Origin of the sequence: Herbidospora galbida (genome assembly GCF_005233835.1) — a bacterium.
Taxonomy (GTDB): Bacteria; Actinomycetota; Actinomycetes; order Streptosporangiales; family Streptosporangiaceae; genus Herbidospora; species Herbidospora galbida.
This window is the reverse complement of sequence record NZ_SZQA01000001.1, coordinates 1-55337: the sequence shown is the minus strand read 5'-3', so window position 1 is coordinate 55337 and position 55337 is coordinate 1. Positions and strand designations below refer to the sequence as shown.

At 71.3% G+C, this 55337-nt stretch carries 55 protein-coding genes, 3 pseudogenes and 1 riboswitch (1 of these 59 running past the window's edge); of the genes and pseudogenes, 27 read left to right on the top strand and 31 right to left on the bottom strand.

The window, feature by feature from the left end:
• Positions 1-724 carry the 5' portion of an LLM class flavin-dependent oxidoreductase gene (locus FDA94_RS00285; protein ID WP_212735081.1) on the bottom strand. The gene continues 317 nt to the left of window position 1, outside the view, so 724 of the gene's 1041 nt are visible here — the first part of the coding sequence; it begins with the start codon at positions 722-724; the stop codon falls past the left edge of the window.
• A gap of 72 nt (positions 725-796) precedes the next feature.
• On the opposite strand from FDA94_RS00285, the gene FDA94_RS00280 reads away from it, so the two are divergent.
• Positions 797-1282: a MarR family winged helix-turn-helix transcriptional regulator gene (locus FDA94_RS00280; protein ID WP_137244986.1), complete on the top strand. Its 486-nt coding sequence runs from the start codon at positions 797-799 to the stop codon at positions 1280-1282.
• Between the two features lie 34 nt (positions 1283-1316).
• Here FDA94_RS00280 and FDA94_RS00275 read toward each other — a convergent pair whose 3' ends face one another.
• Positions 1317-1721, bottom strand: a complete 405-nt coding sequence (locus FDA94_RS00275) for a VOC family protein (protein ID WP_137244985.1) — start codon at positions 1719-1721, stop codon at positions 1317-1319.
• A 700-nt stretch (positions 1722-2421) separates the two neighbouring features.
• Here FDA94_RS00275 and FDA94_RS00270 point away from each other — a divergent pair.
• Entirely contained in the window at positions 2422-2676 is a 255-nt protein-coding gene (locus tag FDA94_RS00270) for a MerR family transcriptional regulator (RefSeq protein ID WP_137244984.1), read from the top strand.
• 444 nt (positions 2677-3120) lie between these two features.
• Here the strand turns inward: FDA94_RS00270 and FDA94_RS00265 are convergent, their stop codons facing one another.
• Positions 3121-3852, bottom strand: a complete 732-nt coding sequence (locus FDA94_RS00265) for a DUF7873 family protein (RefSeq protein ID WP_137244983.1) — start codon at positions 3850-3852, stop codon at positions 3121-3123.
• A gap of 393 nt (positions 3853-4245) precedes the next feature.
• Between FDA94_RS00265 and FDA94_RS00260 the strand changes: the two genes are divergently transcribed.
• The 3 genes from FDA94_RS00260 to FDA94_RS00250 all read left to right on the top strand — a co-directional run bounded on the left by FDA94_RS00260 (position 4246) and on the right by FDA94_RS00250 (position 9852).
• Positions 4246-5265, top strand: coding sequence for a nucleotidyltransferase family protein (locus FDA94_RS00260; protein ID WP_170990708.1), 1020 nt, complete (start codon positions 4246-4248; stop codon positions 5263-5265).
• A gap of 200 nt (positions 5266-5465) precedes the next feature.
• Positions 5466-6530 (top strand): hypothetical protein, encoded by a 1065-nt coding sequence (locus FDA94_RS00255; RefSeq protein ID WP_137244981.1) that lies wholly within the window; start codon positions 5466-5468, stop codon positions 6528-6530.
• 13 nt (positions 6531-6543) lie between these two features.
• Positions 6544-9852: a hypothetical protein gene (locus tag FDA94_RS00250; RefSeq protein WP_137244980.1), complete on the top strand. Its 3309-nt coding sequence runs from the start codon at positions 6544-6546 to the stop codon at positions 9850-9852.
• A gap of 152 nt (positions 9853-10004) precedes the next feature.
• Here FDA94_RS00250 and FDA94_RS00245 read toward each other — a convergent pair whose 3' ends face one another.
• Positions 10005-10826: an alpha/beta fold hydrolase gene (locus FDA94_RS00245; RefSeq protein ID WP_137244979.1), complete on the bottom strand. Its 822-nt coding sequence runs from the start codon at positions 10824-10826 to the stop codon at positions 10005-10007.
• A gap of 32 nt (positions 10827-10858) precedes the next feature.
• The gene (locus tag FDA94_RS00240) at positions 10859-11257 is read right to left on the bottom strand and encodes a MarR family transcriptional regulator (RefSeq protein WP_212735080.1); all 399 of its coding nucleotides are present in this window, start codon (positions 11255-11257) and stop codon (positions 10859-10861) included.
• 79 nt (positions 11258-11336) lie between these two features.
• On the opposite strand from FDA94_RS00240, the gene FDA94_RS00235 reads away from it, so the two are divergent.
• A complete protein-coding gene (locus FDA94_RS00235; protein ID WP_137244977.1) occupies positions 11337-12011 on the top strand; it encodes an NAD(P)-dependent oxidoreductase in 675 nt (224 codons plus the stop codon).
• Between the two features lie 54 nt (positions 12012-12065).
• Positions 12066-13385: a PP2C family protein-serine/threonine phosphatase gene (locus FDA94_RS00230; RefSeq protein WP_137244976.1), complete on the top strand. Its 1320-nt coding sequence runs from the start codon at positions 12066-12068 to the stop codon at positions 13383-13385.
• Between the two features lie 7 nt (positions 13386-13392).
• Here the strand turns inward: FDA94_RS00230 and FDA94_RS00225 are convergent, their stop codons facing one another.
• Genes FDA94_RS00225 through FDA94_RS00215 form a run of 3 tightly spaced genes read right to left on the bottom strand, consistent with a single transcriptional unit; the run spans position 13393 to position 16234 of the window.
• The gene (locus tag FDA94_RS00225; protein WP_137244975.1) at positions 13393-14529 is read right to left on the bottom strand and encodes an NAD(P)/FAD-dependent oxidoreductase; all 1137 of its coding nucleotides are present in this window, start codon (positions 14527-14529) and stop codon (positions 13393-13395) included.
• 41 nt (positions 14530-14570) lie between these two features.
• The gene (gene sigJ / locus FDA94_RS00220; RefSeq protein WP_137244974.1) at positions 14571-15440 is read right to left on the bottom strand and encodes an RNA polymerase sigma factor SigJ; all 870 of its coding nucleotides are present in this window, start codon (positions 15438-15440) and stop codon (positions 14571-14573) included.
• Positions 15441-15463: 23 nt separating this feature from the next.
• On the bottom strand, positions 15464-16234 hold the full coding sequence (locus FDA94_RS00215; RefSeq protein ID WP_137244973.1) for a TetR/AcrR family transcriptional regulator: 771 nt from the start codon (positions 16232-16234) through the stop codon (positions 15464-15466).
• Positions 16235-16292: 58 nt separating this feature from the next.
• Between FDA94_RS00215 and FDA94_RS00210 the strand changes: the two genes are divergently transcribed.
• Positions 16293-17219 (top strand): ATP-binding cassette domain-containing protein, encoded by a 927-nt coding sequence (locus FDA94_RS00210; protein WP_137244972.1) that lies wholly within the window; start codon positions 16293-16295, stop codon positions 17217-17219.
• Positions 17216-18004 (top strand): ABC transporter permease, encoded by a 789-nt coding sequence (locus FDA94_RS00205; RefSeq protein WP_137244971.1) that lies wholly within the window; start codon positions 17216-17218, stop codon positions 18002-18004. Before FDA94_RS00210 ends, FDA94_RS00205 begins: the two co-directional genes overlap by 4 nt.
• 13 nt (positions 18005-18017) lie before the next feature.
• On the opposite strand, the gene FDA94_RS00200 is transcribed toward FDA94_RS00205, so the two are convergent.
• The gene (locus FDA94_RS00200) at positions 18018-18725 is read right to left on the bottom strand and encodes an alpha/beta fold hydrolase (RefSeq protein ID WP_137244970.1); all 708 of its coding nucleotides are present in this window, start codon (positions 18723-18725) and stop codon (positions 18018-18020) included.
• An 82-nt stretch (positions 18726-18807) separates the two neighbouring features.
• Here FDA94_RS00200 and FDA94_RS00195 point away from each other — a divergent pair, with 82 nt between their 5' ends.
• Positions 18808-19758: a helix-turn-helix transcriptional regulator gene (locus tag FDA94_RS00195; RefSeq protein WP_137244969.1), complete on the top strand. Its 951-nt coding sequence runs from the start codon at positions 18808-18810 to the stop codon at positions 19756-19758.
• 5 nt (positions 19759-19763) lie between these two features.
• Entirely contained in the window at positions 19764-20498 is a 735-nt protein-coding gene (locus FDA94_RS00190; protein WP_137244968.1) for an SRPBCC family protein, read from the top strand.
• Here FDA94_RS00190 and FDA94_RS00185 read toward each other — a convergent pair.
• Entirely contained in the window at positions 20495-21139 is a 645-nt protein-coding gene (locus FDA94_RS00185; protein ID WP_137244967.1) for a CHAP domain-containing protein, read from the bottom strand. The two genes, FDA94_RS00190 and FDA94_RS00185, sit on opposite strands and share 4 nt — an antisense overlap.
• A 60-nt stretch (positions 21140-21199) precedes the next feature.
• Positions 21200-21404: riboswitch (cyclic di-AMP (ydaO/yuaA leader) on the bottom strand.
• A 120-nt stretch (positions 21405-21524) separates the two neighbouring features.
• Entirely contained in the window at positions 21525-22868 is a 1344-nt protein-coding gene (locus tag FDA94_RS00180) for a serine hydrolase domain-containing protein (RefSeq protein ID WP_137244966.1), read from the bottom strand.
• A 30-nt stretch (positions 22869-22898) separates the two neighbouring features.
• Here FDA94_RS00180 and recD2 point away from each other — a divergent pair, with 30 nt between their 5' ends.
• Together recD2 and FDA94_RS00170 are read left to right on the top strand one after the other, a co-directional pair.
• Positions 22899-25088, top strand: coding sequence for an SF1B family DNA helicase RecD2 (gene recD2 / locus FDA94_RS00175; RefSeq protein WP_137244965.1), 2190 nt, complete (start codon positions 22899-22901; stop codon positions 25086-25088).
• A gap of 164 nt (positions 25089-25252) precedes the next feature.
• Positions 25253-26455 carry a L,D-transpeptidase gene (locus tag FDA94_RS00170; RefSeq protein WP_246059411.1) on the top strand — a complete coding sequence of 401 codons (1203 nt, stop codon included), beginning with the start codon at positions 25253-25255 and terminating at the stop codon, positions 26453-26455.
• A gap of 20 nt (positions 26456-26475) precedes the next feature.
• Here FDA94_RS00170 and FDA94_RS00165 read toward each other — a convergent pair whose 3' ends face one another.
• Positions 26476-26655, bottom strand: a complete 180-nt coding sequence (locus tag FDA94_RS00165; protein WP_137244964.1) for a hypothetical protein — start codon at positions 26653-26655, stop codon at positions 26476-26478.
• 36 nt (positions 26656-26691) lie between these two features.
• Between FDA94_RS00165 and FDA94_RS00160 the strand changes: the two genes are divergently transcribed.
• Positions 26692-27459, top strand: coding sequence for an MBL fold metallo-hydrolase (locus FDA94_RS00160; RefSeq protein ID WP_170990707.1), 768 nt, complete (start codon positions 26692-26694; stop codon positions 27457-27459).
• Between the two features lie 773 nt (positions 27460-28232).
• Positions 28233-28877: a hypothetical protein gene (locus FDA94_RS00155; protein ID WP_137244963.1), complete on the top strand. Its 645-nt coding sequence runs from the start codon at positions 28233-28235 to the stop codon at positions 28875-28877.
• A gap of 413 nt (positions 28878-29290) precedes the next feature.
• Here the strand turns inward: FDA94_RS00155 and FDA94_RS00150 are convergent.
• From FDA94_RS00150 to FDA94_RS41415, 5 genes and pseudogenes are all read right to left on the bottom strand, one after another.
• Positions 29291-29647 (bottom strand): annotated as a pseudogene (locus FDA94_RS00150) (transposase); the annotation flags it as partial.
• Positions 29648-29691: 44 nt separating this feature from the next.
• Positions 29692-30564, bottom strand: coding sequence for an IS3 family transposase (locus tag FDA94_RS00145; protein ID WP_170990705.1), 873 nt, complete (start codon positions 30562-30564; stop codon positions 29692-29694).
• Positions 30561-30866: a transposase gene (locus tag FDA94_RS00140; protein WP_137244960.1), complete on the bottom strand. Its 306-nt coding sequence runs from the start codon at positions 30864-30866 to the stop codon at positions 30561-30563. Before FDA94_RS00140 ends, FDA94_RS00145 begins: the two co-directional genes overlap by 4 nt.
• Before the next feature lie 65 nt (positions 30867-30931).
• Positions 30932-31190 (bottom strand): annotated as a pseudogene (locus FDA94_RS41420) (DDE-type integrase/transposase/recombinase); the annotation flags it as partial.
• A 21-nt stretch (positions 31191-31211) separates the two neighbouring features.
• Positions 31212-31451, bottom strand: a pseudogene (locus tag FDA94_RS41415) (hypothetical protein); the annotation flags it as partial.
• 82 nt (positions 31452-31533) lie between these two features.
• Between FDA94_RS41415 and FDA94_RS00130 the strand changes: the two are divergent.
• Positions 31534-32997 (top strand): ankyrin repeat domain-containing protein, encoded by a 1464-nt coding sequence (locus tag FDA94_RS00130; protein WP_137244958.1) that lies wholly within the window; start codon positions 31534-31536, stop codon positions 32995-32997.
• A 215-nt stretch (positions 32998-33212) separates the two neighbouring features.
• Here the strand turns inward: FDA94_RS00130 and FDA94_RS00125 are convergent, their stop codons facing one another.
• Complete coding sequence (locus FDA94_RS00125; protein ID WP_137244957.1) at positions 33213-33941, bottom strand: phytanoyl-CoA dioxygenase family protein; 729 nt, start codon at positions 33939-33941, stop codon at positions 33213-33215.
• Between the two features lie 136 nt (positions 33942-34077).
• A complete protein-coding gene (locus FDA94_RS00120) occupies positions 34078-35061 on the bottom strand; it encodes a radical SAM protein (protein ID WP_137244956.1) in 984 nt (327 codons plus the stop codon).
• Between the two features lie 97 nt (positions 35062-35158).
• Between FDA94_RS00120 and FDA94_RS00115 the strand changes: the two genes are divergently transcribed.
• Positions 35159-35482 (top strand): DMT family transporter, encoded by a 324-nt coding sequence (locus FDA94_RS00115; RefSeq protein ID WP_062436534.1) that lies wholly within the window; start codon positions 35159-35161, stop codon positions 35480-35482.
• A 14-nt stretch (positions 35483-35496) separates the two neighbouring features.
• Complete coding sequence (locus FDA94_RS00110; RefSeq protein ID WP_137244955.1) at positions 35497-35820, top strand: DUF952 domain-containing protein; 324 nt, start codon at positions 35497-35499, stop codon at positions 35818-35820.
• A gap of 4 nt (positions 35821-35824) precedes the next feature.
• On the opposite strand, the gene FDA94_RS00105 is transcribed toward FDA94_RS00110, so the two are convergent.
• Both FDA94_RS00105 and FDA94_RS00100 read right to left on the bottom strand, forming a co-directional pair.
• Positions 35825-36484, bottom strand: coding sequence for a response regulator (locus FDA94_RS00105; protein ID WP_137245414.1), 660 nt, complete (start codon positions 36482-36484; stop codon positions 35825-35827).
• 56 nt (positions 36485-36540) lie between these two features.
• Entirely contained in the window at positions 36541-37701 is a 1161-nt protein-coding gene (locus FDA94_RS00100) for a sensor histidine kinase (protein WP_137244954.1), read from the bottom strand.
• A 134-nt stretch (positions 37702-37835) separates the two neighbouring features.
• Here FDA94_RS00100 and FDA94_RS00095 point away from each other — a divergent pair, with 134 nt between their 5' ends.
• The gene (locus FDA94_RS00095) at positions 37836-38456 is read left to right on the top strand and encodes a DedA family protein (RefSeq protein ID WP_137244953.1); all 621 of its coding nucleotides are present in this window, start codon (positions 37836-37838) and stop codon (positions 38454-38456) included.
• Here FDA94_RS00095 and FDA94_RS00090 read toward each other — a convergent pair.
• From FDA94_RS00090 to FDA94_RS00075, 4 genes are read right to left on the bottom strand one after another with little or no spacing between them, the layout of a single operon-like run.
• Positions 38447-38914, bottom strand: coding sequence for a hemerythrin domain-containing protein (locus tag FDA94_RS00090; RefSeq protein WP_137244952.1), 468 nt, complete (start codon positions 38912-38914; stop codon positions 38447-38449). The genes FDA94_RS00095 and FDA94_RS00090 overlap by 10 nt on opposite strands.
• 13 nt (positions 38915-38927) lie before the next feature.
• A complete protein-coding gene (locus FDA94_RS00085; RefSeq protein ID WP_137244951.1) occupies positions 38928-39755 on the bottom strand; it encodes an ABC transporter permease in 828 nt (275 codons plus the stop codon).
• 5 nt (positions 39756-39760) lie between these two features.
• On the bottom strand, positions 39761-40519 hold the full coding sequence (locus FDA94_RS00080; RefSeq protein WP_137244950.1) for an ABC transporter permease: 759 nt from the start codon (positions 40517-40519) through the stop codon (positions 39761-39763).
• A complete protein-coding gene (locus FDA94_RS00075) occupies positions 40519-41442 on the bottom strand; it encodes an ABC transporter ATP-binding protein (RefSeq protein WP_170990704.1) in 924 nt (307 codons plus the stop codon). Before FDA94_RS00075 ends, FDA94_RS00080 begins: the two co-directional genes overlap by 1 nt.
• A gap of 246 nt (positions 41443-41688) precedes the next feature.
• Between FDA94_RS00075 and FDA94_RS00070 the strand changes: the two genes are divergently transcribed.
• Together FDA94_RS00070 and FDA94_RS00065 are read left to right on the top strand one after the other, a co-directional pair.
• On the top strand, positions 41689-42102 hold the full coding sequence (locus FDA94_RS00070; RefSeq protein WP_137244948.1) for a ribonuclease domain-containing protein: 414 nt from the start codon (positions 41689-41691) through the stop codon (positions 42100-42102).
• 8 nt (positions 42103-42110) lie between these two features.
• On the top strand, positions 42111-42488 hold the full coding sequence (locus FDA94_RS00065; protein ID WP_137244947.1) for a barstar family protein: 378 nt from the start codon (positions 42111-42113) through the stop codon (positions 42486-42488).
• On the opposite strand, the gene FDA94_RS00060 is transcribed toward FDA94_RS00065, so the two are convergent.
• The gene (locus FDA94_RS00060; RefSeq protein ID WP_246059409.1) at positions 42478-42921 is read right to left on the bottom strand and encodes an SRPBCC family protein; all 444 of its coding nucleotides are present in this window, start codon (positions 42919-42921) and stop codon (positions 42478-42480) included. The genes FDA94_RS00065 and FDA94_RS00060 overlap by 11 nt on opposite strands.
• Before the next feature lie 101 nt (positions 42922-43022).
• Here FDA94_RS00060 and FDA94_RS00055 point away from each other — a divergent pair, with 101 nt between their 5' ends.
• The 3 genes from FDA94_RS00055 (at position 43023) to FDA94_RS00045 (ending at position 45735) form a co-directional block, all read left to right on the top strand.
• Positions 43023-43421, top strand: a complete 399-nt coding sequence (locus tag FDA94_RS00055) for a DUF3224 domain-containing protein (protein WP_137244945.1) — start codon at positions 43023-43025, stop codon at positions 43419-43421.
• A gap of 848 nt (positions 43422-44269) precedes the next feature.
• Positions 44270-44719 carry a hypothetical protein gene (locus FDA94_RS00050; RefSeq protein WP_137244944.1) on the top strand — a complete coding sequence of 150 codons (450 nt, stop codon included), beginning with the start codon at positions 44270-44272 and terminating at the stop codon, positions 44717-44719.
• A 77-nt stretch (positions 44720-44796) separates the two neighbouring features.
• Positions 44797-45735 carry a nucleoside-diphosphate kinase gene (locus FDA94_RS00045; RefSeq protein ID WP_137244943.1) on the top strand — a complete coding sequence of 313 codons (939 nt, stop codon included), beginning with the start codon at positions 44797-44799 and terminating at the stop codon, positions 45733-45735.
• 3 nt (positions 45736-45738) lie between these two features.
• Here FDA94_RS00045 and FDA94_RS00040 read toward each other — a convergent pair whose 3' ends face one another.
• Positions 45739-46224, bottom strand: coding sequence for a cupin domain-containing protein (locus FDA94_RS00040; protein WP_137244942.1), 486 nt, complete (start codon positions 46222-46224; stop codon positions 45739-45741).
• A 58-nt stretch (positions 46225-46282) separates the two neighbouring features.
• Here FDA94_RS00040 and FDA94_RS00035 point away from each other — a divergent pair, with 58 nt between their 5' ends.
• The 3 genes from FDA94_RS00035 to FDA94_RS00025 all read left to right on the top strand — a co-directional run bounded on the left by FDA94_RS00035 (position 46283) and on the right by FDA94_RS00025 (position 49059).
• Positions 46283-47302 (top strand): tyrosine-type recombinase/integrase, encoded by a 1020-nt coding sequence (locus tag FDA94_RS00035; RefSeq protein ID WP_137244941.1) that lies wholly within the window; start codon positions 46283-46285, stop codon positions 47300-47302.
• A gap of 86 nt (positions 47303-47388) precedes the next feature.
• Positions 47389-48150: a MerR family transcriptional regulator gene (locus tag FDA94_RS00030; RefSeq protein WP_137244940.1), complete on the top strand. Its 762-nt coding sequence runs from the start codon at positions 47389-47391 to the stop codon at positions 48148-48150.
• Positions 48151-48336: 186 nt separating this feature from the next.
• Positions 48337-49059: an HAD family hydrolase gene (locus FDA94_RS00025; protein ID WP_170990703.1), complete on the top strand. Its 723-nt coding sequence runs from the start codon at positions 48337-48339 to the stop codon at positions 49057-49059.
• 320 nt (positions 49060-49379) lie between these two features.
• Here FDA94_RS00025 and FDA94_RS00020 read toward each other — a convergent pair whose 3' ends face one another.
• From FDA94_RS00020 to FDA94_RS00005, 4 genes are all read right to left on the bottom strand, one after another.
• A complete protein-coding gene (locus tag FDA94_RS00020; protein ID WP_212735079.1) occupies positions 49380-50420 on the bottom strand; it encodes a DUF4037 domain-containing protein in 1041 nt (346 codons plus the stop codon).
• Between the two features lie 41 nt (positions 50421-50461).
• A complete protein-coding gene (locus tag FDA94_RS00015) occupies positions 50462-51412 on the bottom strand; it encodes a GNAT family N-acetyltransferase (RefSeq protein ID WP_212735078.1) in 951 nt (316 codons plus the stop codon).
• Positions 51409-52833, bottom strand: coding sequence for an adenylosuccinate lyase (gene purB / locus FDA94_RS00010; RefSeq protein ID WP_137244938.1), 1425 nt, complete (start codon positions 52831-52833; stop codon positions 51409-51411). Before purB ends, FDA94_RS00015 begins: the two co-directional genes overlap by 4 nt.
• Positions 52834-52871: 38 nt before the next feature.
• The coding region (locus FDA94_RS00005) for an efflux RND transporter permease subunit (RefSeq protein WP_137244937.1) at positions 52872-55337 on the bottom strand (2466 nt) is incomplete at its 5' end.

The following is a 55337-nucleotide window of genomic DNA, read 5'->3' as shown; positions in this document are numbered from 1 at the left end:
CCTCGTCGGTGTCGGCGACCAGGCCCAGCGAGTGCTGCCCGATCGGCAGCTCCGGCCGGCCCGCGCGCCGCAGCGCGGTCAGGTAGAGGTCGACGTTGCCGGCGAAGCGCTGGGGCCGTCCGCCGATGATGGCCATCATGAGCGGCAGGCCGTAGCGGGCGGCGCGGAGCACCGAGTTGGGGCTGCCGCCGACGCCGATCCAGGTGGGGATGCCTCCGGGGCGCATGCGGGGGCGGGGGGCGTACCGGATCAGAGGGGTTCTGACCGTGCCCGACCAGGTCACCTCCTCCTCGGTCTCGAGCCGGACGAACAGGTCGAGCTTCTCCTCGAACAGCCGCTCGTAGTCGGCCAGGTCGTGGCCGAACAGCGGGAACGACTCGGTGGCCGAGGCGCGGCCGAGCACGATGCGGGCCCGGCCGTCCGAGACCGCGTCGAGAGTGGCGAACTCGTGGTAGAGCCGGACCGGGTCGTTGGTGCTCAGCACGGTCACCGAGGTGCCGAGGGCGATGCGATCGGTGGCCGTGGCGATCGCGGCCAGCAGCACCGGGGTCGCCGAGTCGGTGTGACCCTCGCGGTAGTGCTCGCCCAGGCTGAACACGTCGAGCCCGGACGCCTCGGCGAGCCGGGCCTCCTCGACGATCAGCCGCACGGTCTCGGCGTCGGACAGGGTCCGCCCGCCGTCCGTGGCGACCTCGCCGAAGGAGTTCAGCCCTAGTTCGAACATGTCGTGCCTCAACGTCATATGATCGGAAATGATTGACGTGTCAATTATATTCCCAGCGGGGAGGAGACCGTGTTGACGCAGCGCAGGGGCCAGTTCCCCACACGGGAGGAACTGCGGATCTGGCGGAACTTCATCGAGACCACCGACGCGCTGCGGGCCGCGATCGCCGCCCGGCTGCTGAGCGAGTCGGGTCTGTCGACGGGCGACTACAGCGTCCTGCTCGCGCTGACCGAGGCCGAGAACGGCCGGCTGCGCTCCTCGGAGCTCGCGGCGACGATCGGCTGGGAGCGCAGCCGCCTGTCGCACCACCTCGGGCGCATGGACAAGCGGGGGCTGATCAGGCGGGAGAACTGCACCGGCGACAACCGGGGCGCGGAGGCCGTCCTCACCGGGGAGGGCGCCGCGGCCTTCCACCGGGCGACCGTGCCGCACCTGCGGGCCATCCGCGAGCTGTTCGTCGACGGGCTGACCCCGGCGCAGGTCGGCGCGGCGGGAGAGCTGGCCGCCGCGCTACGCGACCATCTGGAGTCGGCGGGCGGCGGCGCGTCGTCCCGTTGAGGCCACGCTCTCAGGCCGACGCGGAAGGCGACGCTCAGATGGGAGAGGAGACGTCGACCAGGACACCGTCGGGGTCGAGCATCAAGCAGCTCCGCTGCCCGTAGAACTGATCGCGAGGCGGCGCGACGATCGGCACTCCGAGCTTGACGGCCTGCTCGTGCACGTCGTCGACATCGTCGACGATGATCGTGAAGATCATCCCCTGCGCCCGGCCCCGATGCCCCTCCGGGACAAGTTCATGATCGCGTTTCCATATTCCGAGCTCCAGCGCCGGATTGGCCGGTGCGCTGAGGTAAACCCACCAGTCCTCTTCGAAGTTCACCTGGAACCCGAACAGCTCCGTGTAGAAACCCCGCGCCCTGACGAGGTCGTCGGAGAGCACGTTCACCAGAACACGATTGATGCCCATGCACGGGCCACTGTCCGTGCTCGCCGTCACGAAACCCAGCCTGTCCGACCGGGTGATCGCCGTCGCGCCGGAGTGGCCGAGGCGGACTCGCGATGGCCGGATCGGATACCCGCGCCCCGCGATCTTTACCTGGAGCGAAGAAAAAATCTGCAGTCGCCACGGTAGACATTCGCCTGCCGGGGAGATAATAATTGTGTCATCGTAAGAAGTGAGTCCACGAGGGCAGTGCAAGACGAGCACCACGACGAACTGCCTGGATGAGCGTGGAGGTTGGGCTGACGCGAAGGAGGCGGAAGGTCTGGACCGCGGCGGCCGGCGAGGTTGGACCGGCCCGGGGCGGTGGACGCGCCGCCATTGCACGATCCGGGCACCAGCGGTTGGGGCGCCCGGATAGGGATAACCGGAAAGGAGTGTTGAACGCCATCAGGATCGCCCGTCGCCGGCCGGAAGTCGCCGCACGGGTCACCGCAGCTCCATGAAGAGGATGGTGGTCTACGGTCACACATACGCGATCCCCGCACCCCGCTTCGGGCGGCCGTGCGGACATAGATGAACCGGCCGACAGAGCCGGTGGATGGTGTTGAACCTCTGGGCCCCGGCGCATCAAGGCGCCGGGGCCCCTGTTGGCATTCGGGAAGGTTGAGTGGATCAATCACATCAGGCATCGGCCCCCCTCTCCGAGGGCGGCCCGGAGCAGCGGTTCGATGATGAGGACTACCCTGCGTACAGCATGGGCCGGGCAGCCGAGATCCTCGGTGTCACGCCGGCTTTCCTGCGCAGCCTCGGCACCGCAAGGCTGATCGAGCCGCTGCGCAGCGAGGGAGGTCATCGTCGGTTCTCCCGCTACCAGCTGCGGCTGGCCGCCCGCGCCCGCGAGCTCGTCGACGCCGGCACCGCGCTGGAGGCGGCGTGCCGCATCATCGTCTTGGAAGACCAGCTCGCCGACGCCCTGCGCATCAACGAAGAACTACGCCGGCGTCCTTGACCGCTCCGCCCGGCCCCGGCGACGTCGGGGCCCGCCACCCTCGTGGACGGCGATCGACAACGGCGGTGGCCCCCAGGAAATACCCTGAATCCCGGGGGCCGTTACGCCGCCACATCGCGGCACCGGAGCCTTTGAAGGCCACGGATCACGGTCATGTCGTCCGCTCTTCCGTTGAGCTACGGGCGCAGGGAGAGCACCCGGTGGGATTCGAACCCCCAACCTGACGACTTTCGTCCGTGGCCGGTCGCTCCGGTGACCGGCGGCAATGCTGAGTCTGGAGCGAGAGTCTGAATTTGAACGGCTGCCTCTACCGGTTGGGCTACCCCCGCGTGGGTGCAGGGGGCAGGGGTCGAACCTGCGCTGTCACCGTCGTTCAGTCTGATTGCCTCAGTTTCAGCTTGCGCTCATCGCGCTCCCCGTCCTTGCGGGCGGGGGTCTTTGGGGTCACCCGAGCAGGTAACCGAACAGCGCCGCACCGATCCTCTGGTCGGTGATCTCGGTGCCGTTGGCCTCCTCGCGGGCGAACTTCACCGCCTCCTGCAGCTTGGTCAGCCGGGCCAGCAGTTCGTTGACGCGCCGCTGGGGCAGCGCGCCGGAGAAGGCGACGCGCGTCCAGTAGCCGACGACGACGTCCTCGGTGAACACCTGCACCTGGGCGGGGTGCTTCTCGGTCGCCTCGGCGAGCACGTGGTTGCGCGGCACCTTCTTGGTCCGGGTGGTGCGGACCGGCTCGGTGCGCCAGGTGTCGGTGTTGCCGTCGAGCGACCAGGTCTCCGACGGGTCGAGGGTGGGCAGCCGGGAGATGAGGCCGTACAGGTCGGTGAGCTGCTTCTCCAGGAACAGCAGGTAGGTCACCGGCACGTCGCGCACCAGCGTCGTGCCGTCGACGACGACGTCGGCCTTGGCGGCGCAGTTGGCGACGTCCTTGGTCGCGGTCACGTCGAACAGCCGGGTCAGGGTGACCGTGACGTCGCGCAGCACCTGCTCGGCCTGCACCTGCACGCGCGTCGACTCGGGCGGCAGCTGCTCGCCCTCGTCGTCGATGGGCTGGTAGGTGCGGGAGATGCCGGACAGCAGCGGCGCCTTCTGGATCAGGGTGCCGGCCTCCGTCACCTTGCGCTGGACGTCGGCCTTGACGCCCTTCTCGACGGCCAGGATCTGGTTGAGCTTGGTCACGATCATGACCGTAGCGGCTGCCGCGATCGGACTTCACCTGATTTGTTCCACTCGGACCAGAACCTTTTCCCGGGAGTCGGCGCCCGTGAGCGTCGACCAGGCGCGGACCTCGCCGGTAGTCGCCACGTTCAGGCGCGTTGGCAGAATATTCCCACAAAAGAGGGAAAACGCCTGAGCTGCCCCTGTTATTCTGGCCGACTCACTCCTGAGGTAGTGAGCGCAGGTGAACCAACCTGCCCATTCTTCCGAGCCGTGTGAATTCGACCTGGTCCGAGGACCATTGCCACGCTCGGAATGGATGTATCCGGAGAGAAAGTGACACTGAAATCCAGGGATGGCCACATTTCGCCTGTTCGTCCCTTGCTCGCGGGCGATGTCCTAGCGGAGCGCCGAGTGGCCGGTTTCGGCTGGCTTATGCAGAATGGCGAGGCCGCATCGACCCACCTCGACGACCGGCTGTTGGTCGAGGGCGATGAGCACCTTCCCGGACCTCCGAACCGGCCGGTGCCGCAAACCGCGGACGGCGCCCGCCCGCTGGCCGCCATGCCCCCGGCCGACCTCCCCGCCCACCACGTACACGCGGCGGAGTCGGTCAACCCGGCGATTCCCGTGCGGGCAGGCGCACTGCTGGACCTGCGGGGCGCGCCGTGGCGCCCGCTGATCCGGCCGCTGCTGGCGGCCGTGCACGCCACCGGTCATCGGCTGTGGCTGGCGGGCGGGGCGGCTCGCGACCTGGTGGCGAACGTGCCACTGTCCGAAGTCAACGACCTCGATCTGTCGGGCACCGTACCGGCGGGCCGGTTCAGCGACATCACCCGTCAGACGTTGCGCGCCTTGGGCATGTCGGAATGGCAGACGACCATCAACCCGTCCTCCCTGGTGTGCTCGGTTCTCCCGCCGAAATCGAGTACACGGCTCATCGAGTATCGCGGGTTGTCGAAAGGAGGCTTCAAATTCCCCGCCGTCGGCAGCCGGCTCTCGGAGGACGCCCGATATCGGGACTTCGCCTTCAACGCGCTGCTGTACGACGCTCTTGACCACCAGATCATGGACCCGAGCGGTACCGGTCTCGACGATTTGCTGGGGAAAGAGCGGCGCTTCACCCCGCTGAATGTCAGCGACGATCCTGCCACCCAGGCGATGGTCATCGTGCGGGCGGCCAAGTTCGCCCTGCGCTGGCGCGAGGAGGATCCGTCGGGCGTCGTCGCGTTCGACCTGGAACCGCTGAAGGCCCGTATCGCCGCGTTGCCGCCGACGTTGTGCCGCACGCTCAGCGGCTCCGAATGGAGGGGCCTGCGGAACGCCTATCGGCGAAGCGTCCGGGCGACCGCGCGGCAGCAACGTGAGTTCGCGGCGATGCTGCCGCAACCCGGCCGCGAACTGCTCGACACCCTGATCGGAAACACCCGATGAGCTCTCCGCACCGCCCGCTCAGCGCCTGGACCGCCACCCTGTCACCAGGCACCGGGCACTTGGGCCCGGTCAACGACGGGGATCACCGCTCTGACTCCCGGGGACTGGACCACTTCGCCGACGGATGGCGCCGCATCGCGCTGCCATGGGGCTCAGCCGGACACGTGCTGGGGTTGGCCCACGGCGACGGGACGACCGTGGTGGAACTGGACGACTTCGGCCGGCCGATCATCGCGAGCCGTCAGGCGGTCGAGGTGATAGCCCGCATCGAGCAGCGGTGGCCGGTGATCGACGGCGGCACGGCCGACCTGTTCGCAGAGCTGAGCGGCGAGTCGCTGCCCTTGCGCTACTGGCTGCTGGAACGGCTCGACGCCGAGGCCCGTCCGCCCGACGAGGTATTCGCCATCCTGCCCTGGGACCTGCTCGATCGCGCGGTCGAAGCGGTCGCGGCCGGCCTGGCACCGGGCGGTACGCTCGGGGAGCCGGTGGAGGTCCGGCACTGGCTGACACCGGCCGTGCTCGGACTCACCGGTCCTGTCGAGCAACTCGACCACGGGCTGCGCACCGGCGATCGGCTGATCGCCAGGTTCGGCGCGAACGCGCTGCTGGCCGCCCTCTGCGACGTTCCGCTGTCCCGCGTCCCCGCGCGTTCCCGCGTCGGCCTCAGCCGGCTCGTGTCCCTCATGGAGGGCGTCGATCCCTTGTACCGGCACGCCTGCCGAGTGGCCGCCGCGCGCCTGGCCGACCGATCGGAGGCCGGGCGGATACGTACCGAACTGCACTCCAGCCTGGAGGCCGCGGCGGGCACCGACGAGGTGCGCGAGCACATCCAGATCCTTGGCGATGACGTCCAGCGCGTCCAGCTCGTCGAGACACAGGCCGGCTGGGTGCGCGTGACGGCTCAGCTCGTGCGGACGCACGCGGGCGACGGCCCGCTGGCCGAGCGGGTGGGGTGCTTCCTCCCAGTCCGGATCACGCCGCACGACGGCGGTCCCATACGGCGACTGTGGATCGCGCTGTCCGATGAGGACGACCATCTCGAGGGAACGATCACGGTTTCGCTCCCGCAGGGGCGATCCGCGTTCGAAGCCGACGGGGCGCCGGTGGGCGCGCAGGATTTGAACGACGCCGACCCGGCGGAAGTGCTGGCATCCCTGTACGCGGGTACGGCCACGACAGCGCTGGCCTGGCTGGATGTGGCGGAACAGCTGGTGGAGGCCCATCCCATCCGCGTCGCCGCGCGGGCGTTCGAAGAATCCTCCTGAGCGGGGCGGCCACGTGGACAAGGACGTGCTGGATGTCTCCAGCCTGCTCGGGGACCCGTTCAGCCGCGAGGAGGCGCGTCGGGTCGGCCATCAGCTGATCGACAGCCGGCAGCGGTATCTTGCGATCGTCCGGCGCTGTGTCGCCACCGGTGACGTCCGCGCTCTCGAGGCGCTCTCCGCCGGTCAGTGCGCGGGTCACAAGATCCTGCACGAGATCGCGACGCCGCTGACCAGGTTCCGCGACCTGACCGAGGAGCCGTTCAAGCCCAACGAGGTGGCCCCGGTTCCCGCCGCCCGGGCTCTGGCGGCGCTCGGGCTGGCGATGGTCTCCCCGCCGGAGCGGGCGCTGGTCCAGCACCGGATATTCCGCCGCTGGATCGAGCGTTGCGGGCTGGAAGTGCCCGGCGAGCCGGTCGGTGAGGTGCCGGCCGTCATCCGCACGCCGCATGTGCCGACGATGCGGCGTCTCGCGGACGCGGGACGGCTTGACCTGCTGTCGCTCGTCTGGATGGCGGCTCTCGACGGGTGGACATACCCCGACCCGCCGAAGGCGGTGCGGCGCGGGCCCAGCGTCCAAGTGCTGCTCGATCGCGGCTCACAGGGACAGCTCGCCGTGCTCAGCCTGTCGTGGGCGCCGGGGCTGCCCAGCGGGTTCGTGCCCGATCCGGTGACGATGATGCTGACCTCGGCGGACGCCGCGTTCCAAGCCTCGCTGGCCGTCGCGTGGAAGACCGCCGGAGGTTCCGCGAGCGGCGCCGTTCTGTGGTCGCTGGAGGACAAGACCGGACCGGTCATGAGGGTGGTGGACGAGTCGTTGAGTCTCGGGTTCACGGTCCTGCTCGATGAGCGACGCAGGCTGTGCAGACCCGTGCTGGGCCCGATGACCGTGCGCAGATTGCGCCCGCGCACCGCGATCGTCGGCCGGATAGATCCCGCCGCGCCGCACGAGGCGTCCTCGGTGTCCGGATACGCCGCGAAACTGAGCGTCGTCCACGAGGACATGCGGATCGTGCTGCCCCACGCCGACCGCCGTGCGGCGGTCGAGGCGAACCACAAGTACGGCGACAACGCGGATCTCATTCCAGTCAGAACCTGGAGGCAGGCCGCCAAGAAGGCGCGGGCCATCGACCGCAGGCGGCTGCTCACCATCATGGTGATCGCACTGTTCTTCGTCGCCGGTGGCGGTCTCAGCCTGTACAGCGCCTCCGTGTCCCGCCACACCGCAGCGGCCGTGGCGGCTACGGCCGACGCCGCAGCACGCACCCTCCTGGAGCGTTCGACGGACGGCCCGTGGGAACGGCTGAACCTTGACGTGCGCGCCTACCGCACCCAGGACGGGCTCGAAGCCCGGACGAGAATACGCGCGTGGGCCCGTCAACTGCGGCTCGCGCAGATCGTGGTGCCGACCAGCCGGGGCGTGGTCAACCGCGACGGCTCCGCCGCGGTCATGCCGGACCCCGACGACGCCGGACGCATGCTCGTCTGGGATTTCACCGCCCACGCACGGGTGCCGTTCGCCATCCCGGTTGAAGGTGCGGGCTCTGCGAAGGCGGTCTGGCTCGGCCGGGATCTGGTCGCCGTCTCTCGCCCATCGGGCAAGACGGCACTGTGGAATGTGCGGACTCGGCGGCTCCTGCGTCAGTTCGAAGGCGGAGCAGACGAACTCGTCAGCGATCCGACAGGCCGCTGGCTGGGCTACAGAACGGCGGACGCGGACGCGTTCCACGTCGTCGACCTCCGCACCGACAAGGTACGGGCCGTCGGCCTGCCCGGCGACGCCGTGGTCAGCGGAATGCTGACCACCGGTGAACTGGTCGTGGCTCAGCCGGGCAAGGCGATGGCTCTGTCGAGCACCGGTTCGCGTCCACTGGACAGCCGGGCCAACCTGGCACAAGTGACCGACGTGGGCCGCGGGCAGGCCGTCGTCGAGAGCTGCGAGAAAGGCAGGTACGAGCTGTTCGGCCTGGAGAGCGCGACCGTGCTCGCCACCCGCGAATCGCCCGAGAAGGTGTGTGCCCCCACGGTGATCACCCCGGACGACCGGCACACCGTCACCATGGAGCAGTTCTCCATGCCGAGAGGGCGGTACGAACCGGAATCGTACGTCGTCCTGGCGGCCGGTTCGGAACGGGAGCGTCGCGTCGAAGTCCCGGTCGGGCTGCGGCTGATCCGCTCCACCGTCGAGGGATCCGCCTACCGGCTGGTCCTGCAGGGCACCGACATGCTCCTGGTCCTGCGCGTGCCGCCGCCTGACGCGATGGAGAACGCCCTGATCCGGGCGCAGTACGCGATCGTGACCCCCGACGGGCGCCACCTCGTGCTCCGGTATGCCGACGACCGCATCGAGAGCTGGGACCTCGCCACCCGCAAAGTGCTGGGAACCGCGCCGGAGGGGTCGGCGGAGTTCAGCCAGGCCGGAGCCACGGGCAGTCTGGTGGTCTCCCCGGACGGCCTCTTGCTGGTCACGGTCTTTCACAACAGACCCGCGAAACTGTGGCGGCTGCCGGATCTGCGTCCTCTGGGTCTGCTTCCACTCCCCGCCGCGTCCGAAGCCTTCCTCCGAGCCAACGCTCCGGAGGAGTTCAGCGCGACGGTGGGCTTCGTGACCGGTGAACTGGTGCGGGTGAGTTACGGCGACGGAATCAGCACCTGGAATGTCACCGCGATGAGAAAGGTCACCGAGGCCCGGATCTCCCTCCCCGAGGCGGACGCACCCACGTATTGGCAGATCGTGCTGCCCGAACTCGGCCAGGTCATCGGCGTGCGCGGGCACAAGGTCCAGCGCAACCGGCTCTCGGACGGATCGCTCGTCCCGGGCTCGGCGTTCACCATGGGCGACACACCCAGCCGGGACTTCCAGGACTTTCCCCCCGTGATCGACCCCGGCGGTTCCCTCATCGCGACCTATCACAAAGACGCGATCGAGATCTGGGACCTCTTCGAGCATCAGCGGGTGGGCCGGCTGCAGATGGCCGACTACACCGTGGTCGTGAACATCCGGTTCGGGGACGGCGCCGGAGAGGTCGAGTTCGCGGTCAAGGACTACCGCAGCAAGAACTCGGCCGGCATCCTCACGCAACGCTGGCACAGCGATCCCGGCCTCATCGACCGATGGGTACTCGGGAAGACGGGTGTCGAACACACCGCGGACAGCACCGTCCCCGGCGTCTTCGCCTGGCCGGGCTCTGACGGCGCGCTGGAGCCGGCGACGTCCCGGGCGTGGCTCGAACGGATCTGCCAGGCCTTGCCTGACGTGACATACAGCGATGAGCTGGGATTGCCCGACGCCTCCTGGCACGGCCCCCCATGTGCCAGGAGGTGACCGCCGGCGAGCCGCGTTGTGCCGACCCCGCGCCGCTCTGACGATCGACATGCGCGCCAGACGTCGACGGATCACTGACCAGGCGGCGCTGCCGCTCCTGGTCGCGCCCGCGCACGCCGGCCCGGTGTGACGGGCCGGCGTGCGCGGCCGGGTCAGCCCAGGAACTCGGCGACGGTCCCGGTCTGGCCGGTGATCAGGTGGCCGACGCCGGGCAGCAGCCGGACGTCGGCCTTCGAGACGTTGGCGCGCACCCGCCGCGCCGTCTCCGGCCCGTTGATGAGCGCGTCGCGGTCGCCCGCGATGACCAGCATCGGCATCGTCAGGGCGGCGAGCTCGGCGTCGGTGTAGATCCGCAGCTCGGTGCGGCGCGGTTTGAAGTCGCGGTTGATCCGGTCGTGGAACTCCCCGAACCATCCGGTGCCGCTCAGGTCGGCGCCGAGGATGAGTTTCTGCGACCGCCTGCGCTGGCCGAGGGCCAGCAGGAGCACGGCCGCCAGCAGGATGCCGCGCCGGACCTTGCCGATGCCGCCGGGGCAGATCAGCGCGAGCCGCTCGACGCGCCGGGGGTCGCGGACCGCCAGGCCGGTCGCGATCCAGCCGCCCAGCGACAGCCCGACGACGGTGGCCGACTCGATGCCGAGCCCGGTCATGACCTCGCCGAGCCAGCCCGGGTAGTCGTCGATCGGCGGGCGGTTGGGGGCCGACAGGCCGGGCTCGCCGGGGATGTCGATGGCGTAGACGCGGTGGTGCTCCGACCAGGCGGCGATGTCGCCGAACCAGGTGAGGGAGTTGGCCATCGCGCCGTGGACCAGGATCACGGGCGGCGCGTTGGGCGGGCCGGAGGCCAGGGCGAAGGTGTCGCCGAGCGTGGTCGCGACGGTCAGCCGCTCGGCCGGGACGGGCCAGGTGCCCAGCAGTTCCCGGTAGCGGTCCAGGAGGGCGCGCCCGGCGTCGGGGGAAGTGAAGATGTCCATGTATGCACCCTATCACTCCCTTTTATAGGGAGTCATAGGGAATCTTTCGCCGTGGTAGCGGCATCGGTGACCTGGGTGATGAAGCCGAGGAGGAGGGCGCGCTCCTCGGGGGAGTAGCCGGCGCAGATGTCGTCGAGGGCGCGGGTCATGCCGGCGTACAGAGAGACGATCTCGGGGACCCGGTCGGGGAGCGGGCGGATGAGCACCGCGCGGCGGTCGTGCGGATCGCGTTCGCGGGCGATCCAGCCGCCCTTCTCCAGCCGGTCGAGCACGCCGGTCGTCGTCGCCGGGTGGAGGCCGGTCACCTTGGCCAGCGCCGAGGGCGTCATGGGGGCGTGCCGGGAGATCAGGTAGAGGCAGTCACGGTCGACCGGGCGCAGGTCGAGCCGCCCGCCCACCTGCTGGTTGAGCAGCGACACCTGGGCGGTCAACGCGCGGAGCGCATCCTGGATAGAAGATACTGAAACCATATAATACGACTCTCATACTATTCGCGTTTCGGAGGAATCGGTGAAGATCACGATATTCGGCGCCACCGGCGGCGTGGGCAGCGAATGCCTGAGACTGGCCATGGAGGCGGGCCACGAGGTCACCGTGGTCGTGCGCGACGCCGCCCGCCTGTCGCTCGACCCCCACCACGTCATGGTCGCCGACCTGCGCATCGCCCCCGACACCAAGGAGCTCATCCTGGCCTGCGAGGGCGCCGACGCGGTGCTGTCGTGCGTCGGCCCGCGCTCGCCCAAGCACGACCGCGGCGTCGTGACGGCCGCGACCCGCGTGATCGTGGCGGCCATGCACGCCGCCCACGCCCGCCGGATCATCATCGTCAGCGCCGCCCCCGTCTCGACCATCCCCACCCCGGCCAACCCCGACGCCCCCAGACACGACCCGGGCGAGGGCCCGTTCGCCCGCCATGTGCTGACCCCGATCGTCAAAAGGGCCATGCCCTCGGTGTACGCCGACCTGTCGGCCGCCGAAGACGTGCTGCGTGAGAGCGGCCTGGACTGGACGGCCGTCCGTCCGCCCCGCCTGACCGACAAGCCCGGCACCGGCCGCTACCGCACCGCCCCCGACCGCAACCTGCGCGGCGGCCTGTCGATCCCGCGCGCCGACGTGGCCGCCGCCATGCTGGCGATGGCCGGCCAGCCCTCGACCATCGGCCACGCCATGGGCGTGGCAACCTGATCCCCGTTCCGGGTAGGGGAGAGTAGGGCAAGGAGCACACCCGGGAGGTCGGCCATGACACGGGATGGACAAGACCGCCTCACCCAGGCCCAGGCCGCGCTGTCACGGGCCGAGCTGCTGCTGCGGACCGCCGACGAACTGGCCGCCACCACCAGCCTGGTGGACATCCGCCGGCGCGTCCGCAACCTGGTGGTGAGCGATCTGGAGCCGGTGTACGTCAGCCTCGTGCTGGCCGAGGGCCGGCGGCTGCGCCGGGTCATCGACGACGAGATCCCCCGTACGGTCGAGACCTCGGCCCGGCAGTACGACGTCGACCCCCACGGCCCGACCTCCGAGGCGTTCCGGCGCGAGCGGATGATCGAGCTCACCGATCCGGTCGCCCTCCGCGACGGCTACGGCGACGCGGCCCTGGCCGCCTTCACCGACCTGGGGCTGAAGTCGGCGGTGTGCGTGCCGCTGCCGGGGGTGACGGGCCCGGTCGGGGTGCTGGTGCTCGGCTGGGACCGGGCCCATTTGCTCGACATCGAGGAACGCGCGGTCCTGATGGCGGTGGCCGGTTACACCGCCCGCGCGGTCGAGCGCGCCCAGCTGCTCGCCCAGCGGGTGACCGTCGCCCACCAGCTGCAGCAGGCGATGCTGACCGACCTGCCGCAGGTGGCCGGCCTGGAGATCGCCGCGCTCTACCGCCCGGCGATGACGGCCGACCTGGTCGGCGGCGACTGGTACGACGCCTACTTCCTGCATCTGCCGGGCGGCGCCGGGCACCGGCCGCTGGCGATCACGGTGGGTGACATCACCGGCCACGACATGCAGGCCGCGACGCTGATGGGCCAGGTGCGCAGCATGCTGCGCCAGGCCGACATCGACCACCTCGGGCGGGGGCCGGCCACCTCGGTCACGGCGCTGGAGCGCGCCTGCCGGCTGGTGCTCCCGCAGGCGACCGGCAGCCTCGTCCACGGCCATCTGACTCCCGGGCCGACCGGCTGGGAGCTGACCTGGACCAACGCCGGGCACCCGCCGCCGATCCTGGTCCACCCGGGCGGCCGGGTCGAGGAGCTCACCGCGCACGACATGATGTTCTTCCCGACCCTGGAATCCCACGAGGCCCGCGGGCGCCGCACCGAGTCGTCCCGGCCGCTGACGCCCGGCACGCTGCTGGTGATGTTCACCGACGGCCTGATCGAGTCGCCGGGCGTCGACCTCGACGCCGCGACCGCGCGCCTGCTCGCCGCCCTGTCGGCGCGGGCCGACCTGCAGTCCGACAGGGCGCTGCCCGGGCTGCTGGAGGAGCTGGCCGAGGAGATGGCGGGGGCCGCCGGGAACGTCGACGACATCGTCATGCTGGCGGTCCGCGTCCCGGCCGGCCGGGGGTGAGGGCCGGTCAGCGCTGCCGGGCGGCCAGCAGGCTCACGCCGGGGTGGCGCAGGTTGTAGCGGCCCGTGGTGCGCAGGACGGCCTTCTTGATCAACGCCACCGGGCGGCCGGTAAGCGTCCTCCCGCGGGGAGTGCCGTCCAGGCCGGTGGGCTGGAAGATCCCGTCCCGCGCGCCCAGCCCGATGCACAGGGCGTCGGCTTCGACGCGCAGGGGTTCGGGGTCGCGTCCGGCCAGGCGGGCGGTGATCGCGTGGAAGGCGCACGCGCCCGCCAGGCCGCCGGGTCCGCAGCCCATGCGCAGCACGTGGCCGTCGCGGGTGAGGGCGGCCGCGGCGTCGCCGATGCCGTAGACCTCGGGGTGCGAGCGGGAGCGCAGGGTCGCGTCGACGAGCATGCGGCCGTGCTCGTCGACGGCGAGTCCCGCCTGGGCGGCCAGGCCGGAGACCCGGAAGCCGGCGGTCCAGGCCACCGCGTCGGCGGCCAGGTGGCGGCCGCCCTCCAGCAGCACGCCGTTCGCGTCGACCTTGGCGACGGTGGCGTTCTCCCACACCTGGACGCCGAGGCGGTCCAGGGCGCGGCGCAGGTGGTCGCGGCCGCGTTCGGACAGTTCCCGGCCCAGCGCCCCGCCGGTGATCAGGCGGACGGTGTGGCCGGGGTGGGTCTCGGCCAGTTCGGCGGCGGTCTCCAGGCCGGTCGGCCCGGCGCCGACCACGGCGACCGTGCCCGCGGCGCCCATCCGGTCGCGCAGGCGTTCGGCCTGCTCGACGCCGGCCACCGCGCAGGCGTGTTCGGCGGCGCCGGGGACGGCGTCCAGGTCGGCGTGGCTGCCCAGGGCGTACACGAGCAGGTCGTAGGTGAGCGGTTCGCCGCCGCCGGCCAGGTCGATCCGTCTGTCGGTGGTGTCGAGGCGGGTGACCCGGTCGACGACCAGCCGGACGCCGCTTCCCCTGAGCAGGTCGCGCAGCGGGAGGTGGCGTACCGTGTGGCCGGCGGCGACCTGGTGGTTGCGCATGCGTTCCACGAAGCGGTCGCGGTCGTTGACGAGCGTGACCTGCGCGGCGGTGCGCCGGGCGAGCAGGTGGGCGATCGTGAGGCCGGTGTATCCGGCCCCGAGGACGGCGATGCGGGGTGAGGTTGTCGTCATGCGCGATGAACGGGATGCGGGTCCGGTTCGTGACAGTGCGGTCAGATTTTCTGCTTCGCGACGTAGGCGAGCTTGTCGGGGTTGGCGACGGCGCGGATGGTGACGACGCGGTCGTGGTCGAACTCGACGACGGTGACGCCGGCCAGCCGGTCGTCGAGGTAGAACGCCAGGGCCGGCTGGCCGTTGACCGTCTCCGGTTCGAAGCCGATGCGGGAGGCGTACCGGGTGAGGGCGAGCAGGTGGCGCACGACCTGCTCGCGTCCGGTCACCGGGCCGCGCGTGGCCGGCGCCTTGCCGCCGCCGTCGGCCCAGGCGACGACGTCGTCGGCCAGCATCCGCTCCAGCGCGGCCACGTCGCCGGCCAGGGTGGCGGCCATGAAGCGGCGCAGCAGCACCTCACCCTGCTCGGGCGAGGGGGTGAAGCGCGTGCGCTCCTCGGCGACGTGCCGCTGGGCGCGGCGGTAGAGCTGCCGTGCGTGCGGCTCGGTGACCCCAAGGATCTCGGCGATCTCGCGGTGGCTGTGGCCGAAGGCCTCCCGCAGCACGAAGACCGCGCGTTCGGGCGGGGTGAGCCGCTCCAGCAGCACCAGCATCCCCATCGACAGCAGTTCCCGCTGCGTCACCGCCTCCAGCGGGTCGTGCGGGCCGCCGGTGAGGATGGGCTCGGGCAGCCAGGTGCCGACGTAGCGCTCGCGCCGCGCCCGCGCGGAGGTGAGCCGGTCGAGGCACAGGTGGGTGACCACCGTGGTCAGCCAGGCCTCCGGGGAGACCGCGGTGTCGCAGCGCTCCCAGCGCAGGTAGGCGTCCTGGACGACGTCTTCGGCCGCGGACGCCTCGCCGAGCAGCCGGTAGGCGACCCCGAACAGGCGGCGGCGGTTGGCTTCGAACCGCGCCAGCCGTTCTGGGGTCATGCGGGCCAGCGTAACCGCCGCCCCTATCGCCCCTCGATGAGGACGGCGATGCCGTCGAGCAGGCGGGCCAGCCCGAACTCGAAGGCGACCTCCGGGTTGCTCGCGGCGTTGTAGGCCTCGCCGCTGGCGGTGCCGACCCGGCCGGCGAGCGGGTAGGCGGAGAAGTCGCCGGCGGCGGCGAGGAACGGCTCGTGGGCGCGCCACCATTCCTCGTCGGTCATGCCGGTCTCCTGGGCGGCGCGGGCCGACTCGACCACGCCGCGGGCGGCGCCGTGCACGTAGGCGCCGACCAGGGCCAGGACGTTGTCCATCTCCAGGTCGGTCAGGCCGATGCCGTCGAGGGCCGACAGTTCGTGCTCGTACTTGCCCAGGGTGCCGGGGCCGAGCGGGGGGCGGCCGGCGGCGACCTGCAGGATCCACGGGTGGCGGCGGTAGAGGGCCAGGTTGTCGCGGGCGATGCGCTCGACCCGGGCCCGCCAGCCGTGGGGGACCTGCGCGTCGGTGAAGGTCTCCTTGAAGACGGTGTCGAGCATGACGTCGATCAGTTCGGCCTTGCCGGGGACGTGGGTGTAGAGCGACATCGTGCCCACGCCCAGGTGGTCGGCGACCTTGCGCATGGACAGGGCGCCCAGGCCCTCGGCGTCGGCGACCTCGATCGCGGCGGCGATGACCCGGTCGGCGGTCAGTTCGGGGCGGCCCTTGCGGGGGGCGCGCTCGCGGGCGCGGGACGGGTCGCGCCACAGCAGCGCCAGCGTGCGCGCGGGGTCGCCTCGTCCGATGTATTCGGTCGTCATGATGCCGCTCAGCGTACTCGGGACGCTTAACCGTATGCTGTACGGTACGCTGTACGGCATGACGTACACGATAGAGGCGCACGGGCTCGTCAAGCGCTACGGCGCGCGGGCCGCCCTCGACGGGTTCGACCTGACCGTCCCGCACGGGACGGTCCACGGCCTGCTCGGGCCCAACGGGGCGGGCAAGACCACGGCGGTCCGGGTGCTGACCACGCTGCTGCGCCCCGACGAGGGCACCGCGTCGGTGGCCGGGTTCGACGTGGCCCGCGACGGCGCCGAGGTCCGCCGCCACATCGGCCTGGTCGGCCAGCACGCCGCCCTCGACGAGGTCCTGTCGGGGCGGGCCAACCTGGAGATGTTCGGCCGCCTGTCCCACCTTCGCCCCAAGGCCGCCGCCCGCCGGGCCGGGGAGCTGCTCGACCGGTTCGGCCTGGCCGACACCGGCCGCAAGCCGGTCAAGGCCTACTCCGGCGGCATGCGCCGCCGCCTGGACCTGGCGGCCGGGCTGATCCTGTCGCCGCCGGTGCTGTTCCTCGACGAGCCCACCACGGGCCTGGACCCGCGCGGCCGGGCCGAGGTGTGGGCGGCCGTCCGCGCCCTGGTCGCCGACGGGACCACGGTCCTGCTGACCACCCAGTACCTGGAGGAGGCCGACCAGCTCGCCCACCGGATCAGCGTCGTCGACCGGGGCCGCCAGGTCGCCGAGGGCACCCCGGAGGAGCTGAAGAAGACCGTCGGCGGCGACCGGGTGGAGATCGTCGTGCACGACCCGGCGGACCTCCCGGCCGCCGCGGCCCTGCTCGGCCCCGACGCCGAGACCGACCCCGACACCCGGCGCGTCAGCGCGCCGGCCCCCGACCGCATGGCGACGCTGACGGCGGTCGTCCACGACCTGCGGGCGCACGGGATCGCCGCCGACGACGTCGCGATCCGCAGACCCACCCTCGACGAGGTCTTCCTGCACCTCACCAGGAGCGCCGCGTGAACCGACTGACCTGGGCCCTCGCCGACGGCTGGACCGTGACCCGGCGGGAGTTCACCCACTGGAGCGCCAATCCCGGCCAGCTGATCGCCGGCCTGCTGTTCCCCGTCATGGTGCTGCTGCTGTTCGCCTACCTGCTGGGCGGCGGCATCGAGGTCCCCGGCGGGGACTACCGGGAGTTCCTGATGCCCGGCATGTTCGCGATGACGATGGTCTTCGGGCTGGAGGGCACCTTCACCGCCATCGGCAACGACGTCACCAAGGGCGTCACCGACCGGTTCCGGTCGTTGCCGATGGCCTCCTCGGCCGTGGTGTCGGGCCGGGCTGCGGCCGACATGCTCACCACGGTCCTGTCGCTGGCCGTGCTGATCGTCTGCGGGCTGGCCATCGGCTGGAGCGCCGACAACGGCCCGGGGAACGCGCTGGCGGCCGTGGGGCTGCTGCTGTGGCTGCGCTTCGCGCTGCTGTGGATGGGCATCTGGCTCGGCCTGAAGATCCGCAACCCGGAGGCGGTGATGGCCCTGCAGATCCTGGTGTGGCCGATCGGCTTCCTGTCCAACGCCCTCACCTCGCCGGCCACGATGCCGGGCTGGCTGGGCGCGATCGCCGACTGGAACCCGCTGTCGTCGACGGCGGCGGCGGCCCGGGAGCTGTTCGGCAACCCCGGCTGGCCCAACGACTCCTGGGCGGCCGCGCACGCTCTCGAACTGGCGCTGGCCTGGCCGCTGCTCATCACGGCGGTCTTCGCGCCGCTGTCGGTGCGGGCCTACCGGAACCTGTCCCGCTAGGCCGGTGGTCAGGTCAGAGCAGGGCGGCCAGTTCGGCCGGGCGGGAGAGCATCGGCCAGTGGCCGGTGGGGAGTTCCTCGAAGGTCCATTCGGGGCCCGCGAGGGGCGCGAACAGCGGGTCGCCCGAGTCGATCATGCGGCGGACGGCCGCGAGGGGCATCGTGGAGGCGATCATGGTCTTGGGGGTCGCCGGGACCGGTTCCGGCCGCCGGACGGACTGGGTCACCGTGCCCCAGGGTTGCGGGGTGGCCTTGGCCCGGATCAGCGCCACGTGCTCCTCGGTCAGGCCCGCGAACTGCCCGTCGCCCTGCTCGAACCGCGGCACGTCGAGGGCGGACCCGTCGCCGGCCTGGGCGCGCCAGGCCTTCTGGGTGTCCGGGTCGTTGAAGTCGATCACGGCCAGGCCCGACGGCAGGGGCGCGGTGTCGACGTAGACGACCCGGCTGAGCCGTTCGGGATGGCGGTCGGCCACCGCGGTGACCGGGAGGCCGGCGCCGCTGTGGCCGACCAGGACCACCTCCTCCAGGCCCCGCATCGCCGCGAGGATGTCGGCCACATGGGTCTCGACACCGACCTGGGCCGACAGCTCGCCGGCGCGCTCGGCCAGCCCCGCCAGCGTCACCGGCCGCACCTCGTGCCCGGCCTGTCGCAGTTCCCGCGCCACGTCCTCCCACACCCAGGCGCCGAGCCAGAAGCCGGGGACCAGTACATAGTTCGCCATCGTCAGCGTCCTTCCGTTCAAGTGACGGGCCGACACTAAGCTCGATACCGGACAGGATCCGCCCGGATTGAGAGAGAGACCTGTGTCACACCCGACCACCCGCGTACTGGCGATGCTGGAGATCCTCCAGACCCATCACCGGCTCGGCGGCCGGGACCTCGCCGACCGGCTCGGCGTCGACGAGCGGACCGTCCGGCGGTACGCGGCCCGGCTGGCCGATCTCGGGATCCCGGTGGTCGCCGAGCGCGGCAGGAACGGCGGTTACCGGCTGCTGCCCGGCTACAAGCTGCCGCCCTTGATGCTCACCGACGACGAAGCCGCGGCCTCCGTCCTGGGACTGCGCGCCGCGCGGCGCCTGGGCCTGGCGGCGGGGGCAGCCGACGCGGCCCTGGCCAAGATCCTCCGGGTCCTGCCGGTGCGGCTGCGCGATGAGGTCGGGGCGCTGGAGGAGACCCTCGACTTCACTCTCGCCGCGCGGCCCGGCGTGACTCCGGCGAGCCGGGCGGTGCTCACGCTCGCCGCCGCGATCCGCGACCGCCGCCGCCTCACCCTCCGCTACCGCTCATGGAAGGGCGAGGACACCGAACGCGACCTGGACGGTCACGGCCTGGTCTTCCATTCCGGACGCTGGTACGTCACCGGGCACGACCATCGTTCCGGCCAGCTGCGCACCTTCCGCGTCGACCGGATCGCCTCGGTCACGGCGGGCGAGGAGACCTACGACATCCCCGAGGACGCCGATCCGGTCCGGCATGTCATCTCCTCACTGGCCCGCGTCCCCTACGCGCACACGGTGGAGGTCGTCCTGCACGTTCCGCTCGCCGAAGCCGCGCGCCGGATCCCGCCGTCGGTCGCCGCGCTCACCGCGACTCTGGACGGGACCCTGATGACCATGCGCGCCGAATCCCTCGACGGGGCCGCCACGATGCTGGCGGGCCTGGGTCACCCCTTCACCGTCGTCTCTCCGCCCGAACTGCGCGCCTGCGTCCGCCGTCTCGCCGAGTCACTTCTCGAGCAGGTCTCGCTAGGCTGACCGGCATGTCGTACGAGTTCGAGGTCCGTGAGGAAATCGTCCTGCCCGCCACCACCGAGGAGGTGTGGGAGGCGATCGCGACCGGGCCGGGGGTCGACTCGTGGTTCATGGGCGCCAACGACTTCGAGCCCGGGGTCGGGGGCGCCGGCCGTCAGACGGTCGCCGGGTTCACCACCCACGCCACCGTCACCGGCTGGGATCCGGGCGAGCGGCTGGCGTTCACCACCGACGAGGCGGCCGACGGGTCGTTCATGGCGTTCGAATATCTGCTGGAGGGCCGCGCGGGCGGCAGCACGGTCCTGCGGTTCGTCCACTCGGGGCTGCTGACCGGCGACTGGGAGGACCAGTACGACGCGCTGTCGGTGGGCGACGGCCTCTATCTGCGCAAGCTGCACGCGTATCTGACCCATTTCCCCGGCCGGGTCGCCGACTACGCGCTGTTCGAGATCGGCCGCCCCACCCCCGATGCCGCGAAGGTGTGGGCGGCCTTTCTCGACGCCTTCTCTCTGGGGCAGCCACCGGAGAAGGGCCGCGTGTCGATTCCGGGCCTGAACCCCGACGACGCGCAGGTCGTGTTCGCCGAGTCGGGGTTCCTGTGCGTGGTGACCGCGACGTCGCTGATCACGCTCGTCCACGGTTACCGCGACGCCGTCGTCGCGGAGCACCACGCCTTTCCGGGGGAGGTCGCCAGGCCGAGGGCCGAAAGCGCCTGGCGGGCCTGGCTGGGGGAGAACTTCTAGGCCGTGTACACGGGGTAGCCGTATCCGACGACGTCGGCGGTCTGCCGCTCGCGGACCTCGACCACGCCGTTGCCGGTGTTGCCTTCCACGGTCTCGATGGTGCCGTCGCCGTTGTCCTTGATGACGAAGCCGACGTGCTGGATGTCGTGGATGTCCTTGCCGCCGTTCCAGTCGAAGAACACGACCGCGCCAGGGGTGGGGACGGTGCCCCAGCGGTTGTTGTCCGCGAACCACTCGGCGTGGCGGACGGTGTAGGCGTCCTCGCCGAGCACCGGGCTGATGCCGAGCTGGTTGCCGACCCAGCTGACGAACATGTCGCACCAGGCGGCGTTGCGGTACCCGAAGCGGGTGCCGCCGTCACGGGCGATGGTCTCGGCCGCGCGGTCGGAGTTCATGTACCAGTCGTGGAACTTGGTTCCGCCGCCGTACATGTTCTCGCTGACGCCGACCTGACTGGTGGCGAGGTGGAGCACCTGCTGGGCGCTGACCCTCGGCAGACGCTTGGCGACCTCCAGCAGGGGGCTGTAGGCCGGGGCGACTCCCTCGGGTGCCGCCCCCGCGGGGGCGGCGGCTTCGGCGTTGGCGACGGGGGTCAGGTCGACGGCGGCGACGGTGCCGCCGGTGACCAGGGCCGCCGTCATCAGGCCGGTTGCCAGGACAGCGCGAATTCCAGGTTTGGGGGCTCGCATGGGTGGGGTTGACTCCTTGCTTCCATGCGCCTACCGGGTTAGCTGACGGACTCGGGCGTGGAAGCCGCCCTACGGCCTGTCGGGAGGGGCTGACAGGCCGATTCACCCCAGAGGACCCGGTGGGTGTTGCGTGGTGATCGGGAGAGTCAGGTGATCACCGGGTCCTCGCTGGTTCCCCGGTTCCGCGCGGGGCGCGCGGATTCGGCGATCTCTAGTTGTCTTCCTTTCGGCGGCTGACCTGCGGTTACGTAGGTCACACCGCCTCGAGTTCCCCAGAAGGTAGTACAACTCCCAGAATCGGTCAAACTTGGACAATCAACACATTGTGGGGGTAACGTCAGCGCCAGCCTTCCGGGTCGACCCCGCCGGGCACCGGCCCGGGCGGCCCGTAGGGCTCGCGAGTGAACACGAACGTGTTGAGATCGAGGTGAACGCCCCCGCCGGTGCGGACCACGCGCAGCGTCTCACCGGCGTAGTAGCCGTCCAGGCCCAGCCAGGTTCCGTCGGCGAGCGCGGCGAAGCGGGAGGCGCGCCCGGTCTCGCCGACCGGGGTCAGCGCCAGGCCCCGGCCCGGCAGGGCCCGCATGACGTAGGCGGCCGGCCCCCAGTACCAGGGACCGGTCAGGGCCAGCAGGTCGTCGTCGACCGGCGCGGGCCGCCATTCGGCCGGCAGCGCGGGCTCGTGCTCGTCGAGGATGTCGAGCAGGTCGCCGGTCAGGGCGTTGCCCTTGACGCCGCTGGTGGTGTTGGCCAGGAACAGCACGCCGACGCCGTCTGCGGGGTCGGCCCACACGGTGGCCAGGAAGCCGGGCATCGACCCGGTGTGCCCGGCCAGGCGGCGCCCGTTGTGGCGGCGCAGCTGCAGGCCCAGGCCGTAGCCGGAGGTCCACGACGGGCCGTCTTCGACGGTGGCCGGTTCGCGCATCTCGGCCATCGTGGCCGGGCGCAGCACGCCGGCGCCGTCGCCGCCGACGAAGATCGCCCACCGGGCCAGGTCGGCCGCCGAGCACCACATCTGCCCGGCCGGGGCCAGCGCGACCGCGTCGTGCTCGGGCTCGGGCAGCAGCACGTCGGCCCACGGGTGCACGGCGTATCCGGTCGCGTGCGGGGTTCTGGGCCGCTCGGTGGTGTCGCGCATGCCCAGGGGGGCCAGCACCTCGTCCCGGACGACCTGCGCCCACCCCCGCCCGCGCTTGCGCGCCACCACTTCGCCGAGGAACCCGAAGCCGAGGTTGGAGTAGTGGAAGCGGCGGCCGGGCCGGTGGCGGCCGGTCATCGGGTCGAGCCTGCCGATCAGCTCGGGCATCGGGACGCCGGGCGTGCGCTCCCACCACTCGCCGGGCGGCTCGGCGGTCAGCCCGCCGGTGTGCGACAGCAGCTGCGCGATCGTCACCTCGCCGGCGGGCGTGCCGGGCAGGTGTTTCTCCAGCGGGTCGAGCAGGTCGAGCAGCCCTTCGTCGCGCAGCCGCATGACCATGACGGCCACCATGCTCTTGGTGATCGACCCCACCCGGAACTGGGTGGAGGCGGTGGGCGGGCCGTCGCCGACCCGGCCGCGATAGCCCGACCAGATCAGCTCGCCGCCCCGGGTCAGCGCGACCGCCAGAGCGGGGATGCGGGCGGTGGCCTGCTCGGTGGCCACCCGTAGCGCGAGGGCCCGCGCCGTACTCTCCAAGACCATGGGGTCAGGCTATGGTCTACAGTCTGGCGCGTGGAATCGGGCTCCGTCATCGAGGCCGTCCTCGAACGGATCACCTACGCCAACGAGGAGACCGGCTACACCATCGCGCGCGTGGCCACCGAACGGTCGGGCCCCGACCTGCTGACGGTGGTGGGGCCGCTGCTGGGCGCGCAGCCGGGCGAGTCGCTGCGGCTGACCGGCCGCTGGACCTCCCATCCGCGCTACGGCAGGCAGTTCGAGGTCTGGTCGTACACCACCGTGCTCCCGGCGACGATCCAGGGCATCCAGCGCTACCTGGGCTCGGGGCTGATCAAGGGCATCGGCCCGAAGATGGCCGAGCGCATCACCCTGCACTTCGGCGTCGACACGCTGCGGATCATCGAGGAGGAGCCCGCCAAGCTCGTCGAAGTGCCGGGGCTGGGCCCCAAGCGGACCAAGATGATCGCGACCGCGTGGGAGGAGCAGAAGGTCATCAAGGAAGTGATGATCTTCCTGCAGGGGGTGGGCGTCTCGACGTCCATCGCGGTCCGCATCTTCAAGCAGTACGGCGAGACCTCCATCGACGTCGTGCGCGCCGAGCCCTACCGGCTGGCCGACGACGTGTGGGGGATCGGCTTCAAGACCGCCGACACCATCGCCCAGGCGGTCGGGATCGCCGCCGACAGCCCCGAGCGCGTCAAGGCGGGCCTGCGCTACACCCTGTCCCAGGCGGCCGACGACGGCCACGTCTACCTCCCGGCCCCCAACCTGGTCGCCGACGCCGTCAAGATCCTCGCGGTCCCGGCCGAGCTCGTCTCGGCCTGCCTGGACGAGCTGGTCGCCGAGGAGGGGGTGGTCAGGGAGGAGGTGCCGGTCGCCGAGGGCACCGTCCCGGCGGTCTACCTGGTGCCCTTCCACCGCGCCGAACGCTCGCTGGCCGGCACGGTGCTGGGGCTGCTGCACTCCTCCCGCGACCGGCTGCGCGCCTTCGCCGACGTCGACTGGCCCCAGGCGCTGGCGTGGCTGAAGACGCAGACCGGCGCCGACCTGGCCAAGGAGCAGGACCAGGCGGTCCGGCTGGCGCTGACCGAGAAGGTCGCGGTGCTGACCGGCGGGCCCGGCTGCGGCAAGAGCTTCACCGTCCGGTCGGTGGTCACGCTGGCCCGCGCCAAGCGCGCCAAGGTGATCCTGGCCGCCCCGACGGGCCGGGCCGCCAAACGGCTGTCGGAGCTGACCGGGCACGAGGCGACCACCGTCCACCGCCTGCTGCAGCTGCGGCCCGGCGGCGAGCCGACCTTCGACCGCGACAACCCGCTCGACGCCGACCTGGTGGTCGTCGACGAGGCCTCGATGCTCGACCTGCTGCTGGCCAACAAGCTGGCCAAGGCGGTCGCGCCGGGCGCGCACCTGTTGTTCGTGGGCGACGTCGACCAGCTGCCCTCGGTCGGCGCCGGGGAGGTGCTGCGCGACCTGCTGGCCGCCCCCGACGTGCCGCGGGTGCGGCTGACCCAGATCTTCCGCCAGGCCCAGCAGTCGGGCGTGGTCGTCAACGCCCACCGCGTCAACGCCGGTCAGCTGCCGCTGGTGCGGGAGTTCCCCGACTTCTTCCTCTTCCCGGCCGATGACCCCGACGAGATCGCCGCGCTGACCGTGGACGTGGTCGCCCGGCGCATCCCGGCCAAGTTCGGCCTCAACCCGCGCCGCGACGTGCAGGTCCTGGCCCCCATGCACAGGGGGGCGGCCGGGGCGGGCGCGCTGAACGGCGCGCTGCAGGAGGCGCTCACGCCCTACCGGGAGGGCATGCCCGAACGCCGGTACGGCGGCCGGGTCTTCCGCGTCGGCGACAAAGTCACCCAGTTGCGCAACAACTATGACAAAGGCGCCGCCGGGGTGTTCAACGGGACGGTCGGCGTGGTGACCGCGATCACGCCCGACGACCACAAACTGACCGTTTCCACCGACGAGGACGAGAGCGTCGACTACGCCTTCGACGAACTGGACGAACTCGCCCACGCCTACGCGGTGTCCATCCACCGATCACAAGGGTCGGAATATCCGGCGGTGGTGATTCCGTTGGCGACTTCCGCATGGATGATGCTGCAGCGGAACCTGCTCTACACGGCGATCACCCGGGCCAAACGCCTGGTCGTCGTGGTGGGCTCCCGCAGGGCTCTCGGCCAGGCGGTCAGGGTGAAGGGCGCCGGACGCCGCCACACCGGGCTGACGCACCGGCTGATCTGACACGATCTGACATCGGCTGATCCGACGGTGAACCTTACTAGATCGTCAGACGTCTCAAGTGGCATCGCTACCGAATTGTGAGTCAAGTCAGGTGAAAGTGGCTCACAAGCCAGGTAAGCCCTAATAGGGTTTTAGATGCGCTTTGCCACTGTGGGGGAGTAGTTGTGAACAGCAAGACACGCCGGAGACTGCCTTACGTCACGGCCGCCGTCGTGATGACGGCGGTCCTCACGGCATGCTCGGGGGGGACGACGCCGGCGCCCGGCGGCGGCGGGAACGTGACAGGCGGCGACAAGCCGGCCGTGGCCGCGCCCGCCATCAAGGTGTCCCCCGCCGAAGGCGCCCAGAAGGTCCGCCCCGACAAGAACGTCGTGGTGACCGCCGCGGGCGGCGCACTCGACGAGGTGACCGTCCAGTCGCAGGGCCAGCCGGTCGAGGGCGAGTTCGACGCCACCCGCACCAAATGGACCTCCAGCAAGCCGCTGAAGCCCTCCACCACCTACACGGTGTCGGCCAAGGCCACCGGCGCGGGCGGCCCCGCCGCGCTCACCAGCGAGTTCACCACGCTGAAGCCCAAGCGGGAACTGCAGGTCATCGACATCACCCCCGGCATCAAGGGCGAGACCGTCGGCGTCGGCATGCCGATCATGGTGACGTTCAACAACGACGTCACCAACAAGGCCGCCGTCGAGGCCGCGCTGCACGTGGAGGCCGAGAAGAAGGCCACCGGCGCCTGGCGCTGGATCTCCGACCGCCTGGTCATCTACCGCACCGCCAAGTACTGGCAGGCCCACCAGAAGGTCGTCTTCACCGCCGACCTGGCGGGCGTGCGCGGCGCGGGCGACATGTGGGGCACCAAGTCGTTCCGGCAGACCATCAAGATCGGCGCCGCGCAGATCAGCAAGGTCGACACCCGCACCCACCAGATGGTCGTCCGCGTCGACGGCAAGGTGAAGCAGCGGATGCCGATCAGCGCCGGCAAGGGCGACACCCGCGAGTACACCACCACCAGCGGCGTCCACCTGACGATGTCCAAGCACAACCCCGAGATCATGATCTCCCCCGGCAAGAAGGAGGGCGATCCCGGCTACTACAAGGAGATCGTCAACCACGCCGTGCGGATCTCCAACTCGGGCGAGTACGTCCACTCGGCCCCCTGGTCGGTCGGCTCGCAGGGCCGCGCCAACGTCAGCCACGGCTGCATCAACGCCGGCCCGACGCAGGCCAAGTGGTACTACGACAACTTCCAGCGCGGCGACGTCGTCGACATCGTCGGCACCGACCGCGAGCTGGAGTGGAACAACGGCTGGGGCTTCTGGCAGATGTCGTTCGCCAAGTGGAAGAAGGGCAGCGCCCTGGAGGCGTGACGGGAGGCGTGAGGGGAGGCCTAGCGCACCCCGAGCTGCATGATCAGCAGCGCCCCCGCGAACTTGAGGACGACGACCCCCACCACGACGCAGAAGACGATGAAGGCGGGCCGGTGCTCGAAGTGCCGGCCCTCTTTCAGCGGAGGCCGTTTGGCGACACGGTCGGCGATCCGCTCTTCGAGGGGCTTACGCGCAAACATGACCCCAACGTTACCCTTGGCCGCCACTATGGGGCGGTGAAGGTCCACCACCTCAACTGCGGCACGATGCGCCCGCCGGGCGGCTTCCCCATCGTCTGCCACTGCCTGCTCCTGGAAACCCCCCGCGGCCTGTGCCTGGTCGACACGGGCTTCGGCATCGGAGAGGCGGCCTTCGGCGCGCTGCCCGGCTACTACCGCCCCCTGATCCGCCCGGTCCTGTCGGACGCCGAGGCGGCCCACGCCCAGGTGACCGCGCTGGGCTACGACCCGCGCGACGTGCGCGACATCGTGGTGACCCACCTGGACGCCGACCACGCGGGCGGCCTGCGCGACTTCCCCTGGGCCCGCGTCCACCTGCACGCCCGCGAGCACGCGGCGGCGACCCGGCCCGCTACTTCCGCCGACAAGGGGCGTTACCGCGCCAAGCAGTGGGCGCACGGGGTCGACTGGATGACCTACGACGACCGCGGCGGGGAGACGCTGTTCGGCCTGTCGGCGATCCGGCCGCTGTGCGGCCTGCCCGACCTGGCGCTGGTGCCGCTGGCGGGGCATTCGCGGGGCCATTCGGGGGTGGCGGTCGACACCGGGTCGGGGTGGCTGCTGCACGCGGGGGACGCGTACTGGTTCCACGGGGAGGTCGCCTCGCCGCCGCACTGCCCCCGGACGCTGGCGCTGACGCAGCGCATGATCGCGACCGATCACCGGGAGCGGCTGGAGAACCTGGCGCGGCTGCGGGAGCTTCCGGCGGAGGTACGGGTGTTCAGCGCCCACGACCCGCGCGAACTCGACCTGGCGGTTTCGTAGCCGCGAGGTGAGGCTGTCCCGACCGCCGAGAGGGACGCACGAACGCCTCGCGGGGCATCATCGGGCAGCCGATGTGGGCAACCGCCTCATGATGTCGCCGGATTGGAGGGCGGGGCGCATCACCCCACTCTGGGGGAGACGGACCTTTCCTGGCCCAGAATCACCGGCTCCGGCGGGCCCTCAGCTCACCGCCCTGATGTGCGTCGCGAGCCCTTCATAACCACGAACGTGGTTGGTCCGTCCGAACCGTCGACCGGTGTCTGTCACGTCGAGGTGGTCTGCTCGGCGGCGCGTTCGAAAAGGCGGGCCGCGCGAAGGGGATCATTATTACGTAGATGGATCTCCGCGGCCGCCAAACATCCTGTTCGCCGTCGCCGACGCCGCGCTCGCGGCCCCGGATGAGACGGTGCGCCGGGTGGTGTTCCCTGCGGTGCGGGGCGGTGAGCAGACGCTGCGCGAGCTGGTGCAGGAGTTCAAGACCAAGGGCCCTGTCGACCGCGGGCCCTGTCGACCGCGGGCCCTGTCGACCGCGGGCCCTGTCGACCGCGGGCCCTGTCGGGCGACGGCTACGCCCAGGCCAAGGCGTTCGCGGCCTGGAAGCTGCGGGTCTCGCGGGCGTGGCCCGCCGTCCGGGTCGAGCACGTCGAGACGGCTGGCATCGGCGACACCCCCGCTGACAAGGGAAAGGGGTCCGCGTCGCGGCTGATTCTCGAAGCCGTTCGACGGCCTGCTCGCCCCAGCCCTGCGACGTCGCGTGGACGGGCACCGAAGACATGAGTACCGTGACGCCGGTGCCACGAACCTCTCTTCTGGTCGCCGCCCTCACGGTGACGGCCTTCGTCGCGAACACCTCACCGGTGAACGCGGCTTCCTCGTCCCCGGCTGTTCACGCATCGATGTCAGCCCAAGCGGCCTCGTTACAGGGGTCGCAGACCGTCACGTCCAAGCAGACGGCCATAGACAACACCACATCGCTGCTGACGACATTCTTCACCGATCAGCAGCTGTCCAGAATGCTGGACAGACTGGCGGCGGACATCTACGCCAACAAGTCGCTCAAGGATTCCTCCGCCACTCTCATCACCTTGACCGATCTCACCACAGCTCAAAGGCTGGTCCTGGTGAAGCTGGCGGGCGCGGCCGCCGGGGCTCCGCTGACAAAGGTCAACGCGATCCTTCTCAGCAAGTTCGAGCCGTATTACAAAAGCATGAGCCAGACCGTTCTCACGATGAAAAAGAACGGAAGCACGCAGTCCACATGCGCCAACAAGGTTCACGCGATGGCGGCCGCATACCTCACCAAAGCCAACATCACACGGATCTTGACGGACGTCAAAGCCGGTCTGACGCCGAGCGAGTGGCAGTCCGTGAGAAGTAACGGCGCAACACTGTTCCTGTGGAGCAAGCACGGGCTGTAGGCGCACCTGGTCCGCCCCGGCCGAAGCGCTGATCACCCAGGCGCGCCTAAGGAGCCGGTAAGGCGTTCGGCCTCCACGGAGAAGCCGAGCTGCTCCAGCGACCTCGTAGCCGATCAACGCCTCCGGCGCCCCACAGCCTCTGGGTGGGATCGACGTGAGCGCGGCCGGGCGAAGTTCACCCAGCGGAGATGCCGTCACCTGCCACGGGCAACCCCGTGGCAGGTGACCGACGAGACGGCCTGATCAGTCCTCCAGCCGACGATTCACTGGGAGCGGCGTGTCCGAGCCTGAAAGTGAGTCGAGCGAAGCGAGCGCGGCCCGAGCTAAGCGAGGCCCGTCCAGGGAGTGAAGCGGTCCGGGATCGGTGGAGACTCCGATGTTCCCTGTGTTGGGTGGAGCCGGATTGCCAGACTCTAGGCCGGTTGGCGGGTTGGGTAGAGCATCTGGTATTCGACCGGTGTGTGCATGCCAAGGGCGCTGTGGCGGCGTTGCCGATTGTGGAAGATTTCGAGGTAGTCGAAGATCGCGTTGGCGAGTTCGATGCGGGTTCTCCATCGTTGCCGGTTGAGGAGCTCGACCTGCATGCGGCCCCAGAAGGACTCGATGACGGCGTTGTCGAAGCAGTCGCCGATGGACCCCATGGAGGGGACGAGCCCGGATTCGCGGGCGCGGCGGGTGAACGCCCATGAGGTGAACTGCGTCCCGTGATCGGAGTGGATCAGCCCGCGCGGCTGCGGGCTACGGTTGTGGATGGCCATCCCGAGCGTGTTGGTGTGAGCTTGTTCCGCTTTGACGGACACCGCTGGTGTGGTGGTCAGGCCGTGGCTGCGGCCTCGAACTCGGCGGGACTTCGGTAGCCAAGACTGCTGTGCAGGCGGTGCAGGTTGTACCAGCTCTCGATGAACTCGAAGATCGCGCTGCGCGCGGCGGCCCTGGTGGGCCAGCGATGTTCCTCCAGCAGTTCGCTCTTGATCGTGGCGAAGAACGACTCGGCCAGCGCGTTGTCCCAGCACTGACCCCTGCGGCCGACCGACAGCCGGACACCGAGCCGCTGTGCCAGCTGAGCGTAGGCGGCACTGGTGTATTGGCAGCCGCGATCGGAGTGAAAGATCACCGGCGTCGCGGGACGGCGGGTGTGCCACGCCTGCCGCAGGGCGTCAGCGACGAGTTCGGTGCGCAGATGGTCGGCGGTGGCCCAGCCGACCACCCGCCGGGAGGCGATGTCGATGACCGTGGCCAGATACAACCAGCCCTCATCAGTGGCGATGTAGGTGATGTCGCCGCACCAGCGGGTGTCGATCCCGCCAGGACCGGGCTGGAAGTCCCGGCCGATCAGATCGGGCCTGCCACCGGTGTCCGGGGCGGGGATCGTGGTGATCGGCCGGCGGCGCCGGTGCCTGCCCTGTAATCCCAGCACGCGCATCAGGCGGGCGACCCGGCGCCGGCCGCATCGCTCACCCTCCCGCCGCAAAGCCGCGTGGATACGCGGGGCGCCGTAGGTGCCACGCGAATCGCGGTGGAGACCGCCGATGCGCTCTCCCAGTTCCTCATCACGGACGGCGCGAGGGCCGCGATGAGCGTTGCGGCGTGCGTAGAAGGCGGCTCGGGAGACCTCCAGCAGCTCACACGCCCGTTTGACGGTGTGACCGCCGCGCTTCTCCGCCTCGATGAACGGGTCCACGTTCACCGGGTCTCCTTCGCGAAGAAAGCGGTGGCTCGCTTGAGGATGTCGACGTCCTCGCGCAGCCGGCGGTTCTCCCACCGCAACGCGGCCAGCTCCTCACGCTCGTCGCTGGTCAGCCCGTCACATGCCCCGGCGTCGACCTCGGCCTGGCGGACCCAGCTCCGCACCGCGGTCTCGGTCAGGCCGAAGTCCTTGGCCACCTGACCGATCGAACGGTCACCGCGCTGGCACAGCTCGACGATCTCGGCCTTGAACTCCGGCGTGAACGAGCGGCGAGGACGCTTCTTCTTCCCCATGCTCTCCATGATGGACATCCTTCCGGGGACGAACCCCTGATCTCAGATGTCCGTCAAACCGGATCAAGCCCAGTGACCAGTGCCGAGGTCTGGGTGGAGTCGATGGACCACCACGACCCGGCGGGAGTAGACGTCCAGGACGACGCAGCAATAGACCTTGCCTTCGCGAGTGGGGTGTTCGGTGATGTCGGTGACCCACAACATGTTGGGTGCGTCCCGGTGGAAGTCCCGGTCGACCATGTCGGCCGCGGTGGGGACCTGCTGGACCGGCCGGCGCCCTCGCGGGTTGCCGGGCAGGCCACGGATGCCCTCACGCTGCATCAGCATCTCGACTGTGTGGTAGGCGACGATCAGGCCGCCGCCCAGCTTGAGCTCGGCGTAAACGCGCCGCGACCCGTAGGTGCCGCGGGAGGCTGCGTGGATCTGCCGGGTCCGCTCGCTCAGCCACGCATGCCGCAGTGAGCGGGGCGAGGGTGGGCTCCGCCAGGCGAAAGCGGGCTCTTTGCGTAGATCAGCTTCCAGCCATATCGTCCGCTGGCGTACCCTGGGGGCGCGCTCAGGGCGCGACCGATCCGCGGGAAGGGCCGAGCCCACCTGATGCTCCACCACCGGCACGGCCCGACCTCTTTTCCGGCCTGATCATGCGGATGCCAGGCCAGACGGAAACGAGGTTGTGATGCCTGTACGTCGTCTGCCCGACAACCCCAGCATCGAGTGGCTGCGCAAGCAGGCCAAGACGCTGCTGCGGCGGGATTCGGCGGCGCTGGTCGCCGAGTTCCATCCCCGGCCGCCGCAGACCCTCACCCTGTCGGACGCGCAGCTGGTCATCGCCCGCATGTACGGCTTCGCGAGCTGGCCCCGCCTGAAGGCCCACCTCGACACCGTCGCCCGCCACTCCCGGTCGCCGCACCTGGTCGAACCCGCCGACGACCTGCCGGCCGAGTTCCTGCGGCTGGCCTGTCTCACCTACGGCGCGGACTATCCGGGCCGGACCGGGGAGGCCGACCGCCTGCTGGCCCGCCATCCGGACCTGGCCACCGCGAACGTGTTCACCATGGCGGCGACCGGCTCCGCCGGCGCCCTGACCGATGCGCTGGCCGATGCGCTGGCCGCCGACCCGGGGCTCGCGCGGGCGCAGGGCGGGCCGTTCGGCTGGGAGCCGCTGCTCTATCTGGCCTACGCCCGCCTCACGGCCCCGGGTGACCCCGTGGCGGCGGCGCGGCTGCTGCTCCGCTGCGGCGCCGACCCGAACGCCGGCTTCCTGTGGGAGGGGCTGACCTCGCCGTTCACCGCGCTGACCGGGGTGTTCGGCGGCGGCGAGGGCGACCAGCCGGCGCATCCGCACGGCCCGGCGCTGGCCCGGCTGCTGCTGGAGGCCGGGGCCGACCCCAACGACAGCCAGACCCTCTACAACCGGGGGCTCGGCGGCTCCTTCTCCGACGACGTCTCCCATCTGGAGGTGCTGCTGGAGTTCGGCCTGGGCACCGGGACGGGCGGGCCGTGGCATCGGCGGCTGGGCCCGACGATCCAGTCGCCGCGGCAGCTGATGCGGGAGGAGCTGGCCACGGCCGCGCTGCGGGGCGGGCCGCGACGGGCCCGGCTGCTGCTCGCGCACGGCGCCGAGGTCGACGGGCGGGGCGAGCATCCCGCCTACGGCGGGCGCACCCCCTATGAGCTGGCGCTGCTCAACGGGCACACCGAGGTCGCGGAGGTGCTCGCCGCCGCCGGCGCCTCGGCCGACCTTCCGGAGCTGGACGCGTTCGTCGCCGCCTGCATGCGCGCCGACGCCGCCGCCGTGGCCGCGTTCGGGCCGGAGGTCCTGGCGCGGGCGCTGGCCGCCTTCCCGGGGCTGATCAACCGGGCCGCCGGGCTGGGCAAGACGGAGGCGGTGCGGCTGCTGGCCGGGCTGGGGTTCGACGTCGACCATCGGCAGGGCTCGACTCCGCTGCACGACGCGGCGTGGAACGACGACGTCGACACGGTGAGGGCGCTGATCGAGCTGGGGGCCGATCCGGCGACCACCGACACCCGGTTTCAGGCGACCGCGCTCGGCTGGGCCGAACACGGCGGCAGGCACCGGGTGGCGGCCGTGCTGCGCGAGGCGGCGCACCGGCGGGAGCCCTCTTCCGGGTCGGGCTGACACCCATCGGCCAGGCCTTCACCCGCATCCACCGGCGTGGAGTTTCGCCGCGTGAGGCGGCAGAAGGGCGGTGAAGACGGCCGGTTCCGGCCCCTGTGGCCCCACCCGGCGTCGTCGCGGCGCGACGGGGCGCGGCCGGTGGGCGCCGGATGCGGGGCTCGTGCCGGGCGGCGGGCGGTGCCAGGGTGGGCGGAGCCGTAACGGAGCAGAGGAGGTCAGCGCAGGGCGGCGCCCAGCGGGGTGTCCTCGGCCGGGTCGAGGTGGGGGTCGAGGGTGATCGGGAGCTGGGACATGAAGCGGGGGCGGGTGCCCTGGTGGGTCTGGGCGGCGTGGACCAGGAGCGGGTGGCAGATGTAGACGTCGCCCGGCTCGCCCGTCGCATAAGTCACCGGGCGGTGGCGGCTGACCTCGTCGAGGCGGGGGCCGTAGGCCATCAGGTCGACCTCGTCGTCGCCGAGCAGGGCGGCGGTGTCGCGCTGGGAGCCGGCGCGGATGCGGGTGGGGGCGTCGTCGGGGCCGACCTCGGAGAACAGGGTGAGCAGCAGCAGGCTGCGCGACCGGACGGCGATCTTCGACCAGTCGGGGGCGGCGTTGAGGTCGATGTGCCAGCCGGTGTCGCCCGCGTCGGGGAGCCGGGGGAAGCGGACGGGGATGTTGCCCAGGGTGGTCCGTCTGCCCCAGCGGCCCTCGCCGGCGATCTGGTCCAGGCCCGCGGCCAGGCGGGGGGAGCCGATCATCTGGCCGAACGGGCCGAAGCCGGCCGGGTCGGCGGTCCACACGACCGTCTGGGTCCAGCCCGACGGGTCGTCGGGGGACAGGCCGATCTGCCGCCACAGGATGTCGCGGGCGGCGTCGGCGACCTGCCGGGGGACGATCGCGGGCAGTTTCACGAAGCCGTCGCGGGTGAAGGCGGCCAGATCGGCGGCGGAGAAGGGCGCGGACATGGGGGCGACGGTAGCGGGGCGCGGGGGCCGCCGACCATCGATTTACCGCGTGGCGGGCGCCACGGCCTCGACCATCCGGGTGCCCGGCTCAAGCCGGCCCGCGGGCCCGCGCGGGGTCGCTGGTGCCCGCCCGTCACTAAACCAGGGTGAGCTGCCGGTCGGGGGAGCGGCGGCGTTTCCACTGCCGGGACGTCTTGCCGATGCCGTAGGCGGCGGCCAGCGACTCGACCTGGGCGGCGATGCGGGAGCGGTAGTCGGGCGGGGTCAGCGGGCCGGCGCCGTAGAGGTCCTCATAGCGCGGCACCAGCCCCGGATGGTCGCGCGCCAGCCACGCCAGGAACGGGTCGCGGGCGCCCGGCGGCAGCCGCAGCACGCCCGGGACCAGGCTGACCGCGCCGGCTTCGGCGGCGCGGCGGACGGTCGCCTGCAGGCTGTCGGGAGAGTCGGTGATCAGCGGCAGGATGGGCGCCATCAGCACCCCGCACGGGATGCCCGCCTCGTTGAGGGCCGCGCAGATCTCCAGGCGGCGCTGCGGGGAGACCGCGCCGGGTTCCAGGCCGCGCCGCAGGCGGTCGTCGACGAAGCCGACCGACACCGCGACCGACACGCGGGTGACCTTGGCCGCCTCGCGTAACAGGGGCAGGTCGCGCAGGATGAGCGGGCTCTTGGTCAGCACGGTGAACGGGTTGCCGGCGTCGGCCAGCGCCTTGATGATCTTCGGCATGAGCCGGTAGACCTCTTCGGCGCCCTGGTAGCAGTCGCCGTTGAGGCCGAGCGCGACCGGCTCGCCCCGCCATTTGGGGGCGGCCAGCTCGCGGCGCAGCCGGTCGGCCAGATCGGTCTTCACCACGATCTTGGTGTCGAAGTCGTCGCCGGTGTCCAGGCCCAGGTAACGGTGGCCCTTGCGGGCGGCGCAGTAGCGGCAGCCGGTCCGGCAGCCTCGGTAGGGGCTGACGGCCCACGCGTAGGGGAGCTCGGCCGCGGCCGGGACGGCCTCGACGGCGGTGCGGGCGCTCACCTCGTAGCAGGTGATGTCGCCGAACTCGCGGGTGATCGCCTGCCGCTCGACCCGGGGGCGCGCGGGCCCCGGCTCGTGCAGGGTGGGTGCGTCCCAACGCATGACGACCAGTAGAACACGCATTCGACCCTTCTCGCCAGTCGAACGCGCGCACCGATAGCGTGTCACAAAAGGTGCAAATAACTCGAAAGGAACAGCTGTGGCGTGGATTTTCCTGGCGGGAGCCATCGTGTCCGAGGTGCTCGCCACCACCGCGCTGAAACTGAGCAACGGCTTCTCCCACCGACTCTGGTCGGTCGTCGTCGTGGTCGGCTACGTGGCCTCCTTCGCGCTGCTGTCACGGGCCCTGAAGCTGCAGATGCCCGTCGGAGTCGCCTACGCCGTGTGGGCCGGGGTCGGCACCGCCGTGATCGCCTCCATCGGCGCGCTGTTCCTGGGGGAGACGATGACACTCGTCAAAGCCGGCGGCATCGCGCTCATCATCGGCGGGGTGGTCCTGCTCAACCTGTCCGGCTCCCACTGACATAGGCTCGAAGAGTGATCTTTCATCTCGCGCTGGCCTCGGACTGGGCGCACGCCCAGAAGGACGGGGAGTACCGCATCTCCACCCTGGGACGCACCCTGGAGCAGGAGGGCTTCATCCACGCCTCCCGCGACCTGCCCCAAGCCCGCGCCGTCGCGACCCGCTTCTACGCCGACGTCACCGAGCCGCTGCTCCTGCTGCACATCGACGACACCCAGCTGAGCGTCCCCGTCGTGATGGAGAGCCCCGAAGGGACGGCCGAGGAGTTCCCGCACATCTACGGCCCGCTCCCGGTCGCCGCCGTCGCCGCCGTGACCCCCTTCAGCCTGTCGACCTGACCGCTCACCCCTCGAAGGTGACCGCCCCCGCCTCGTAGGCCACGATCGCCGCCTGGACCCGGTTGGCCACCCCCAGCCGGGTCAAAATAGCGCTCACATACGTCTTCACCGTCCCCTCCGTCAGCCGCAGCGACCGGGCGATCGCCTGGTTCGACAGCCCGGCCCCCACCAGCTCCAGCACCTCACGCTCGCGCGGCGTCAGCGCCGCCACCCGCCCCCGCGCCGCCGCCGCCCGCCCCGAGTCGCGGTTGTTCAGCTCGGCGATCACCCGCGCGGCCACCTTCGGCGACAGATACGCCGCCCCGCCCGCCACGGCGTGAATCCCGGCCAGCAGCTCACGCGGGTCACCCGACTTCAGCAGGAACCCGCCCGCGCCCACCTTCAGCGCCCGCGCGATGTACTCGTCCTCACCGAACGTCGTCAGCATCACCACCCCCGTCGCCGGGCTGGCGCGGCGGATCTCGGCGGCGGCGGCCAGGCCGTCCAGGACCGGCATCCGGATGTCCATCACGACCACATCAGGCCGGTGCGACAGCGTCCGCTCCACCGCCTCGCGCCCGTCACCGGCCTCGGCGACCACGTCGATGCCCGGGTCGGCGTCCAGGATCGCCCGCACCCCGGCCCGGATCAGCATCTCGTCGTCGGCCAGCACCACCTTGATCAATCCGGGGATCATGCCGTGGGTCATGCCGTGGGTCATGCCGTGGGTCATGCCGTGGGTCATGCCGGGGCCTCGTCGGGGATGCCGGCGCTGATCTCGAACATGCCGTCCTCCACCCGCGCCGCGAACGTCCCGCCCGCCAGCCGCACCCGCTCCGACAGCCCGACCAGGCCCGTCCCCGGCCGGGGCGCCTCCGCGCCCGGCCCGGCGTCGTTGCGCACCGTCACCGTCATCCGCCCCTCCCGCCTGCTCAGCGTCACCACGACCGGCGCGCCCGGCGCGTGCTTGGCCGCGTTCGTCAGCCCCTCCTGGACGACCCGGTAGGCCGCCCCCAGCGGATCGCCGCCCGCCCCGTCGCCCTCCAAAGTCACCGTCATCCCCGACGCCCGCGCCCGCGCGACCAGGTCGGCGATCCCGCCGGCCCGCGCGTGGGGGAGCAGCGTCGCCGGTTCGTCCTGCGCCCGCAGCATCCCGATCACCCGCCGCAGCCGCTCGGTCGCGTCCCCGGCCGCCTCCCGCAACCCCGCGGCCGCCTCCCGATGCCGGACCGGCAGATCGGCGGCCATCTCCATCGCCCCCGCCCGCAACGCGATCAACGCCAGCTCGTGCCCGAGGGAGTCGTGGACGTCCTGGGCGATCCGCGCCCGCTCCCGCAGCCGCGCCTGCTCCTCGACCATCAGCCGCTCCCGCAGCCGCCCCTGCCGCCGGTGCCGCACGCTACGCCCGGCCGTCCACGGCAGCAGACTGCAGATCAGCACCCCCGACAGCCCCGACACCCACACATTCGGCTCCAGCGACGGCGCCGGCCCCAGCGTCGAGACCGCCGCGCACGCCCCGCCGACCACCACGACCACCCCGTACAGCCACACCGCCGGCCGCGCCCGCTCCATCCGCATCCCGGCCAGGAAACTCAGCGTCACCACCGCCGGCGTGAACCCGTTGAGCGGCCCGATCTTCGCCGAATGGTTCATCGGCCACAACTGCACCGTCGCCAGCGCCTCACTGGACGCCCACGGCCCCAGCAGCAGCACCACCACCAGCGCCGCCAGCGGCCACGCCCGCGCGACCGCCACCGCACCCGCCAGCACCAGGCACCCGGCCGCCACCGACACCACCAGCAGGTTCCCCGACTGCGGCCGCCAGTCATACGGATTGACCGGCGCGAACACCACCGGAACACACAACACCAGCCACAACGGCAGGTCTCTCAGGCGGGGCACCCCAGCACGCTACCCCGCGCCGCCACCCCCCGCCCTCATCCCCAGGTCGCACCCCACCCCTGCCGAAAGTCAGCCCTCCCGGGCGACCATCGCCGGGGGCGGCCCCCTCCCAAGATCCCCTAGGGTCGGCTGCCATGACCGATGCCATCATGACCCTCCTGCACGACGTGATGACATCACCGTGGATCTACGCCGCCATCCTGGCCATCTCGGTGATCGACGCCTTCTTCCCGGTGGTGCCCAGCGAAACCGCCGTCATCACCGCCGGCGTCTTCGCCGCCTCCGCCGACGCCCCCGCCCTGGGCCTGGTGATCGCCGCGGCCGCCACGGGGGCCTTCATCGGGGACAACATCTCCTACCAGATCGGCCGCGCCGGAGGCACCCGCTTCCAGAAGCGCGCCGCCATCCGCTGGGCGCACGCCGCCTTCGAGGAACGCGGCGGCCTGCTGCTCGTCGTGGCCCGCTACATCCCCGGCGGCCGCACCGCCGTCACCCTGACCACCGGCGTCGTCCGCTACTCCCTGCACCGCTTCGCGTTCTTCGACGGCCTGGCCGTCATCTCCTGGGCCGTCTACTCCGCCATGATCGGCTACATCGGCGGCGCCGCCTTCGAGGACAACCCCTTCAAAGGCCTCCTGCTGGGCCTGGGCATCGCACTGACCGTGACGGCCGTCGTGGAAATCGTCCGGTACGTCCTGCGCCGCCGCCGCGCCACCCCCGAACAGCAGCCCCGCGAGCCGGCCCGTCAGCCGTGAAGACGCAGGAAGTCCGGGGGATCGGCCCGCCACTCGGGCAGGTCGAGCCGGTTCAGCGCCGCCACGATCGTCCGCTCCTCGTAGGCGAAGTGCGAGGACACGATCGCCGCCAGCCCCGCCACCTCACCCGCCAGCCGCCCGTCGTCCGGCTGCCCGGCCAGCTCCGCCAGCCGGGACAGGATCGCCCCGATCATCTCGTGGTCGCGGCGCAACAGCTCCAGCGTCGGCCCCAGCTCCGGGAAGTCGGCTTCCAGCGCGGGAAACCCGCGCGTGTCCTCACCGACGTGGTGGCGCTCCAGCGCCGTGCAGAACGCCAGACAGTGGGCTCGAAGGTCACGGCCCGGACTCTCACCCGCGGCCAGCCGGTCGAGCTCGTCGCGCAACGCCAGGTGCACCTCGACGAGCTGGTTCCCGAACGCCGCCAATCGCCCCGCAGGGCCGGAATCAGATGATCGCATACGGCCACCCACTCTAGACCAGCAACAGCTTCCCGATCCGCCGCGCGGCCACCCACAACCCGGCCACCGCCATCACCACCAGATAGGCGGCGTGCACCAGCAGCGTCCACCCCACCGGCCCGACCGCCAGCCCCCGCACCAGCTCCACCGCGTGATAGAGCGGCGTCAGCGTCACGATCACCTCGAACACCACCGGATAGTCCTGCACGGGGGAGAAGGTCCCCGAAAACAGGAACAGCGTGAACTGGCCCGTCGTCAGCAGGTCGAAATCCTGCCAGCCGCGCAGGAACGTCGAGATCGCCATCCCCGTCGCCCCGAACGCCACCCCCACCAGCGCCGTCGCCGGAAACGCCGCCAGCGCCCCGCCGACCGACGTCAGCCCCAGCACCACCATCACGACCAGGAACAGCACCGTGTAGAACAGGCAGCGCACCAGCGCCCACATCAGCTCACCCAGCGCGATCTCCACCGGACGCACCGGCGTGGCCAGCACCGCGTCATACGTCTTGGCGTACTTGAACTTGAAGAACACGTTGAACGTCGTCTCGGCCAGCGCCCCCGACATCGCCGACACCGCCAGCATCGCCGGCGCCACGAACACCGCGTAGTCGACCGGACGCCCCCCGACCGGCACCGTCCCCACCAGCGCCCCCACGCCCACACCGATCGACAGCAGATACAGCAGCGGCTCGAAGAACCCCGACAGCAGCACCAGCCAATAGGCCGGCCCCGACCGCAGCGCCCCCACGTTGCGGTTCAGCACCGCACCCACCCGGCCCGCCGACACCCCGCCCGGCAGATTCCGCCGCAGCGCCCGCCCGGCCGCCATCACCGTCATCATCGCCGCTACACCGCCAACCGGCGGGCGAACCCGCGCATCGCGAACCAGCCACCCGCCACCGTCCACGCCACCAGGCACAGCGCATGCGCCCAGATCGGCCACGGCGGCGCCACCCCCAGCGTCGCCGCCCGGCACAACTCCACCCCATGCCACAACGGCGACACCCACGCCAGCCACTGCGCCACCAGCGGCAGCTGCGCCACCGGGAAGAACACCCCCGCGAACAACGTCATCGGGATCATCACGAACCGGAACAGCAGCGCGAAATAGCCGTCGTTGTCGATCCGCGCCGACACCCCCATCACCGGCAGCGCCGAGGCCACCACCACCGCCGCGCACACCAGCGGCGTCACCACCGACCACCACGACCGCAACCCGCCGAACAGCACCACAATGGCCAGGAACACCGCCGTCTGCGGCAGCACCCGCACCACCATGAACAGCACCTGACCGGCCACCATGTCACCGATCCGCACCGGCGTGGCCCGCATCGCGTGATAGCCGCGCGTCCACTTGAAATCACCCAGCACCGGATAGGTCGTCTCACCCACCGCCATCTGGAACGCCGTGGCCGCCATCACCCCCGGCACGATCCACTGCAGATAACTCACCCCGCCGAGGTCGCCCACATAACCGCCCACCCCCAGCCCGATCGAGACCAGGAACAGCACCGGCAGCAGGAACGACGACATCGCCGACGCCCAGAACAACCGGCGGTAGAGCGTCAGATGCCGCTCCAGCACCGCCACCGTCGAATGCGCCATCAGTCCACCAGCGTCCGGCCCGTGAGATGCAGGAACACATCCTCCAGCGTCGAACGCCGCACCAGCACACTCGACGGCGACAACCCCCGCCGGTGCACCTCGGCCACCGCCGCGTCACCGTCACGCGCGTAGACCAGCACCCGGTCGGGCAGCGCGTCGACCCGCTCACCCACCCCGTCGAGCTTCACCGCCACCTCGGCGCCGCCCGCGAACCGCAACTCCACCACCTCGGGCGTCGAATAACGATCGATCAGCTCCCGCGGCGACCCCTCCGCGACGATCCGCCCGCCGTCCATCACCACCAGCCGATCGCACAACTGCTCGGCCTCATCCATGTAATGCGTCGTCAGCACCAGCGTCACCCCCTGCCGCTTCAGCTGATAAAGCCGCTCCCACAGCAGATGCCGCGCCTGCGGATCGAGCCCCGTCGTCGGCTCGTCGAGCAGCACGATCTCCGGATCGTTCACCAAAGCCCGCGCGATCGTCAGCCGCTGCTTCATGCCCCCCGACAGCGGCTCGACCTTCCCCTTGGCCCGATCGGCCAGCTGCACGAACTCCAGCAGCTCCGTCGCCCGCCGCCGCGCCTCGGCCCGCGACAACCCGAAATAGCGCGCATACGTCGTCAAATTCTCGAACACCGACAGATCAGTGTCGAGATTGCCCAGCTGCGGGCACACCCCCAGCCGCCCCCGGATCGCCACCCCGTCACGCACCGGATCCATCCCCAGAATCCGCAGCTCACCGGCCGTCGGCGGCGACACACAACTGATCATCCGCATCGTCGAGGACTTCCCGGCCCCGTTCGGCCCCAGGAAACCGAACGCCTCCCCGCGCTCCACCGACACGTCGATCCCGTCGACCGCCGTGAACTCCCCGAAGCGTTTGACCAGCCCACGAGCGACAATCAACGGTTCCTCAGCCACGAGACCCGACCCTAGCCCCGGCCACCGACAATTCCGCAACGCCTTTTCCCGGCCCCTGACAAACCGCCCGCCACACCATCACCGGCCCACCCACCGACCCCCGGACGACCACCCGAACCACCAGGACACGACCATGCCGAAACCGCCCCTGACTGTTCACCGTCCCGTTGATCGTCTTACATTGCACTTGACCACACCCGAAAGTGATCATTCCGGGTGACCGATCCCGCACCCCACGGAGGCACCGTGCCCACCCCGCAGCGCCCCCACCTCGCCTGGCCGGCCCGGCTCACCCTCATCCTGGCCACCCTGGTCTCCCTCATCGCCGTCACCGCCCCGGCCCCCGCCCAGGCCGCCGTCTACAGCAGCTGCACCCAGACCCGCTGCGCCGACGCCCGCAGCGCCAACACCATCTGGAAATCCAAGGGCTACCCGACCACCGCCGGCTGGTACGCCTGGACCGGCGGCAAGTACAACTACACCGGCGGCCGCCACTACAACCGCGAAGGCCAGCTCCCCACCAACGCCACCTACTACGAATACGACGTCTACCCCCGCACCCGCGGCGCCGCCCGCGACGCCTACCGCATCGTCGTCAACCGCGCCACCGGCGCCACCTGGTACACCCCCGACCACTACGCCAACTTCTACCGCCTCTAGGACCGCCCATGACCGCCGCCCGACCCCTGCCGACCTGGCTCACCCTCACCACCGGCCCGGCCCCGGCGGTCATCGACGGACGCGCCTGCCGCACCCGCGCCGCCCTCTTCGACGAGACGGCGCGGGTCCTGCGCTTCCCCGACTACTTCGGCCGCAACTGGGACGCCTTCGCCGACTCCCTCGGCGACGCCGTCCGCGCCGGCACCACCACCCTCGTCGTCCGCCACGCCGAAGACCTCCTCAGCGCCGAACCCCCCGAGCAGTACGCCACCCTCCTCGACATCCTCGCCGTCGCCGCCCGCACCGGCCTCACCCTCACCCTCCACACCGACCCCGCCCAGGAGCACCAGGTCCGCGCCCGCACCGCCGACGCCCTCACCCCCTAGCCGCCAGCCGCGCCAACCGCTCCAGCGACACCTTCAACGCCGCCGCCATCACCGGCCGCGCCACCACCCACCCCACCCGGCCGACCGCCCCGAACGGCAACTCCAGATCCTCCACCCACTCCACCCGGCTCCGCCCGCCCGGCAACGGCGACACCCGGAACACCCCGCCGCCCCGCACCAGCGCCCCGGTGTGCCGCACCTCCACCATCGACCCCGCCGCGAACGCCGTGATCTCCATCGTGTCCGTGAACCCCACCGGACCCACCCCCGTGAACGCCGACAACCGCGACCCCACCCCCCGCCCGTCACCCTCCGTCACCCGCGCATCGGTCAGCACCATCCACTCCCGATGCCGCGGCCAGTCCGTCATCACCGAGAACAACCGCTCCGCCGGCACATCGGCCTCCGCCGACACCGTCAACCGCACCGCCACGACGCCCCCACTCCCTCCCTCTCCCTGCAGACGGGACATCCCTACCCCCGGGCAGCTCCAACCTGACAGAACCTGACAGCAATCACCGCCACCATGAACCCATGCACGCGACCGGCACCTTCGACATCACCAGCTGGGACACCCTCGCCACCGACGAGCACCCCGGCGCCACCATCGCCCGCCACCGCCTCACCAAACACTTCACCGGCGACCTCACCGGAACCTCCACCACCGAGATCCTCACCGTCGCCACCCCCGACGGCCCCGCCGCCTACACCGGCCTCGAACACGTCGACGGCACCCTCAACGGCCGCACAGGAACCTTCGTCCTGGCCCACAGCGCCGGCGGGGGAGCGGACGGCACCCCCTGGATGCGCTGGGAGATCGTCGCCACCTCGGGCACGGGGGAACTGACCGGCATCACCGGCTCCGGCCAGATCATCAACGACGACGGCCACCACTACACCCTCGACTACCACCTCGCGGGGGAGGGGACATAAACCCCCTTCCTTCTCGTTACGGCTCCCGCCTGGCCGGCACCGGCCGCCGCCGTGGGTCGCACCCCGTCGGCGACGGCAACCGGGCGTTCCGGTACACGCCGTCACGAGTCGGCTACACGCGCGACGGGCTCTCGAAGCCGCCGGAGCGGGGGAGAGGGAGCAGTGGTCGACCACAAGCCCTTACCGCCGACGCCTCCCAGCGGGAAAGTACGGTCGAGGCGCGGGCGGCCCAAACAGGCTCATGGTCGTCGGGGGAGGGGCGGCGTCGACGGATGAACCCGTGACGGCGGAACCCCCGAACGCCCGCTCACCGCCACCCACCGGACCGGAACTCACCACGGCGGCCGGCGCCGGCCAGGCGGGAGCCGTAACGGAGAAAACCCCCAACGCGGAGAAGCCCGCAGCGCCCGGCCGAGCTCGCGGACCCGCACCGAAACGCGGAGGAGCCCCCCTCCCAACCACGGGAAAGAGGGGCCCCTCACCACGCCCCGGCACCGGCAGGCGACGGGGGACAGCCAGGCACGGGCCACCGCCGTAACCCGTGCGGCCGTCACCACCGGCGACCCCGGAACAGGCAGCCGGCACCGCCGCGACCGACCACCCGAACACCGGCGCCACCCATCCCGCCGACACGTCATGCCCGCCGAAAGCCGGACGAACGGCGATGTTCGACCCCGCCACCCGCACCGGTCAATCCCGAGACCCGCTCACGACCGGCCCGGCACCCGCACCCACCAGCGCAACCGCGCCCGCACGCCACGCCGCACGGGCTGAACCTTTCACCCCTACCAGCCAACTTGACATAATGTTCATTATCAAGCAGGCAAAGGAGCCGTAAGATCGCCGTCATGGGCAACGTCGGACCCGCCGAACTCCTCATCCTGCTGATCCTCCTCGGCATCATCGCCGGCATCATCCTCCTCGCCGTCAGAGCCGCCGGCGGACGACCCCGCGCCCAAGTCGCCTACTGGGCACCCGGCGTCATCCCGCAGATCGCCGAACCCATCCGCGACCGCGTCCGCGACCTCGGCGCCGAAGGCCGCACCCTGGAAGCGATCAAACTCGTCCGGCAGGAAACCGGCCTCGGGCTCCGCGACGCCAAATTCGTCACCGAATCGATCATCGCGGGCCGCTACCTCCCCACCAGCACCGAACGCGCCCTCCAGACCGGCCCCGACCTGGCCGACCGGGTCCGCGAGCTCAAGGAGGCCGGGCGGACCGAGCAGGCGGTCTTCCTGGTGCGCGGCGAGACCGGCATGAACCAGGAACAGGCCGAGGCGTTCGTCGGCCTCATCTGAAAAACCCCTAAAACGGGCAAAGATGCCTATACCGTACAGAAGGTGAATTCTGTCTGGTATCCGATTGGGGTCAAGGCATGGCCAGCTGGACCTATGCGCTCGTGACGCCCGACGCGCTGGTCACCCAGGCGCTGCCCGGGCTTTTGGACGCCTTCCGCTCGGCCGGGCTCGATCCGGTCGCCGCCGAGCTGATCCGCCTGGACGCCGACACGATGCTGCGCCTCTACGACGCCCCCGATCGCGCGCTGCCGCCGCACCGGGCGTTCCAGCTGTGGTACGACCTCGGCCCGGCCTGTCTCACGCTCCTGCGCCATGACGGGGCCGACGCCTGCGTGGTGATGGGCCGGCTCAAGGGGGCCACCGATCCGGCCTCGGCCCGGCCCGGTTCCCTCCGGTACGCCGGCGAGAACGTCCTGATGAATCTGGTGCACTGCCCGGACGACGAAGCTTCCGCGCTGGCCGAGCTGCGGCGACTGGTCGGCCCTGAGCGCGCCGAGGCCTTCCGGCTTCAGGCCGCCGTGCCCGATGAGCGGGTCCGCCTGCTCACCGTGGGCACGATCGAGGCGGCGCTGCCCCTGTTCGGCGGCGCGCTCGCCCTGTCGCTGCCGTTGGCGGTGAACCGGTTGCGGCTGCGGGTGGTGCAGCGCCTGGCGATCACCGCCGTCGCGGTGGAGGGTCTGCTGCCCCTGCTGGAGAGGGCGCGGGTCGCGCTGCTGGAGGAGCGCGAGGAGCTCATCGGCCTGGAGACGAGTCCAGCGCGAACCGCGGCGGCGCGGGCGCGTGACGCCCGAGGGCGGGCGCTGTTGCGGGACGCGGCGGGCGTGGCGCGCTCCCCTGTGATGGAGCGCGCCGTGGACGGGCCGTCCGATGTCGTGGAGCGCGCTGTGCACGGACTTTCCGATGTGCTCATGGGGCGCTCCGGGCAGTGGGCGCCCTGTCACGCGGCGATCGATGCCGCGGGGGTGTTTCTGTCGGATGTGGAGCGCGCCGTGCTGGAGCAGAGTCACTACCTCTGAGCGTTACTTCTCGTCGACCCAGAAGGTGTCGTGTTTGACGAAGAACTCCTGGTCGGTGCGTCCGGAGGCGGCCCATTCGGCGATGCCCTCGAAGTAGCCCTCGCGGGGCGCTCCCGGCGAGAAGATCAGCAGCAGGCTGGCCGGTTCGCCGGACTCGTTGCGGAATCCGTGGATGCCGCCCTCTGGGACGTGGACGAAGTCGCCGGGGACGGTGGTGATCCATTCGCGGCCGTTGTAGATGCGGACGGTGCCGGTGAGGATGAAGAACGATTCGGTGAGGCTGCGGTGGAAGTGCGGGGCGGGTCCGCTGGGTTTGGCGCCCATGTCCCAGCGGTAGAGGCCGAACTTGCCGTCGGTGGTGGCGCCGGTCGCGAGGTAGGTGCAGCTGCCGCCGTTCTGGTAGGTGATGTCGGGCGGGGCGCCGTGCGGGAGGTAGGTGGCGTTGATCTCCCCGGTGTCCCCCAGGTAGCGCGGTTCCGGATATGTCATGTTATCGATCATGCCACTGAGCTGGGATTGTCGGTGGCGGGGGTTAGGGTCTGGGGTCATGCGTCCGGCGGAGCTGAATCGGTTGTCGGTGGAAGAGGCGGCGGATCGTTATGTGGAGCTGGTCCGCGCGAAGGTGGTGACGGGCGGGCTGTCGCGGGCGACCGCCGAGGTGTACGCCCGTGATGTGCAGACGTTCGTGCGGCTGACGGTGGCGTGCCGTCTGTCGGGGGTGCTCGACGATCTGTCGGGTGACGACGTCGACGCGGTGCTGCTGGCGTTCGCGCGCAAGCCCGACGAGCGGCGGCGCACTCCTTCCGACGGCGGGGAGTTGCAGAGCGCGGCGTCGCAGGCGCGGTTCCGGCGGTCGGTGTCGGCGCTGTTCAAGCATGCGGCGCTGGCGGGGTGGGTGCAGCTGAATCCGATGGCGTCGGCGACGGTGACGGCGCGGGAGCGGGGCGGGTTGCGGGCCGAGCGGCGGGCGTTGACGCGGGAGCAGGCGCAGGGGCTGATCGGGGCGGCGGCCTCCTCCCCTGCCGGTGATGAGGGGCGGGGGCGGCGTGATCAGCGGACGGAGGTGCGTGACGCGCTGATCGTGCTGCTGCTGACGATGGTGGGGCCGCGGGTGTCGGAGCTGGTGCGGGCGAATGTGGAGGATTTCTACACCAACGACGGTGAGCGCTATTGGCGGATCTTCGGCAAGGGCGGCAAGACGCGGGATGTGCCGCTCCCCCGGCTGGTGGCGGTGGCGCTGGCGGCCTATCTGGAGGTGCGTACGGGTGAGGAGAAGGCGTTGCTGTTGTCGTGGCGGGGGCGGCGGCTGGCGCGGGGTGACGTGCAGGGGGTGATCGACCGGGTGCAGGCGCGGGTCGATCCGGAGCGGCGGCGGTCGGTGACGCCGCACGGGTTGCGGCATACGACGGCGACGCATCTGCTGGCGGGCGGGACCGACATGGACGCGGTGCGGCGGGTGCTGGGTCATGGTGATCTGAGCACGCTGGGCCGGTACCGGGATGAGTTGCCGGGTGAGCTGGAGGCGGCGATGCGGGCGCATCCGCTTGTGCACGATACGGGTGTCTAGGGCGGGCGGTAGAGGGCCGTATAGGGCTTGACTCTCACGTTACGGGAGGCCGCAGGCTGGGTCGCGTCAGGAAAGGAGGGGGAAGCGTGGCGGGATATTCGGTGGGTCAGGTGGCGGCGTTCGCGGGTGTCACGGTGCGGACGTTGCACCATTACGACGAGATCGGCCTGCTGTCGCCGAGTGAGCGGACGGCGGCGGGTTACCGGCGGTATGCCGAGCCGGATCTCGACCGGTTGCAGCAGGTGCTGTTCTACCGGGAGCTGGGTTTCCCCCTGGAGGAGATCACCGCGATTCTCGATGATCCGGGGGTGGACGCCGCGACGCATCTGCGGCGTCAGCATGAGCTGCTGCGGCGGCGGATCGCCCGGTTGGAGGCGCTGGTGGTGTCCGTGGAGACCGCGATGGAGGCGGCGAGGATGGGTGTGTCGTTGACGCCGGAGGAGCGTTACGAGGTGTTCGGGGAGTTCCGGCCGGAGGATCACGCCGAGGAGGCGGAGAGCCGGTGGGGTGGCACGTCGGCGTGGGTGGAGAGCCGGCGGCGGACGTCGTCGTACTCCAAGGCCGACTGGGAGGCGATCAAGGCGGAGGCCGGGGGGCTGGTGGAGGCGTGGCATGCCCTGTTCGTCCGGGGGGCGCCTGCTGGTTCGGCCGAGGTGACGGCGGTGGCGGAGCGGCATCGGGAGCACATCGGCCGGTGGTTCTACGAGTGCACGTATGAGATCCATGTGGGTCTCGGGGAGATGTACGTGGCCGACGAGCGGTTCGCCCGCAATTACGAGGGGGTGGCCGAGGGGCTGGCGGCGTATATCCGTGACTCGATCGCGGCCAACGCCGCGGCCGCCCGGTAGGAGCGCATTCCCCCGCCTTTTGTGGGCGGCGAGAGGTCGGACCGGGTTTATCCCATTGTTTGTGGTTTTGGCCGCGCACGCCTGTGATCTTTGTCATGATGGGCGTGACTGGTTGTGGGTAAGCCCGGTTTCCCCTTTCACTTCGTGGAAACGCCGTTGTAATAGGGGTTCCGGAGGATGGGCGGCATGATCAGGGCCATTCTCTTCGACCTGGACGAGACGCTGTTCGATCATCGTGCGGCGGTGGCGCACGCGGTGACGGCGTGGACGGCCGAACGGTCCCCGTTCCATCCGCTGCTGGCCGAGGGGCCGGGCCTGTGGCTGCGGCTGGAGGACGTCCACCTCCCGGCCTGGCATCGGGGCGAGTGCTCCTTCGGCGAGCAGCGGCGCCGGCGGCTGCGCGACTACTGCCGGCGGATGGGCGTGCGGGTCCCGGTGAACCTCGACGGGGCCTACGCGGAGTTCCTCGACCTGTACGAGCAGGCGTGGACGGCCTTCCCCGACGCCGCTCCCCTCGTCGGGCGCCTGTCGGGCACGGGGCTGACGCTGGGGGTGCTGACCAACGGCCAGCCGGTGCAGCAGGAGGCGAAGCTGCGGCGGCTGGGGCTGCTCGACCGGCTCGACCCGGTGCTGACCCCCGACGCGCTGGGCGGCAACTTCAAGCCGTCGGCCGAGGTGTACACGGCGGCCGCCTCGAAGCTGGGCCTGGACCCGTCCGAGGTGGTGCTGGTGGGCGACAACCTGCACCTCGACGCGATCGGGCCGACGCGGGCGGGCATGCACGGCGTGTGGCTCGACCGCTACGGGTCGGCTCCTCCCCCGGCGGGCGTCCCGACGATCCGCACCCTCGCCGACCTGCCGGCGCTGCTGCCCGCGCTGGCGTCGGTGCGGCCGGTGGCCCTGGTCTGAGGCCGGCCTGTGAGGCGGAGCCCGGTTCGGCGGGCGGCTGCGGCCAGGTAACGGGCTCTGCGGAGGGTGACGGCCGGCGTCGGGGCGGGGCGGTTGCCTGGTCTGCGTCTGCGTCTGCGAGTGTCAGAGTCCCGTTCAGCGGGCGGCTGCGGGCTCTGCGGACAGTGGCGGCTGGCGTCGGCGTGGCCGGTTGGCCTGGTCTGAGAGTGCCGGAGCCCCGTTCGGCGGGCGGGGCGCGGTCAGGTTGCGGGCGCCGGGCGGTTGGCGGTGACTTCGCCGGCGTGCCGGTGGCGCCGGTCGGACGGGTTCGCCGCCCCCGGTCAGCGGGCCGCCGCGGCGAGGTTGCGGGCTCTTCGGGGGTGGGTGAGGGCGTCGGTGTTGTCGGCGACCTGGTCGACGGCGCCGACGAGGTCCAGGCGGGCGATGGCGGGGTCGGTGACGGCGTCCATGAGGGCGCGGGCGAAGCGGTGGCCGCCGATGACCTGGAAGGGCCGGTCGTGGTAGGGGCGGGTGCCGGGTTCGACGGGGGCGGTGAGGGCCAGCCGGTTGTGGAGGGCGGCGACGCGCCGGTAGGCGGTGGACAGGTGGTGTTCGCGGCCCTGCCAGGTCGTCTCGCGCAGGGCTCCGGTGAGGGCGTCGCCGAGTTCGGCCGAGCCGGACAGGCGGTTGAAGGCGCTGCCGAGCCACTTGGTGTAGGGCGGGTAGCGGCGCCGCATGAGCAGGGTCAGGCGCATCAGGTCGCGGGCGATGCGGCCGGTGGCCAGGACCGAGCCGAGGTCGTCGCCGACTTCGCCGGCGCGGCCGGGGAAGCTCTCCTCCTGGGCGATGCGGGTCCACTGGCAGGCCAGGACGTAGCGCCACACGTCGTCGGGGTACCAGCGCAGGCGGCGGCGGGCGGGGCACAGTTCGCCGAGGCCGTCGTGGAAGACGTCGCCGCCGGTGAACTCGGCCAGCCGCTGCCAGGGCACGCCCAGCCAGTCGTCGACGCCGATGGGGTCGCGCGGGTCGAAGCCGAGCTGGTCGCGGGCCCAGGGGGTGAATTCGGTGATGGTGACGCCGGGCTTCGCCGGATGCATGTCGGACCCGAACGCGGTCGGGAAGCCGCCGTATTCGGCGGGCAGGCGCTGCCAGACGCGGTCGCGGATCTCCTCGGCGCGTCCGGCGGGGACGAAGATGATCGCGCGGGGGCCCCAGTCGTGGTCGGCGGAGCGGGCGGTGTCGAAGCCGAGGACCTCCGATCCGGGGCCGATGAGCGCGGCGCTGTGGGGTACGGGGTGGGAGCCGTCGTCGAGGAGGGGCCGCAGCACGTCGTGGTAGTAGGCGCGGCACAGCTCCAGGCCGGGGACAAACGCGGACATCATTCCCTCACTGTGCATGGTCGGGCCGCGCCGCTCACCTGGTTTTATGCCTCCTGTACGGCCCGGGTCGCCGCCACCGGCCTGCGCGCGTAGCCCAGCCGCCGGTAGACGGCCAGCGCGGCGGCGTTGACGTCGTCGACCATCAGGGAGACGCGGCCGTGCCGGTCCAGGAGCGTGGCCGTGAGAAACCGGCAGATCGCCCCGGCCAGGCCGCTCCCCCGCGCCTGCGGCAGGGTGGCGACCCCGCCGACGAACCCGACGGTGGGCGCCGACCAGGCGTCGGCCCCGACGGCCACCAGCCGTCCGGCGTCGTCGCGGACACCGGCCCAGCGGGTGACGCCGGGCATGCCGGGGCGCGCGTAGGCGTCGGGGTTGGCCACGGCCAGCACCTGGGCGACCTCCGGTTCGGCGCCGGGATCCAGCCAGCGGACGCCGGGCCTCACCAGCACGGCCGGTCCTGCGAAGCCGGCGGCAGCGGATCGCGGCTTCTCCCCTCGCGGCCCGGAGGCGGACGCCGGCCCAGCCTCCAGCCGCCCAGCCTCCAACCGCCCAGCGTTCTGCCGCGCGGTGTCAGGCCCAGCGGTGTCAGGCCCGCGAGGGTCGGATCCGCGAGTGCTGGACTCGAGAGGGGCGGACCCGTCGAGGCGGACGGTGTCGGGGTCGACGGTCATCCAGGTGAAGTTCCCGGCCGGGCCCAGCTCCTCCGGCATCGCCTCCACCAGCCGGTGGATCACCTCACGGTCGCCGAAGGGCCGGTAGCCGGTGCCCATCTCCCGCCAGACCTGCCGCACGAGTTCCGCCTGGGCGGGATCCCCCGCGGCGCCGAAGACCGCCAGCCGGTCGTGCTTGGACACCGCCGGGCAGGCCACCGCGACGGAGTCGCCGTGCGACCAGGCGCGGGCTCCCCCGGCGGGCAGCCGCTGGGCCGTCCAGACGAGCAGGTCGTCGCCACCGCAGGCGGCGGCGACCTGCTCGGCGTGGTGCAGTTCGATCACAGAATGGCGCCCGGCGCGTACCCGGCCGCCTGCGGGTGCTCGGCGGTGATCTCCGCGACGCGGGCGACGACGGCGGCGACCTGGTCGGCGGCGGCGCCGGTGAACGACACCCGGTCGGCCAGCAGCGCGTCGAGGTCGGCGCGTGACAGCGGGAAGCGGTCGTCGGCGGCCAGGCGGTCGAGCAGGGTGTTGCCGCCGCCGTCCTGGCGCATCGCCAGCGCCGCGGCGACGGCGTGTTCCTTGATGAGCTCGTGGCCGGCCTCGCGGCCCAGGCCGGCCTTGACGGCGGCCATGAGCATCTTGGTGGTACCGAGGAAGGGCAGGTAGCGGTCGAGTTCGGCCTCGATGACGGCGGGGAAGGCGCCGAACTCGTCCAGGACCGTCAGCATCGTCTCGATGAGGCCGTCGAAGGCGAAGAACGCGTCGGGCAGGGCGACGCGGCGGACGACCGAGCAGGACACGTCGCCCTCGTTCCACTGGTCGCCGGCCAGCTCGCCGGCCATGGAGGCGTAGCCGCGCAGGATGACGGTCAGGCCGTTGACGCGCTCGCAGGAGCGGGTGTTCATCTTGTGCGGCATCGCCGAGGAGCCGACCTGGCCCTCCTGGAAGCCTTCGGTGACCAGTTCGTGGCCGGCCATCAGCCGGATCGTCTTGGCCAGCGACGACGGCGCGGCGGCCAGCTGCACCAGCGTGGTGAGCACGTCGTAGTCGAGGGAGCGCGGGTAGACCTGGCCGACGCTGGTAAGGGCGCGGGTGAAGCCGAGGTGGGCGGCGACGCGGTTCTCCAGGTCGGCCAGCCGGTCGGCGCCCAGCAGGTCGAGCATGTCCTGGGAGGTGCCGACCGGGCCCTTGACGCCGCGCAGCGGGTAGCGGGCGATCAGGTCATCCAGCCGCTCGTGGGCGACGAGGAGTTCGTCGGCGGCGGTGGCGAAGCGCTTGCCGAGGGTGGTGGCCTGGGCGGCGACGTTGTGGGAGCGGCCGGCCATGACGGTCGCCGAGTACTCCCCCGCCAGCCGGGCCAGCCGCGCCAGCAGGGCCACGACGCGGTCGCGGACCAGCAGGAGGCTGTCGCGGACCTGCAGCTGCTCGACGTTCTCGGTCAGGTCGCGCGAGGTCATGCCCTTGTGGACGTGCTCGTGGCCGGCCAGCGCGTTGAACTCCTCGATGCGCGCCTTCACGTCGTGGCGGGTGACGCGCTCCCGGGCCGCGATCGAGGGCAGGTCGACGGTGTCGGCCGCCTTCTCGTAGGCGGTGATCACGTCGGCGGGGACCGGGATCCCGAGATCGGCCTGGGCCTTGAGCACGGCCACCCACAGCCGCCGCTCCAGAACGACCTTGTGGTCGGGAGACCACAGGCGGGCCAGGGCGGGCGAGGCGTAGCGGGTGGCCAGGACGTTGGGGATGCGCGGCTTGTCGGTCACGTTCCCCGAGCTTATCCAAGCCGCGCATCCCCGCATGCTCACCGGGTGGGGGTGAGCGCGTCCTCGTCGTACACCTCGAGCTGGCGTTCGTGCTTGGGGGTGCGGCGCAGGCGTTCCTTGGCCCGCTCGACCATGACGTACAGGGTCGGCACCAGGACGAGCGTCAGCAGCGTCGAGGAGACCAGGCCGCCGATGACGACGATCGCCAGCGCCTGGGAGATGAAGCCGCCCGAGCCGGTCAGGCCGACCGCCATCGGGGTGAGGGCGCCGATGGTGGCCAGCGCCGTCATCAGGATCGGGCGCACGCGGCGGCGGCCGCCCTCCATGACGGCCTCCACGACGCCCATGCCCTGCTCGCGGTACTGGTTGACCAGGTCGATCAGCACGATCGCGTTGGTGACGACGATGCCGATCAGCATCAGCATGCCGATCAGCGCCGGGACGCCCAGCGCCGTGTCGGTGATCAGCAGCAGGCCGATGGCGCCGGTCGCGGCGAACGGGATCGACACCAGCAGGATCAGCGGCTGCACGAAGCTGGAGAACGTCGCCACCATGATCATGAAGACGATCGCGATGGCCAGCACCATCGCCAGCCCCAGGTCGGCGAACGCCTCCTCCTGGTCGGCCGAGGCGCCGCCGACGGTGGCGGTGACCCCGGCGGGCAGGGTCAGCGTGTCGAGCTTGGCGGTGACCTCGGTGGTGACCGCGCCCAGGTTGGAGGCGTCGGCCGCCCCCGACACGGTCGCGGTGCGCTCACCGTCGAGGCGGCTGATCTGCGTCGGGCCGGCGTCCTTGGCGACCTCGGCGACGTCGGTCAGCTTCACCATGCCGGTCGCCGAGGCGATCTCCAGGTCCTCGACCTGCCCCAGGCTCTCGGGCGTGTCGCCGGTGCGCAGCACGATGTCGGCGGCCCGGCCGTCGATGTCGATCGACCCGACGGGCGCGCCGCGGAACGCCTGCGCGACCTGCTGGCCGATCGCGGCCTCGGTCAGGCCCTTCTCGGCCGCCTTCTCGCGGTCGACGTGGACCTCGATGCGGTCGGCGCTGTCCTCCAGGTTGGAGGCCACGTCACGCAGCCCCTTCACCCCGGCCAGCGCCTGGACGACGGTCGTGGAGGCCGCCGACAGCTGATCGACGTCGGGGCCCTGCAGGATCACCTGCAGCTGGTCGGAGGCGAAGCCGCCCCCGCCGCCGCCACCGCCGACGGTGATCTCCCCCACGCCGGCGCCGAGCTCCGCGAACTTCTCCCGCAGGCCCTCCTGCAGCGCGGCGGCGTCGACGTCCTCGGCCAGCGTCACCGAGAACGAGGCCCGGTCGGCGCTGCCGCCCGCCCCGCCCATGAACTGGTTGCCGCCGCCGACGGTCACCTGGTAGGAGGCCACGCCCGGGTCGTCGGCCAGGACCCGCTCCACCTTCCCCGCCGCCTCGTCGGTCGCGGCCAGGTTCGTGCCGACCGGCATCCGCTGGGTGATGTTGATGCTGTCCATGCCGGCCGAGTCGAGGAAGTTCGTCTTCAGGTTCGGCGCCAGCGCCATCGTCCCGGCGAAGATCACCAGCCCGATGGCCAGCGTCACCCAGCGCCGCTGCGTCGCGAACCGCAGCACCGGCAGGTAGGCGCGCTGCAGCGGCGAGCGCAGCTCCTTGGCCTCGGCCTCCTCCCGCACCCGGCGCGCCTCCTCCGGCGACAGCGCCGGCGCCTTCAGGAACCAGTACGCCAGCACCGGGATCACCGTCAGCGACACCAGCAGCGAGGCCAGCAGAGCCACCGTGACCGTCACCGCGAACGGCGAGAACAGCTGGCCCACCATGCCGCCCACGAACGCGATCGGCGCGAACACCGCCACCGTCGTCAGCGTCGAGGCCGTCACCGCGCCCGACACCTCACGGACCGCGCCCAGGATGGCCTGCCGCTTCGGCTCGCCGTAACCCAGATGGCGCTTGATGTTCTCCAGGACCACGATCGAGTCGTCGACCACCCGCCCGACCGCGATCGTCATCGCGCCCAGCGTCAGCAGATTCAGCGAGTAGTCGCCCACCCACAGCGCGATCAGCGCGATCACCACCGACAGCGGGATCGACACCGCCGTCACCAGCGTCGACCGGATCGACAGCAGGAAGATCAGAATGATGAGGACGGCGAACGCCAGGCCCAGCAGGCCCTCGGTCGTCAGGTCGTGGATCGACCGCTCCACATAGGGCGCCTGGTCGAACACCACCGTCAGCGTCGCCCCCGACCCCAGCCCGGCCGTCAGCTCCGGCAGCAGATCACGGACCTCGTGGGAGATCGTCACCGCGTTCCCGTCGGGCTTCATCGTGATCGACAGCCCCAGGCTCGGCTTGCCGTTGGTCCGGGTCAGCGTCGAGGCGGTGTCGTCGACCACCTCGATGTCGGCCACCGACCCCAGCGTCACCGGCTTGGGCGGCGCCGGCGGACGCACCGCCTGCGGCGTCTGCCCGGCCGGGCCCGCGCGGCCCGGGATCTGCGGCTGCTGCGCCGGCGGCTG

What these genes read in the sequence shown, in the direction of transcription:
- FDA94_RS00270 (WP_137244984.1), top strand. Translation starts at nt 2,422, where the DNA reads ATGGGCCGGGCAGCCGAGATCCTCGGTGTCACGCCGGCTTTCCTGCGC.
- FDA94_RS00245 (WP_137244979.1), bottom strand. Translation starts at nt 10,826, where the DNA reads ATGGACATCTTCACTTCCCCCGACGCCGGGCGCGCCCTCCTGGACCGC.
- FDA94_RS00230 (WP_137244976.1), top strand. Translation starts at nt 12,066, where the DNA reads ATGACACGGGATGGACAAGACCGCCTCACCCAGGCCCAGGCCGCGCTG.
- FDA94_RS00225 (WP_137244975.1), bottom strand. Translation starts at nt 14,529, where the DNA reads ATGACGACAACCTCACCCCGCATCGCCGTCCTCGGGGCCGGATACACC.
- sigJ (WP_137244974.1), bottom strand. Translation starts at nt 15,440, where the DNA reads ATGACCCCAGAACGGCTGGCGCGGTTCGAAGCCAACCGCCGCCGCCTG.
- FDA94_RS00215 (WP_137244973.1), bottom strand. Translation starts at nt 16,234, where the DNA reads ATGACGACCGAATACATCGGACGAGGCGACCCCGCGCGCACGCTGGCG.
- FDA94_RS00210 (WP_137244972.1), top strand. Translation starts at nt 16,293, where the DNA reads ATGACGTACACGATAGAGGCGCACGGGCTCGTCAAGCGCTACGGCGCG.
- FDA94_RS00200 (WP_137244970.1), bottom strand. Translation starts at nt 18,725, where the DNA reads ATGGCGAACTATGTACTGGTCCCCGGCTTCTGGCTCGGCGCCTGGGTG.
- FDA94_RS00190 (WP_137244968.1), top strand. Translation starts at nt 19,764, where the DNA reads ATGTCGTACGAGTTCGAGGTCCGTGAGGAAATCGTCCTGCCCGCCACC.
- FDA94_RS00185 (WP_137244967.1), bottom strand. Translation starts at nt 21,139, where the DNA reads ATGACGGCGGCCCTGGTCACCGGCGGCACCGTCGCCGCCGTCGACCTG.
- FDA94_RS00180 (WP_137244966.1), bottom strand. Translation starts at nt 22,868, where the DNA reads ATGGTCTTGGAGAGTACGGCGCGGGCCCTCGCGCTACGGGTGGCCACC.
- FDA94_RS00165 (WP_137244964.1), bottom strand. Translation starts at nt 26,655, where the DNA reads ATGTTTGCGCGTAAGCCCCTCGAAGAGCGGATCGCCGACCGTGTCGCC.
- FDA94_RS00155 (WP_137244963.1), top strand. Translation starts at nt 28,233, where the DNA reads ATGAGTACCGTGACGCCGGTGCCACGAACCTCTCTTCTGGTCGCCGCC.
- FDA94_RS00140 (WP_137244960.1), bottom strand. Translation starts at nt 30,866, where the DNA reads ATGGAGAGCATGGGGAAGAAGAAGCGTCCTCGCCGCTCGTTCACGCCG.
- FDA94_RS00130 (WP_137244958.1), top strand. Translation starts at nt 31,534, where the DNA reads ATGCCTGTACGTCGTCTGCCCGACAACCCCAGCATCGAGTGGCTGCGC.
- FDA94_RS00125 (WP_137244957.1), bottom strand. Translation starts at nt 33,941, where the DNA reads ATGTCCGCGCCCTTCTCCGCCGCCGATCTGGCCGCCTTCACCCGCGAC.
- FDA94_RS00120 (WP_137244956.1), bottom strand. Translation starts at nt 35,061, where the DNA reads ATGCGTTGGGACGCACCCACCCTGCACGAGCCGGGGCCCGCGCGCCCC.
- FDA94_RS00095 (WP_137244953.1), top strand. Translation starts at nt 37,836, where the DNA reads ATGACCGATGCCATCATGACCCTCCTGCACGACGTGATGACATCACCG.
- FDA94_RS00090 (WP_137244952.1), bottom strand. Translation starts at nt 38,914, where the DNA reads ATGCGATCATCTGATTCCGGCCCTGCGGGGCGATTGGCGGCGTTCGGG.
- FDA94_RS00085 (WP_137244951.1), bottom strand. Translation starts at nt 39,755, where the DNA reads ATGATGACGGTGATGGCGGCCGGGCGGGCGCTGCGGCGGAATCTGCCG.
- FDA94_RS00080 (WP_137244950.1), bottom strand. Translation starts at nt 40,519, where the DNA reads ATGGCGCATTCGACGGTGGCGGTGCTGGAGCGGCATCTGACGCTCTAC.
- FDA94_RS00065 (WP_137244947.1), top strand. Translation starts at nt 42,111, where the DNA reads ATGACCGCCGCCCGACCCCTGCCGACCTGGCTCACCCTCACCACCGGC.
- FDA94_RS00055 (WP_137244945.1), top strand. Translation starts at nt 43,023, where the DNA reads ATGCACGCGACCGGCACCTTCGACATCACCAGCTGGGACACCCTCGCC.
- FDA94_RS00050 (WP_137244944.1), top strand. Translation starts at nt 44,270, where the DNA reads ATGGGCAACGTCGGACCCGCCGAACTCCTCATCCTGCTGATCCTCCTC.
- FDA94_RS00045 (WP_137244943.1), top strand. Translation starts at nt 44,797, where the DNA reads ATGGCCAGCTGGACCTATGCGCTCGTGACGCCCGACGCGCTGGTCACC.
- FDA94_RS00040 (WP_137244942.1), bottom strand. Translation starts at nt 46,224, where the DNA reads ATGACATATCCGGAACCGCGCTACCTGGGGGACACCGGGGAGATCAAC.
- FDA94_RS00035 (WP_137244941.1), top strand. Translation starts at nt 46,283, where the DNA reads ATGCGTCCGGCGGAGCTGAATCGGTTGTCGGTGGAAGAGGCGGCGGAT.
- FDA94_RS00025 (WP_170990703.1), top strand. Translation starts at nt 48,337, where the DNA reads ATGATCAGGGCCATTCTCTTCGACCTGGACGAGACGCTGTTCGATCAT.
- FDA94_RS00020 (WP_212735079.1), bottom strand. Translation starts at nt 50,420, where the DNA reads ATGATGTCCGCGTTTGTCCCCGGCCTGGAGCTGTGCCGCGCCTACTAC.